Raw genomic sequence first — 57,351 nt, 5'->3', positions numbered from 1 at the left:
CTAAAGCACAAATTATTTCGGTAGCGGCCGGCAGTAATGAAACTATTTTTTCAGTTGGCATGTTAACAAGTTAAAGTTTGCAAATGTAAGAATTATAGATGTGCAAATTTCAGATGTGCAGATGTGCAAATTATGCTAAGATGTACAGATTTCAAATGTGCAGATTCCAGATGTGCGGATTGTTGAATTGAGATGAAAATCATTATACCTCGATTGAAATCATCTGCACACTTGCACATCTGAAATTTGCACATCTGCCCATTTGCCAACTTCAATTAACAACCTATCTTTGCTGCGATGATATTTTTGACTTTTTTCATCGGGCTTATAGCTAATTTCATAGGCTATATACCACCCGGCAACATAAACCTAACTTTAGTACAGATCACTATAAACCGTGGCATTAAAGAAGCCGTACGTTTTATAACCGCATTTTCGGCAGTTGAATTTTTCTTTACTTATTTTATTATGCATGCCGCCCGCTGGCTTTCGGGACAGTTGAAACTCGGTACCATCATCGACTGGATCATGGTCGTTTTGTTTGGCGTAATGGGTTATATCACCTGGATTCATCGCAACGCCCCACCAAAAGCTAATTACTCTGAGCATGCCAGCATTAAATATGGTATTTTATTAGGATTCTTAAACCCTATGCAGGTACCCTTCTGGATGGTTACCGGCACCTACCTCATCACGCACGAATGGATCCTCGACGGTCGCGTAGCATTGGTTATTTTTAGCTTAGGCTCAGCAGCGGGCGCTTTTTTATGCTTGTTTATTTATGCCAAATTTGCCAAATACATCCAGGAAAGATTCGCGTTAAGCAACAAGCTTATTAATACCAGCATAGCTATACTATTTTTTGCCTTCGCAACATATCATGTTGTAAAGCAAATTTATTTGTCGTTCTTTAAACACTAAAACCATGATTTGCCTGATTTGAGGATTGCCTGATACGATCGATACTATACTCAAGGTAATCCTCAAATCAAGCAAATCATGGTTCAATTCATGACTTTCAGCACATCCACCTTATCCTGCGCCAGCTGCACTTTCAACTCATCAAGCGATGAAAACTTAACGTCGCCGCGAATGTAGTGGTGAAATTCCATGCGGATAGTCTGATTGTAAATCTCCTCGTTAAAATCAAAGATATTTACTTCAATGTTACGGGTAAGGCCATTAACCGTTGGACGGCTGCCGATGTAAGCCATTCCCTTATATCTCTGATCTGCAATGATAACCGTTACTGCAAAAATGCCGTCGCCGGGAATTAGCTTATATTTTTCCTCCACAACAATATTGGCCGTAGGATAACCAATTTGACGACCAATCTGGTCTCCGCGCACAACCTTTCCGGTGATAAAGAATGGATAACCTAAAAAGGTGTTCGCCAAATCAATATCGCCATTTAATAAAGCATTCCTAATTCGGGTTGAACTGATAGCCACCTCATTAATGTCCTGTTCCGGGATCTCTACTACATCAAAACCATAAACCGGGCCAAGGCGCTGCAAATCATCAAAGCCTCCCTGCCTGTCTTTGCCAAAACGGTGATCATAGCCTACCACTATTTTCTTTGTGCCGATTTTATTTACCAGCACATCGCGGATATAACTTTCGGCCGATTGGTTAGAGAAATCCCTCGAAAAAGGTGTTATAATCAAATGATCAACACCGAGCCTGTCCATAAGCTCAGCCTTTTCGGCTATAGTGGTTATCAGTTTAAGGCTTTCATCTTCCGGGTGCAGGATCATGCGCGGATGCGGGAAGAAGGTAAGGATCACTGTTTCGCCCCCTGTACTTTCGGCCAGTTCTTTTATACCTGATATAATTTTACGGTGCCCTATGTGTACCCCATCAAATGTACCGATGGTGACTACTGCATTGTTTACCGCTGTAAATTCGTCAATGTTATGATAAACCCTCATTAATGATATGAGTAAAACACAAAGTTAATTTTTAGTTGATGGGATTAACAACCGGAGTGTTTGCGCTTTGTAAATTTCTTTTACCGTGCAGTTTGCACATCTGATACTTTTAACTCCCTGACGGTATTCACCAGCTCCATCACCTCCCAGGCATCTTCAATCTTGAAGTTTCCGCTGCGTGTGCGCCTCAATTTCGATAGATATGCCCCATTATTCAACGCAGCGCCAAAATCATTTACCAGCGAGCGGATATAAGTACCCTTGCTGCACACTACCCTGAAATCAACTTCGGGCAGTTCAATGCGGGTTAACTCAAATTCCATTATGGTTACATTACGCAGCTTTAGTTCCACATCTTCACCTCTGCGGGCCTTTTCGTACAATCGCTCACCATCAACTTTGATGGCCGAGTGCGCAGGGGGATACTGTTGTATATCGCCAATAAACTGTCCGCAGTTATTACGGAGCACATCTTCGGTGAGTTGGCTAATGTCGAAACTTTTATCAGGCTCGGTTTCCATATCGTACGAAGGCGTGGTTGCGCCCAATACCATGGTACCGGTGTATTCCTTTTCTTCGGCCTGGAAAGTATCTATCTGCTTGGTCATTTTACCGGTACAGATAATCAGCAAGCCTGTAGCCAGCGGATCAAGCGTACCCGCATGACCAACTTTTAATTTTAATGGCTTAAACGAATTGCGGAGTTTGCCAACCACATCAAAGCTTGTCCATTGATAGGGCTTATTTACCAGTAAAAGCTGCCCTTCAGCAAATTCCTCTATTTTAGTGTATGTATTCTTCAAATCTTTGATTTAACCGGATCAATTTATCCGATTTTTTCGCAAAGGTACGATTTTCGGCTTGATGGCGGAAGGAAGGAAAACTGCAGTAAAAAACAAATCGGATATCCGCAAATATTTAAAACACTTGCAGATATCCGATCTAAAAGAAAATATCCCGTTAAATATTTTGCAACTGATGACCGCTCAGCATTAAGCCGATAATTATAGCACCAACAACAATACGGTACCAACCGAATATTTTAAAGCCTTTACGCTCCAAAAAGGTTATAAATGTTTTTATGGCAAGCATGGCAACAATAAATGCTATAACGTTGCCTATTGCCAATAACTTGATTTCTTCACCAGTAAATATGTGGCCTTCTTTATGAAAGTCATAAAGCTTTTTAGCAGTTGCAGCAAACATCGTAGGCACAGCCAAAAAGAATGAAAACTCGGCTGCTGCGGTACGGCTCAGCTTTTGGGTCATACCACCAACAATCGTGGCAGCCGAACGTGAAGTGCCAGGAATCATGGCCAAACATTGAAAAAATCCAATTTTAAAAGCAGTTAAATTGCTGATATCCTTCTCTTCTTTAACTACAGGTTTATTGAACCACTTATCAACAAACAGTAAAATGATACCTCCCACAAAAAGGGTAACCCCTACTACATAAACGCTTTCAAGCAGGGCATCTATCTTTTTGCTGAACAGCACACCAAATATGGCAGCAGGTATAAAGGCAATAAATAGTTTCAGGTAAAAATTAACAGATTGTAAAAACCTTTTCCAATACAAGATCACTACAGATAAAATAGCGCCCAGTTGTATGGCAATGGTAAATAGTTTAACAAAAGGATCGGTAGCTATGCCCATTACCGATGAGGCAATGATCATGTGCCCTGTCGACGAAACAGGCAAAAATTCAGTTATCCCTTCAATTATTGCAAGGATAATAACATGGATTAAATTCATTGGGGTTTTAAGGGGTTGAGGTAGAGGTATATGTTATTTACAGCAGGCATGCTTTAATTAAGACAAACCTGCTGTAAAAATCAGCCTAATTATTAATTAGCCGAAGGTTTTTTAAGAATAGCGAAGAAACCTAAAGCAAAGCCACCTAAAACTACTATTGGGGCAATAACTATTTTGGTGGTGCTGTAAATATCGGTAGTGCCTGACATCAGCACAAAACCTAAAGCCACAACTGCCACGCTGATGATCAGCATACGGTAATTGCTTTTATCAAATATAAATTGTACCGGTTGTGCTGGCGCTGTAGCTTTTGCAGTACCCGCAGATGCCGGCGAAGCTGCGGCAGTTGTTTTTACAGAAGCAGCTGGTTTAAATTTTTGTGCCATATATCTTTTTAATGACTGAATTATTGATTTAGTGAATTAGTGATTTAAAGCTCAGATCAAGCCTTTCAGTTTTATCCTTTCGTCTTTAACCTTATCTGTACAGATCGTATATTTTTAAACGTAAAAACTTGTTAACTGCTAAAAAAGTACTAAAGCCTGATATAAAAATCCCCAGGCCAACAACACCTAAAAATACAATACCAAACTCAGTGTAGTTTTGTAAAAACACCAGGTCGGGTACATTATCGTAAGCAACATATAAAGTACCTATCAACAGGATAATGGCGATTAAACCGCCCAGTAAACCATGCCAGATACCATATAATAAAAACGGTTTGCGGATAAATCCTTTGGTTGCCCCAACCAGCTGCATTGATTTGATCAGGAAACGCTGCGAATAAATAGCAAGCCTGATAGTATTGTTAATCAACGCTACCGAAAGCACCACAAAAATACCGGCAAAAGTAAGAATGATCAAACTGATGGTAGTCACATTCTGGTTCATCTGATCAACAAGTGATTGCTGATATTTAACCTCTTTTATCAACGGGTTTTTAAGCAGTTCGGCCTTAAACTTTTCAATATCCTTGTTATTGGCATACTCGGCCTTAAGGTAAACATCAACAGATTGCGACAGCGGATTGTACCCTAAAAACTTCACAAAGTCTTCGCCAAGATCCTTTTGCAGGTTGCGGGCGGCAAGCTCTTTGCTCACGTATTGGGTTTGTTTCACCATTACGTTGCCATCCAATTGCTTTTGAAGTTGCAGTACATCGCTTTCATGAGCAGCATCATCAACAAAAATATTAAGCACGATGTTTTCTTTAACATAGCTCGAAATATTTTTAGCGTATACCAGTATTAAACCCAGTAACCCCACCATTAACAGCACCATGGCAATACCAAATACAGTTGAAATGTAGATGGTTTTGGTCTTTTTAGAGGATGCGCTTGCTTCAAATTCTTCCATTTACTTTTGTTAGATGTTAGATATCAGACATGAGATTTGAGACCACTATCCCCTCAATTTAATATCATATTTCTGCGAAAATAAGAAACCCACCCTAAAGGTAAAAGTTTATTGCTTATAAATATGTTTAATAACTCATTAGCTAAACAGATTTAACATTTATTAACAGCTTACCGTTGATTTTTTTGATTTCGCTGATTGCGTTGATTATTTGTCTGAACTCGAATTAAACGAATTATATAAATTACAGAATTTGTTTTTGCATTCGACAAATTCCTTAATTCAAAAAATTCCGGTTCAGACAAAATCCGCTAAATCATATAAATCCCATCAAATCCTGGTTCAGACAAATTAAACATCAAATTCTGATCTAAATCTGAAGTTAAACAAAGCACCATTGCCGTTGTTATTAAATTATGACAAAGCCAGCAAACGAAAAAGATAAACCTTCACCATCTGATACCCCGACCCACAGGCCAGCCGACGATGGGCATAAAAGTAAGGTACGTAAAGAAGATAAACAATATCATGCCGATAACCCGCATGGAGGCGATATTGCCAAAAAGCATGAAAAAGAAGAGCAGCCGGTTCATTCGGTTAAGAGTGTACCGAAGAAGTGAGATAACTTATTGATATGTCATTGCGAGGAGGAACAACGAAGCAATCGCATACTCTACAGGGCCGCGTTACTTCTGTGCGGTTGCCACGCTTCGCTCGCAATGACATGATTTAATAGTTTATTTACCTCGCAATCCCCGCCGAGTTAAACTGCAGGTCGTACAATTTCCGGTAATGGCCGTTCTCAATTTTAAGTAATTCCTGATGGGTACCCATTTCCATGATTTCGCCGTGGTCAAGTACAATGATCCTGTCGGCATTTTGAATGGTGGATAACCTGTGCGCTATCACTATAGCCGTACGGCCTTCCATTAATTTATTGATGGCATTCTGGATCAGGATCTCTGTTTCAGTATCAACCGATGAAGTTGCTTCATCCAAAACCAAAATTGCCGGATTATAAACCAGCGCACGGATAAATGAAATTAGTTGCGACTGCCCGGCCGAAAGCGTTGAGCCGCGCTCCATCACATTATAATCATAGCCACCGGGTAAACGCTCAATAAAATCGTGTGCCCCCACATCTTTGGCTGCAGCTATAATTTCGTCGCGGGTGATGACCGGGTTATTCAGGCTGATGTTATTAGCGATAGTATCACTAAATAAAAATACATCCTGTATCACAGTGGCTATCTGTGAGCGCAGATAGTTTACGTCATAATCATGAATATCATGTCCATCAACTTTAACGCAGCCTTTGCCTATTTCATAAAAACGGTTCAGGATATTAATGGTTGATGATTTACCCGCACCGGTTGCTCCAACCAAAGCCAGTGTTTCGCCGGGCTTGATGTGGAAGCTGATGTTTTTTAATACCCAGTTTTCATCGTTATAAGCAAACCATACTTTATCAAAGCTGATATCTCCTTGAAGCCTGCCGGTGTGAAGCTTACCGTTATTTTCGGCAACCTCGTCGGTATCCAGTACTTTGAATATCCTGTCGGCCCCAACCATACCCATTTGCAGGGTATTAAACTTATCGGCCAACTGCCTTATTGGCCTGAACAACATATTCAACAATACAATAAAACTGGTGATCAAACCGGGAGTAATTCCTTTACCTGATGCGGAGATTGTTAGCATTTGACTATCAGACAGCATCCGTTTACAACCATACCAAACCAGTAAGCCCATGCATATGGCAAACAAAATTTCCACCACCGGAAAAAAGATAGAATAATACCAATTTGAGCGGATATTGGCGTCGCGGTACTTTTCGTTCACAGCTTTAAACTTGCGCATTTCCTGGTCTTCACGGGCGAAGATCTGGATCACACTGATACCCGAAATATGCTCTGCCAAAAAGGTATTAAGCCTGGCCACCTGGGTACGCACCTCCTGGAACGATGATTTGATAGCCTCCTTAAAAACATATGTTGAAGCAAATAGGAAGGGCATCGGGATAAGGGTAATCAAAGCCAGTTTCCAGTCCTGCCAAAGCATATAACCTATCACGGCAACTACCAACAGCATATCGCCCATAATAGAGATCAATCCCTCCGAAAAAATATCAGCGATAGTTTCCAAATCGGATACCGTACGCGTGATTAGCATACCGATGGGCGTGCGGTCGAAATATTTCAATCTTAAGCTGGTTATGTGATTAAAAATATCGATCCTTAAATCACGGATAACATATTGACCAAGCGCGTTGGTTGAATAGGTTTGGTAATACTGTGCAATGGTTTGTATAATAAGCTGGGTTATCATGAGTTCAACCATAAAAACCAGCCCGTTATAATCATCATTCAAAATGTTAACATCAAGCGTACGCTGAATCAGGATAGGCTGCAGCAAAGCATTGGCAGCGATGAAAATGGTGAGGAAAGTAGCTATAACAAATGTTTTGTTGTAGGGCTTAACGTAATGCATTACCCTACCAAGCAGCTTCCAGTCGAGAGCCTTTCCGGTTACGCCCCCCCCGCCTCCGCCAGCTGGCGGAGATGCAGCTTGTTTGGTTGCTTCGCCATTCGTTGATGTTGAAGTTTCCTGTTTAGTATCTTTTTTCTCTTTAGCCACTATTTCAAAGTTAAAGTATAATTATATATCATCCAATCTCACCCACTCTCCACTATAGTTCCACCCTTCAGGGGGTTAGGGGATACGGATATTTAACCTCCGTCAAATACAGTCCGCAAGCAGGTACGCTTGTACCAGCGTTTGAGCGGTTTTTACTTTCAATAATTTCACGGATACCTTCCGGCTTCAGCTCTTCCCGGCCAATCATCATTAACGTACCTACAATAGCACGTACCATGTTACGCAAAAACCTGTCGGCAGTAATATGGAAAGCAATACCATTATCAGTCTTTACCCATTCGGCACAGGTAATTTTACAGTTATTGGTTTTTACCTGGGTATTTGATTTACTGAAACAGCTAAAATCAATATAGTCCATCATGATAGCCGCCGCCTGGTTCATCAGATCAAGATTTGGCACATCCCGCAACTGCCAGGAAGCTCCCTGTAAAAAAGGATCTTTATTAAAATGGATATGATATTGGTACGAACGCGCTGTAGCATCAAACCGGGCATGCGCATCGGCATGAACGGGAATAACATTTTTTATGGCGATGTCATAAGGGAGCAGGGCGTTGAGCCCCCCCAGCCCCCTGAAGGGGGTGCTTTCCAGTACGCTTACTCCACCTTCAGGGGATAGGGGGGCATCAAAATGCGCAAAGAACTCCTTGGCGTGTACTCCAGTATCTGTACGGCCACAGCCGGTTGTTTCTATAGGCTGGCGCAGTATGGTGCTTAATGCTTTGTTTAGCAGCTCCTGTACGCTTACCGCATTTTGCTGCACCTGCCAACCGTGGTAGGCGGTGCCGTTATAAGCCAGTTCAATAAAATAACGCTGATTGGTGTTCACGACAGCAAAGTTAATAATCTGCCAATGATGACGGGTTCATAATTTGGTCATAGTATTTAAAGGCTGCAACAAATCGGCTACATTCTACAAGCAAAACAATTATATTTGCCCGTATAATAATTAAACATCATGCTTCAACGCATCCAAAGCATTTACCTTTTGTTTGCCAGCCTTGTGCTGTTCGCCCTTTTCTTTTTTCCGCTTGCCCACAACGTTTATATCAACGATAAACCTTCAAGCATTATGGTTACCGGTATTTACCAGGATGTAAACGGCGTACAGCAACATACTCAAACATTTGTGGCACTCACCGCCATAACCGCTATTGTTGCCCTTGTGCCGCTGGTTATCATTTTTCTGTATAAAAACCGCAAGCAGCAAATAGCTTTTTGCTACAGCGCTATATTGGTGCTTATAGGTTACAGCTTTTGGATGGCGCAAACCGTTAAAGGCGCAGCCGGCAGCATCACACTTGATACACACACTATGGGCATTGGCTTGTTCCTGACTTCATTAAGCATAGTATTCATCATTTTTGCGCAAAAAAGCATTAAAAAAGATGAGAAGCTGGTAAAATCGGCTGACAGATTGCGGTAAGCCCAGATTACTGTTAAGTCAATAGTACTAAGCCGGAAGTTACAAGTCTGGCTTTTCTCGTTTCTATACTTATGACTTAGGGCCAAAGACTAAGTTGCATTTGGTGATCCGGATGTAAAAAACAATTGAAAAATTTGGGTTTTCTACGTTAACCAAGGCCTCCTTGTTAAAGAAATGAACCTTAAAAGTTGGCTAAAAAAGCAATTCATATTATGAAATCGTTAATTAACTGGTTTTTTTTCAGTCAATTAGTAGTTTATTTACAATAATACAGCTAAATCTCAACCCGCCTCAACTTACCTATTGGAATTGTAAAACATTAACGCTATCTTTGCGCCCGATTTGACGATGTTGTCAAATTCGTTATTTAAATTCATGAACAACCCATTTATTGAACTGGGAATCCGTCATGATATTGTTAATGCCATCTCTGAGTTAGGATTTGAGAATCCTACACCAATCCAGGAGCAGTCAATCCCGGTATTGTTAACAGGCAGCAACGATTTTGTCGGATTAGCCCAAACCGGGACCGGAAAAACTGCTGCCTTTGGCCTACCATTGTTGGAACTGCTTGATTTCGAAGAAAATCATCCACAGGCACTTGTTTTATGCCCAACGCGCGAACTTTGTTTACAGATCGCGAACGACATTAAGAATTACGCCAAAAAAATGAACAACGTACACGTTGTTGCAGTTTATGGTGGTGCAAGCATTATGGATCAGTTACGCCAGATCAAACGCGGCGTGCAGATCGTAGTAGCTACACCTGGTCGTATGCTTGATATCATAAACCGTAAGGCCATCGACTTTTCGGCTGTGAAGTATGTAGTATTGGATGAGGCTGACGAAATGCTCAACATGGGCTTTCAGGAAGACATTGATAGTATCTTATCTACCACACCCGAAGAGAAAAAAACCTGGCTATTCTCGGCCACCATGCCCGCCGAAGTTAGGCGGATCGCGAAAAAATACATGACCGATCCCTTCGAGCTTACCATGGGTGCAAAAAACACAGGTAATGCCAATATCGAGCATGAGTACTATATAGTACGTGCACGTGACAAGTATGCCGCATTTAAACGTATTGTTGACTTTAACCCTGATATTTTCGGTATCGTATTTTGCCGTACCAAAATTGAAACTCAGGAAATTGCTGAATCACTTATCAAAGACGGCTACAATGCCGATTCATTGCACGGTGACCTTTCACAGCAACAACGTGATAAAGTAATGAAACGCTACCGTGAGCGCAGCCTGCAATTATTAATTGCTACTGACGTTGCAGCACGTGGTATCGACGTTAACGACGTAACACACGTTATTAACTATTCATTACCTGATGAAATTGAAAATTACACTCACCGTAGTGGCCGTACAGCCCGTGCAGGTAAAACAGGTGTATCAATCTCTATCGTAAATGCTAAAGAATTAGGTAAAATTCGCCAGATTGAGCGTGTTATTGGTAAAAAGTTTGTAAAAGCTGAAATCCCAACAGGTTTTGACGTTTGCGAAAAACAATTGTTCTCTATCGTTCACAAAGTACACAATGTTACTGTAAACGAAGAGCAGATTGAACAGTACCTGCCACGCATCTATGAAGAGTTTAAAGATTTCACCAAGGAAGATTTCATTAAACGCTTTGCTTCAATTGAGTTTAACCGTTTCCTTGATTATTACAAAAACGCTCCAGACCTGAACGCTAACATTGAAGAAGGCCGTAACAGGTTTGAAGATCGTGGAGAACGCGGTAACGGCGTACGTGGCAACTTCACCCGTTTATTTATAAACCTGGGTTCGGTTGACGAGTTTAACCGTGGCGATTTGTTAGGTTACATTTGTAACACTACCAAAATAAGCGGCCGTACCGTTGGCAAGATCGACGTTAAAGGTGTGTATTCTTTCTTTGAGGTTCAGAACGAAGATGTTGATAAAGTGATGACCAGCTTCAAAGAAGCAGAATACAAAGGTCGTCCGGTAAGGATCGAGATCTCAGGCGAAGGCACCAGCGAACGTCGTGAAGGCGGATACCGTGGTGGTGACCGCAGAGAAGGCGGATACCGTGGCGGAGATCGCCGTGAAGGTGGATACCGTGGCGGTGACCGTCGTGAAGGCGGATATCGTGGCAACGAGCGCCGCGAGCATAGTAGTGGCGGTGGCTTCCGTGATTTTTCTGGCAAGCCCCGTGAAGACCGTCCGGAACGCAGAAGGAGATTTTAATCCCCCATCATAAAAAAACCACCATGTGCAAAGCATGTGGTGGTTTTCATGAGCTTCCTTTAGTAAGAAGCATTAGTTTTAGTTTAGTTTTGTTAACAAAGCCTTTTAACCGCTGCATACGGGAATAAAGGCTTTTGTTTTATATATAAGTCCGGTCTTTTTCTGGTCATAAGCAAACTTCAACCTATCCATAAAACTTATGAGCTTTCGGCTTTAAGCATTCAGCTTTCAGCCTACATTAACGGCTAAATTCAACAATATCCGAATCCGGATAGCAAAGCGTTAACTTAGTATCCGTAAGCTCCTTGATGCTGAACTTGGTATAAGGCCTGCTACCCTGATATGAGGTGTAAATGGTATCATTTTTCACAAAATAGTCCTCTTTACTGGGTTGCCCGTCATCCATAATAAAATCTTTATCGGTTATTGACAGCTTGGTCGAACCATCTTTTGATTTCCAATTACCTTCCAGCTTTTTGTTTGGTGCCGGAGCGCTGGAACAAGAATAAATCATTAACGTGACTGCACATGCAGCAAACATCGGAACAAACTTTTTCATGACGGATCAGGTTAGAATGGCTTACGCCTTTGTTGAGTTTATTATTGAGCTGGTTTATCTATCAGCTCGGATTTTTTCAGGTAAACACGGTGCCCTTTTTTATTTACATAAAAATAATGCGAATATTTATCGATATAGATAGTTTCGCCATTAGGGCCAACTTTACCGGCATATTTCTTATCAGCTACTGTAGCTGCGCCTTTGGCTGCAATTTCAGATGTTTTATGGCCTATCTTTTTAGTGGTTTTGCTGATCTTACCACCAAGGGTTGAATCTTTATGTGTTTGGGCAAAGCCGGGACTAACCATAAATGTACCGGCGGCAAACAAGGCTATTTTAAACAGATTTTTCATAAGTGACAGTAATTAAGTTTCTTTTAGTAAGAATCAACTCAATTTTTCGGCCAAATTTCTCATTTCTATCACAGGTGAGCGTTTTTGATATAAAATAGCATAAACGGCCTCGCAAATGGGGATGCTTACACCATATTGCTTGTTAACCTCGTGTAGGCAATTTACTGCATAATACCCCTCGGCAACCATATTCATTTCCAGTTGTGCCGATGTTACGGTATACCCTTTACCTATCATATTACCAAAAGTACGGTTACGGCTAAACTGCGAATAAGCGGTAACCAACAGATCACCCAGGTAGGCCGACTCCTTGATATCCCTGTCGATAGGGTGCACTGCGGCCACAAAACGCTCCAGTTCACGAATAGCATTTGATATCAGCACTGCCTGGAAATTATCTCCATAACCTACGCCATGGCAAATACCGCTGGCAATGGCATACACATTTTTTAATACAGCACCGTATTCTGTACCATAGATATCGTCAGAAATATTGGTTTTGATATACCGGGTATTGATCATGCCGGCAAACTGTGCCGCCAGTTCAGTATCGCCCGAAGCGATGGTGAGGTATGATAATTTTTCCAATGCTACTTCCTCAGCATGGCATGGCCCGCTGATCACCATAAAATCGTCAAACGATATATCGTATTTTTGATGAAGAAACTCGGCAATTATCAGGTTTTCGTCGGGTACGATACCTTTTATAGCCGATACTATTTTTTTTCCTTTCAGATCGGCAGCAGTAATATCTTTTAGTGCATCTTTCAAAAAAGCAGCAGGTACGTTGAGCAACACGATGTCTGAAGCCGCAATTAATGGTTTCAGATTCGTTGATATATTCTGTTCGGGAAGTTTGATCGCCACCGAACTTAGGTAATGCGGGTTACGCGCAAACTTTTGCAGATGTTCCACAGCTTCAGCATTACGCATCCACCAAAAAATTTCTTTTTCGGTAGTGTTGTCGATGAGCATTTTAATATTGGCCGTAGCCCAGCTCCCTCCGCCAACAACCGTGATCTTGTTTAATTTTTTATCCATCAATAAATAATAGAAATATCGCTGCCTGGTTTTAATCGGCAAAGCAAATTAATGAAATATTATGCAGATTGGCCACATGACTTTTAGATGCGGGAATTAAGATGAGAATTGATTAAATTTGTATAACAGCGATTTGAAACATGACAACAGTAACCGTAGATATAATAAATGAAAAGGCCATGAAGCTTCTGGAAGACATGGAACTTCTTCAGTTGATCCGGGTACATACCGAAACTAAGGAATACTTCAAAAATAAAAATTGGATTGCTAAATATAAGGGAGCAATGACTAAACAGCCGTTACCCGAAGTTGACGCCCAATTGAAAGAATTGAGAGACGGATGGGAATAACTTATCTTTGGGATAGTAATACAGCAATCTATTTCCTGCAAAAACAATTTCCTCCTGTAACAGAAAAGCTTATTGAGGGATTATTAACAGAAAGTCTTCCAACAATATCAGCAATTACCGAGATTGAATTACTTTGCTGGAAAACAACTTCTGATGCTGATCGCCAACTGCTGGCAGATTTCATTAACGACGTAACTATCTTCGAACTCGAAAAAGCAGTAAAGCTTAAGACTGCAGAAATCCGCAAAACAAATCGCATAAAACTTCCTGACGCAATAATTGCTGCGACAGCATTAGTTCATGAACTTACACTTGTCACAAGGAATATTAAGGATTTTGATCAAATCAGAGGATTAAAAGTCATTAATCCGTGGGCCTGATATTGCGATAGACACCTCTTTTCCGTCACGGGGTACGCTATCGCTAAACCCGCGGCAGTTAAAACAAAAACGCCCGGCTTTCGCCGGGCGCTAAATTCTAATTCCTCATCTGCATATTTAAAATCTGCACATCTAAAAGTTACTTGGTATTGTCAGCGTTAAACAGTTTTGATTTATCTACTTTCTGAACCATTTGTCCGTCGCTAAGCGTTTTTGAAATGGCCGAATATGGAGCTGATACAACTTCTTCTCCTCCTTTTAAACCGGATAACACCTGGATATAGCTATCGTTCTGAATACCTGTGGTCACTTGTACCTGTTTCAACTTACCCGCGTTTAGCACAAATACATACTCTTTAGCTACCGGACTGATCTGAGGTTTGCTCTTATCGTCATCAGCTTTCGGCGGACCATTCTCTTCTTTCTTTTCCTCGCGGGTGGTTACCGACTGGATTGGAACTGATAACGCTTTGGCCGAATTGGTGCTGATATCAACGGTAGCCGTTAATCCGGGGCGGAAAGGAGACGGGTTATCGGCTGTTTTCTTTAACAGTGCGGCATATGATTCCGCATTGATCCTCACCTTTACGGTGAAGTTTGTTACCTGGTCGGCAGATGTACCTACCACGTTCGCCGAGCTACCTATTTCAGTTACTACACCGGTAAATTTCTTTCCTAAAAATGCATCCACCTCAATTTTTGACGAATCGCCAAGAGAAATCCTGTTAATGTCATTTTCATTCACATCAACATTCACATCCATTTTGCTCAAATCGGAGATGGTCATGATTTCGGTACCGGCAAACTGCTGGGTACCTAAAACACGTTCACCTTTTTCGACAGATAGTTTTGAAACTACACCATCAACCGGCGAGTAAATGGTAGTTTTCGCCAGGTTATCCTGAGCTTCCTTAACCGATGCCTGTGATTGAGCTAAACCATATTGTGAGCCAACCACGTTTTGTTTAGCAGCCTCAAGCGATGCTTTAGCACCTTCATATGCTGCTTTTGCATTTTCAAATTCTGAAATGGTTAACACTTTTTTGTCGTAAAGCTCTTTACTGCGTTTGTAAATACCTGCCTGGTTAGCATAAGTAGCTTCAGCTTGTTTAAGCATTTGGCTTGAATTACCTACACTGGCCTTTTGAGTATTGTATGATGCGATAGCACGGTCATAACCTGATTTTAAAATGTCGGGCCGGATCTTGCAAAGCAGCTGGCCTTTTTTAACCACATCACCCTCTTTAATGGGCAGCTCAACCACCTCGCCCGATACTTCGGGGCTTATCTTAACCTCAACATGCGGTTTGATCTTTCCGCTGGCCGATACTGTTTCGTTTATTTCACGTGTTTCGGCCTTTTCGGTAGCTACCTGGGTTAGCGCGGGCTTACCTATAAGGCCCGTTACCTTGGCAATGATCAGCAGGACAATCAGTGCTCCAAGACCTATCAGAATATATTTAGTAGTTTTTCCCATGACGGTGAATTTGGATATTTTACGGTTAAGATTTTATTAAAGTGTTATAGGGTTGCCTAAATAATAGTCAATGACTTTGCTCCTGAAAATCACCTGGTATTGTGCCTCTATCATATCAAACTGCGATTTGTTGAGGTTGGTTAATGAGGTGTTATAATCAAGCGAGTTAACCAAACCTACAGTATAGCGTTGCTGTATAATATTAAAAGCATCTTTATTGGCATTGTAGGTTTGCGTTGCAGATGCGTAACGCTTATCAGCAGCCTGCAAGTCCCATACGGCCTGGTAAATGATCTTGCTCAGGTTATTTCGGGCCAATTGCGCTGTCACTTCGGCGTTTTGATTCTGTAATTTTGCCTTCCTTACAGCAGTGCGCGAAAGGAACCTGTTGAAAATAGGAATTTGCAAGCTCACCCCTACCGACTGGTTAAAGTTATCACTCAACTGCCTGAAGAACGGGTTGCTTTTATAGCCTACTTTATAATTAGGCACTACAACAGCCTGTTGCGAATTTTGCACAAAACCAACGGTATCAAATTTACCCGTTGGTGTAACACCGAAAGGCGTGTTCTTGGCATCAGAAAAATATGAACCGGCAGCACCAAACAACACTACTGCTGGATAATAATTACCTCTTGCTATTTTAACACCCTGTGCGGCTGCTTTTTGACGCTGTTCGGCCAATAGCACATCAGGGTTTACGGCCAGAGCTGTTTTTACAACCTCCTGTGCGTCATATATAGTTTTAACATTATTCAGCTTACTAATGTCGGGCCTTTCAACTTTAATATCAGTGCCTGGATCCATTTCCATATATTGCTTTAAGGTCAATAATGATTGCTCCAATTGATTTTCGGCGTTGGTATAGTTTAGATCATTGGTCGATAACTGCGCTTTGGCCTGCGAGAGATCGGCAAGGGTTTGGTTACCTACATCAAAACTTTTTTGAGCTCGATCTAAAGCTATTTTCGATACATCAATTTGTTGCTGAGCGGCTGTTACCAAATCCTGGTTGGTAAGTACCAGCAGGTAAGTTGTAACCACATTCAATATCAGATCGTTTTTTACTTTGGCCACGTTGGTTTTATCGGCATCAAGTAAAATCTTATTCTGAATCACCGTATTACGTAACTGCCCGCCCTGAAACAGGGTTACCTGCGAGGTAAAGTTACCGTTAACCGCCAAGATGCGCTGATTACTGAACTGGTTGGTTGAAGGGTCGATATTACGGCCAAAATTAAATGATCCCTGCGGACTTACTGCTAAATTAGGCAGCTGGTTATATTTCGACTGCTTAAGGTCTTCGTTGGTAACGGCTGCTGTAAACTCGGCTTGTTTAATGGTAAGGTTGCGTTCAAGGGCAAGATCTACCGCTTTTTGCAAGCCTATTACTTCCTGCGCGGCGGCATTAAAGCCGCATACCGAAAATATAATTGTGCAAATGAGCGTTGCTTTAACTGATAGTAATAATTTTAGTTTCATAAGGTTTTTCTATACAATGGTAAGCAACTGTTCATTACATTGCAGTGTTTATTTTTGTTAAATGTTGTTAATAGGGATAAAACACAAACTACTTCATTTGTATGTACCTGGTTAAAACCCCGTGGCTGCTTAAAAAGCTTTACCCCCAACTTATCTGGGATATAAACTCAACTGACCGTTGCATTTATCTCACTTTTGACGACGGCCCTATACCAATTGTTACACCGGCTGTATTAAATATTTTAAAACAATACAATGCCAAAGCCACCTTTTTTTGTATTGGCGACAATGTACGCAAACACCCTGATATTTTTGAACTTGTAAAGGCAGACGGCCATGCCATTGGCAACCATACGTTCAATCACCTTAAAGGCTGGAAAACCGACACTCAAACCTATCTTGATAATTTTTTACAGGCTGATAAATTACTGGATACCCCACTCTTTCGTCCCCCTTATGGGCGAATAAAAAGGTCGCAGGCCAGCGCGTTAAAGGCGGCCAAACCCGATCTCAATATTTTTATGTGGGATGTGCTCAGCGGCGATTTTGATATGGCCCTTAAACCCGAAGATTGCTTAAACGGTGTATTAAAACATACCGAACCAGGATCGATGGTAGTATTTCATGACAGCATCAAAGCTTTTAAACGATTGGAGTATGTGCTGCCGCGAGCTTTGGAGGTTTGGAGTAAGGAAGGGTATAGTTTTAAGAGTTTGCAGTAAGCAGCTTTCAGTGGGCAGTACTTGGTTAGCTTTGGCAGTGCGCTGTTGGTAACTGTAAGTTGTTAAACATTTCCGTATTATTAAATACTGCTTACTATACATGAAAACTGCCAACTGAACACGGCCTGCTGAATACTGCCTACTTTTTATACATTTGCACCCATGAGCAACGAACTCACCGACAAGGCATTTTGGGCCGGTTACTGGGAATCAAAAAAAGATCTGGCTTTCAATGTGCCGGCTAATTATACTTTTCATAAGCTGCTAAAAAACATTACAGATGTTAACAAACCAACATCAGCTATTGAGCTTGGTGGCTTCCCGGGTTATTTTGCCATTTTTTTGAAGAAATATTTCAGGCTAAAAACCACCCTGTTTGATTTCTATGTTCACCCTAAAGTTTTGAAGGATGTGCTGGACGCCAATCAGCTTGGCGACAAGGACATTGCCGTTATTGAAGGCGACCTGTTCAAATATCAACCCGAAACCGAATATGACCTGGTACTTTCATGCGGATTGATTGAGCACTTTAACGATACCAAAGGCATCATTGAAAAACACCTTTCCTTTCTAAAACCGGGAGGCACCCTATTCATTACCCTACCCAATTTCACAGGCGTTAATGGCTGGGTGCAACGCAATTACGACCTTAATAACTACGAAAAGCACAACATCAGCAGCATGAACCCAGCTCTGCTGGCAGGCTATTGTAAAGAACTTGGGTTAAAAAATATTGAGGCATATTATTACGGCAAATTCTCGGTTTGGCTGGAAGATAAGGCTAACAAGCCCGCCATTGCTAAAGCTATCACCAAACTGGTTTGGGTGGCAGGCAAGGTTTTCACCAAAATCATCCCGGTTGAATCAAAACTTTTGTCGCCTTATATCGTAGTTACCGCTACTAAGTAGCCCTTCAATCGTTTCCTTTTAAAGGGCTGTATTTTGCCAGTTTCTGATATAGATAACTACGCTTTTTCATCGCTTCTGACAGTGTTTTATCATCAGCAGGATCATCACTGAGCTTAGTGACGCCGATTCTTTGCGAGCCATAGATACCTGTATGCCCGCTGAAAAGATAAGCGGTAAAGCAGGCCACAGCAAACAGCAAGGCATGTTCGCCACCAAAAAGCTCTATCCCCATAAATGTGCAGGCCAGCGGTGTATTGGTTGCCCCCGCAAAAACGGCTATAAAACCCAAAGCAGCAAATAAACTAACAGGAGCATCAAGCAAGCCGGATAGCGTATTGCCCAAAGTAGCACCGATATAAAACAAGGGAGTTACCTCACCACCTTTAAAACCCGTGCCCAGTGTTACCGTAGTATAAATGGTTTTCCAGAGCCAGCTCCAGGTATCGGCACCGCCGGCATGAAAAGCTGATGGGATGGTAACGGCGCCCAGGTGTTCGGCATCTACGCCTAAACTTAAATAGTCGGGCTTCCCGTTAATATAAGTAAGGGTTATAATGATAAGGCCGCCGATAAAAGGAATAAGCCAAGGTGTTTTTATGTATTTGGTAAAAAAGCTTTTTATACTATGTACCATTTTTGCGAACAGGTAACTGGCCAGTCCGAAAGCTATTGATGCTACTATTGTTTTCATGATCATCAACAAATCGGTTGAGACATAGCCAGAAAACCAGTGCGGAATAACCGGGATAATATCGATATGGTAAGGCGTATGATGAACGCCCCAGGCTGCTACCGTAACGTCGCCAACGATACCTGCAATAAGGCAGGGTAGTAAGGCATTATATTGTACCCGGCCAATGGTTAGTACTTCCATGGCAAAAACTGCGCCTGTTAGTGGCGTACCAAACACAGCACCAAAACCCGCAGCTATACCTGCGGTAAGTACTGTTTGCGTGTCAGCATCATTCAACTTTAGCCATTTGCCTATCATTTGGGCTAAGCTGCCGCCCATTTGTACTGCCGTACCCTCACGCCCAGCCGAACCGCCAAACAAGTGAGTTATTATGGTAGTAATCAGCACTAATGGGGCCATGCGTTTTGGAACTCCGCCGCCGGGATTATGGATCTCGTCAATAATCAAATTACTCCCCTTTTCGGCAGAGCCGCCAAAAAGCTTATAGATAAAAAAGATAGCGATACCAGCCAGCGGCAACAGGTACAACAGCCAGTTGTGCGCAAACCTAAAATGAATGGCCCAACTCAATAGCCACAGGAACAAAGCCACCGCACTACCAATAACTATAGCTATAGGAATGATAATGGCCGTCCACCGGAGGGCGTTTTTAAGGATTGCGAAATGTTGAGAAGAAAAAAGTTGATTTTGCATACTGATGATATTTATTTACCCACAAAAAATTAGCACAGGACAAAATCCTGTGAGTTAATTATCTGTAGGCGCCATCAGCTTTTCAGGGCGGTTAAGTAGGAAGACACCATTTCCTTTTTGTGAATGCTAAGATAGGTTTCTTTTGTTAAAAATAAAATACGGAAATTTCGCTTTAAACAATGGACTTCATTCCGAGCCAAAGTAATTGTTCCTCTAATGAAAAAAAGTAAGGGGTTGTGCGATTCCCCTCTTGAGAGGGGCGGAGGGGTGTGTTCCTACGCTTTGCTTATCGATTGCAGCCCCCCCCCCTGCTACCGCTCATTCCTCCGCGCCCCCTCTCAAGAGGGGATTTCAAATTCTACATCCTATTTCTCTAAAACAAAATAGCCTTACTTAGCACGTATGCATGAGTAAGGCTATTTTTCCAGGTCGGGTTGAACCGACCGGCTCAAGTTATTCTACTTAAGCAATGCTTAGTGTTTCCACATCCTTCAGAGCCAGAAGCATTAATTTACCCTGGTATTCCACCCAGATGTCGGCGAAACTATTCTCATCGTACCCCATAAATTTTAATGGATGACCTATATGCAGGTTTTTCCATTTCTTTCCGATGTACTTAAGGAGTTGTCCGCTTTTTAGTGTGTGCTTTGCCATAAGTTTTAACTTTTAGGAGTGAAAAACTAAATTAATTAACGAAATCGATAAAATTTAACTTTTAAAGAATATTTCTTGAATTGTATCAGGTTTATTACAACTGTTGGTTAAACAGCCTTAGCTTTGCTTTGCTCAATTACCTCAAGGTAAAAGTTTTCGTATTTAGGCAAAATACTGGCCAATTCAAACTCCTTAGCGCGTGCCAGTGCATTTTCTTTAAATTTAGCTAAACGTTCTTCATCTTCCAAAATAAATATTGCTTTTTCTGCCATACCGTCCACATCTCCAGGCTCTTTCAAAAAGCCGGTTAATCCGTCAACATTTAACTCGGGCAAACCACCTGCATTGCTGCTGATCACAGGTACTTTACAAGCCATAGCTTCAAGCGCCGCCAAACCAAAACTTTCTGATTGTGATGGCATCAGGAACAGGTCAGACACAGAAAGTATTTCTTCAACAGCATCCTGCTTACCTAAAAAGCGCACATTATCGGTAACACCCAAATCACGGCAAAGCTGCTCGCACATGGAACGCTCAGGACCATCACCTACCATTAATAGTTTTGAGGGGATCTTTTTGATCACCTTGGCAAATATCTTCACTACATCTTCGGTACGTTTTACCTTACGGAAGTTGGAGGTATGCACCAATATCTTTTCGCCCGAGGGGGCAATGGCTTTCTTAAAATGATCTTTTGGCTTAAGGCTGAACCTGGTAAGATCGATAAAGTTAGGGATCACGAGGATCTCTTTCTTAATATCAAAAAACTTGTAGGTATCGTCTTTAAGGTTTTGCGATACTGCAGTTACACCGTCGCTCTGATTGATGGAAAAAGTAACAACAGGTTTAAATGTACGGTCTTTACCAACCAGTGTAATATCGGTACCGTGCAGCGTAGTTACTACCGGTATGTATATGCCATAGGTCATTAATATCTGCTTGGCCATAAACGCAGCCGAAGCATGAGGTATAGCATAGTGTACGTGCAATACATCCAACTGCTCATGGCGCACCACATCAACCAGTCTGCTTGCCAGCGCCAGTTCATATGGCGGGAAATCAAACAGTGGATAGTTGGAAACCGAAACTTCGTGATAGAACAGGTTTTCGGAAAAGAGATCCAACCGGGCCGGCTGGTTATAGGTCACAAAATGTACCTGGTGACCGCGGTCGGCAAGGGCTTTACCAAGTTCAGTGGCAACAACCCCGCTTCCGCCAAAGGTTGGGTAACAAACAATTCCGATTTTCATTAATATGAATATGTTTTAATTGGTGCAAGTTTAACTGCAATTTACATCAAATGTGTTAAGGCTGTGTAAAATGATGGCCGGATGATAATATCGCTTAACAGCCTCACAACTTAAATTTATTCCGTGTGTTTAAACGTATATTAGAAGCTCAAACAAATAGCTGATTATCAACATGGCAAACGTTATAAATTTAGCAATAAACGGCATACAACATATAGGTATACCGGTAACCAACATTGAAGTATCACAGCAATTTTACAGCAGGCTGGGTTTTAGCAATGTAATGCAGGCGCCGTTTACTGACAATGGCGGCACAGGCACCTGTGTTATGATGCAACGCAGCAATATGATCATGGAGCTGTATCAATTGCCGGAAGCTTTTTTGGCAGAGATTCGCTCAAGATCAAACGGCCATGTTGACCATGTAGCTTTTGATGTAGATGATATCGACCTCACCTTTAAAACTATTAAAGAGGCCGGTTTAAATATTCTTGAACCCGAGCCGGTGTTTCTTCAATTCTGGAAAAATGGCTGCAAGTATTTCAACATCACCGGGCCGGATGGTGAGCGGCTGGAATTTAATCAGGTGCTTTGATTTGGGATTTCGGATGTTCGATTTAGGATTTAGATAGACTGACAATGAAAGTTAAAGGTGGGGTCATGCTTAGCCAGTCGAAGCATGGTGGGCTGGGCCTCTGCGCGCGTCCTTCGACGGGCTCAGGATGACAGCCCCTCTACACCTAAACATCATTTTTACCTTTAGAATCTATGGATTTTTCAAACTCGGCATGACAAAAATTTAAAACGCCCTGAATAGCGGCCTGCTTATCAACGGTGAAAATGACCATGGGATAGAGCTCAATATTACCAGCAGGGCAATGGTTAACCATATAGCCATAGTTTTAAATTTTTCCTTATCGGTTGTTTTCCGTTTGGCTTTTGCCGAAGCTATGGTGATTAGCGTTATGCCTATCAGCATCATGGTAATGTGCTCCATCCCAAAAAATCTGATCTGCCGTTCGTGTACAGCTTCTTTAAAATGGCTGATAAAATAGTTGGCTATCGGACTTATAAAGTACAACCCCAGCCCAACAACTAATTGAACATGTGCCACAGTCGCGGCAATAATGCGTACCCGTTCGTCCAGCTTTGAAAAAGTTTTATTGCCGAGCCATCCGGCATAGGCACGATAAAGGGCAAAAAGCAAACTGGCCAAAACAAACCAGCGGATAAGGGAGTGAAGTGCTAAAATAAAGGCGTACATATATTATAGTATGACGAGCAGCAAAAGAAAAGATTTTATCCGGAATAAAATTATTTTGATGCCAGTCCTCTTATATAAATCTCACCCGGTTTAGCGTTGGGGTTCGGTTTATAAACACCCCCTTTGCGGGCTTCAGGCTCCAGCATCCATATATTGATGGTAACATCTGCTGATGCGTCTTGATTCTTTTTCCAGGTTAGGTTTATTTCGTTGATGTCCTGAGCAGCAATGAGCATGCTTTCATCGTCAACAAAATAACCATCTATAGCAAATCTGGCTTTCCCTTCTATATTAAACCTCTTTTTTATCTCATTGAAGGTGTTTGTTTCAATCTTCACCTCTTTTTTAAGTGTTATCATTATTACACCAAACCTGCTCAGGTTGGCCAGGTTTGCCGGCACATTCCTATCCTTCAACACAGTAAACGAACTGATATCATTAGGATTTATATGACCAAGACCGCTAATGATATCCGAGTTAATGATAATCAATGGTTGCTTTTCCTTTGCATCAGGCAAATGTTGGTATAACGAATCGGAAGCCTTGCTTTTGACAATTATTGTGCTATCAGCTTGCGCCATTACATTAAATGCACTAAAAACTGCTACTAATACTGTGATAAGTTTTTTCATGATTGATGTTCTATGGATTAGATGCAGATACCATGCAATTTCCATAAATTAAATTAATCTTTTTTTCATCACCATTTATATTTTAGTACCCTATTAAACCAGGCCTTAAACATGAATAAAATTCAAGTCCTGTTAACCTGCTTTGCTTTATTTTTTACAGCACTATTCAGCTATATATATTATGAATATTCTACGTTTGACGATAATCAAATCAGGGCCTACACCCAAATCAATCGCTATAAAATAGAATCAGTTAGACATGGCTATTACCAATGGTATGCCCATATTATAGTTAATAAAAGCGATGGCAAACGAATCTTCAAATTATATCCCTTTGAGCATAAATATTACTCGCAGGAAACAACCTATATTCAAAATAAAGCAGATTCATGGTACTATCGTATACCTAAAAGAGGATCATTGTATAGTGTGATTGCATTAAGTTCCAATATGCAATCTGTTGAGATATATGAATTTACCGGCGACTAAAACCCACCTATCGAACTAACCACCAATCCCTTACGCACCAACTCAAACCCAGCGCCCAAGAAAAACTAAACCTACCTCGTTGCCGAAACCTGGTTAGTAAGCTTTACAAAATCTTCAACGCTCAAACGCTCTGCGCGTAGCTCAAGCATCGGCTCGTTGGCCATTTTATCTTTGTTTATGAGCGAAGAAATAGCGTTACGTAAAGTTTTACGGCGTTGGTTAAAACCTGCTTTTACTATCAGCCAAAACAGCTTCTCATCACAATCAAGCGTTTGCTTATCATTACGGGTAAGCCTGATCACTGCCGAAAGTACTTTTGGCGGCGGGTTAAATACACCGGCTTTCACGGTAAACAGATACTCAACTTTATAGTAGGCCTGCAAAAACACACTGAGGATACCGTATTCTTTGCTGCCCGGTTTTGCGGCACAGCGTTCGGCAACTTCTTTCTGAAACATGCCAACTACCTCAACCACCTGCTGTCGATTATCAAGTACTTTAAACAGGATTTGCGAAGAGATGTTATAAGGAAAGTTGCCAATGATGGCGAAACTTTCGGGGAAGATGCTTTGAAAATCAAGCTCCAGGAAATCGGCATTGATTAACCGTGTACCCAATTGCGGATATTTCTTTTTCAGGAAATCGTACGATTCGGTGTCGATATCTATAAGCGATGTTTCGTATTCAGTTTTTTGCAGCAGGAAGTCGGACAGTACGCCCATTCCCGGCCCTACCTCAAGCACATGGCCGAAACGCCCTTCGGGCCTCAGACTGTCAACTATCTTTGCTGCTATGTTTTTATCAGTAAGAAAATGTTGCCCTAAATGTTTTTTTGCCCTTACCAATGTCATTATTAATCAAATATTTGAGCAAATTAAATCATATTTGTGCTTTTATCAGGAACTGTAAGCTTAAAATCTTTTATTTGCGAGATGAAAGCTTAAAGCTAAAGGCCTAAAGCCGAACGCTTAACGCCCGATTTGATGTAAATTTAAATAATAAACAATCACAATTAGAACCAGTGAAAATCATCAGTCAATCGGTGAAATCACAAACTAATCGGTGAAATCAACATATAAAAATGAGCGATAAATTAAAAATTGGGATCAGCATTGGCGATGTAAACGGCATCGGTTTAGAGATAATTATTAAAACTTTGGCCGACAGCAAAATTTATGAGTATTGTACGCCTATTGTTTACGGGCATACTAAGGTAGCTTCGTTCCATCGCCGCGCAACCCATGTTAATGAGCTTAATTTTTTAGTGATCAATGACCCCTCGCAAACGCATTTCCGCAAGCCCAACATGATCAATTGCTGGGAAGAGGATGTGAAGATAGAGCTGGGCCAGGTAACTGAAGCCGGCGGCAAATATGCTTTCAAATCATTGGAGCGTGCCGTGTACGATCTGAAAGAAGGCTATATCGATGCCCTTGTAACAGCCCCTATTAATAAGGACAATATCCAAAACGATAAATTCAACTTCCCCGGCCATACCGAATACTTGCAGCAATACGATGGCGCGGCCGAATCGCTGATGTTTTTAGTAAGCGATACTTTGCGCGTTGGTGTGGTTACCGGCCACATCCCGGTATCAAAAATTGCCGAAAGCATCACTGCCGAAAAAATATTAGCCAAGCTGAAGTTGATGAACACAAGCCTGCAAAATGATTTTTGGGTGCGTAAGCCAAAAATTGCTGTATTGGGGCTTAACCCGCATGCCGGCGATAATGGCCTTATTGGCAGCGAAGAAAAGGATATCATTATACCGGCTATTGAAGAAGCCCGTTCAAACAACATCCTGGCGTTTGGCCCATACTCTGCCGATGGCTTTTTTGCAAATGGCACTTACCTGCAATTTGATGCAGTGTTAGCCATGTATCATGATCAGGGCCTGATCCCTTTCAAACAGATTGCTTTTGAATCGGGCGTTAACTTTACTGCGGGGTTAAACTTTGTGCGCACATCGCCAGATCATGGTACTGCGTATGACATCGCCGGTAAAAACCAGGCTTCTGAGATCTCGTTCCGCGAAGCTTTATTTACTGCTATTCATATCGTAAAAAATCGCCGGGAAGGACTTGAACTCAATGAAAACCCGTTATTATTTAGCAAGCTAAGCCGCGACAGGGATTAAAAAAAGTCGTGTAATAGTAATGTTTCAATTTAATTGCCGTTAAATTAAAACATTTAGCCTGCTATGTGTATTTACATGACTGAATGAGTAATTTTCTGAGTCGTATACGTTCAATTGATGCTTTCCGTGCTGTAACAATGTTTTTGATGATATTTGTGAATGACCTGGATGGCATTCCGAATACCCCAAACTGGCTTAAGCACGCCGGCTCAAATGTTGATGCACTGGGTTTAGCCGATACTATTTTTCCGGCATTTTTGTTTATCGTTGGTCTTTCAATACCCTTTGCTTTTCAAAACAGGTTAAAGCAGGGCGATAACTTCAAACTACTGTCCCGGATTGTGAGCCGCTCTTTCGCACTCATTTTTATTGGTTTTTTTCATGCCAATATGGAAACTTATAACGAGGCTACTACCTTGCTCCCAAAGCCTGTGTGGGAAAGCCTGGTAACCTTCAGTTTTTTCTTCATTTTTTTAGATTATAGTAAAGATACACCGGCAAAAAGGCGCTATTTGTTACAGGGCTTTGGCATACTGTTACTTGCAGGTATGGCCGCCCTTTACCGCACCAGCGACCCTGGGCATACCTGGCTGCATTTTACCTGGTGGGGTATTTTAGGTTTAATAGGCTGGTCGTACATGCTTTGCGCCCTTATCTATTATTACTCTGATGGGCACTTATGGATCCAACTTGCAGCATGGATGTTCTTCATGTTCTTTAACCTGGATGTACACTTCGGTTTTCTTAACTTTATCGACAGGCTGCAGGGCTACATCTGGATAGCCGGCAATGGCGCCATGCAGTCGTTCACCATGGCGGGGGTGTTTATTTCGGTGTTATACATGCGTCTCAAGGCCAATAACGAAATGAAGATGCTTTGGGTAGCTATGATCCTGATAGCGATAATTTTATTTAACCTGGGCTTTATAGTGCGCTATTTTAGCGGAGGTATCTCCAAAGAGCGCGACACCCCTTCATGGGTGCTCATTTGTACCGGGATAAGCCTGGTGGTATATGCCTTCTTTATTTTCCTGGTTGATGTTAAAAACAAATACAACTGGTTTAAGGTAATAGAGCCCGCCGGCACCAATACCTTTACCTGTTATATAGTACCTTTCCTGTTTTATCCTATATATGAAATGAGCAGGATAGGCTACCCCGAATACCTGAGCCAGGGCACCGGGGGCCTTATTAAGTGTATTGTGTTTGCCTTTGTAATGGTATGGCTTACGGGTTTGCTGGATAAGATCAATATCAGAATAAAAATATAAGCAGATTACTTGGTTTGATAAGTCCGAACAAGATCACCTGTGCTGGGTTCTACAATTACTGCTGTATCGCACCAATTAAATAAAACCAATTCATTTTGATCATTGATTAATGCCCCGACAAAAGGGCAATCTTCGCCCTTATAATATAGCGGCACATCCTTAATCTGCCACAAGAAATTGCCTACCCTATCAAATGCAAAAACATTACGACGGTCGTAAACTCCGTTTGGAATTTTCAATATAACAACTAAAATATTATCGACTTCAAAAATAGCGTCGACCGGATATTCAAAATCGACGATATTATCCTCGGTAAACGTTATTTGATTGCCATTTTTGGAATAAGCCATTGTTAATTTTTGAATTAAATGGACAGAGTTAGGTTTTTTTCGATTTAAAATGTAAAATATATGTATTAAAAATCAAACCAATACCACGGTTAATTGCATTTAACACATTAGTGTTTATATTTGCGTTCGCAAAAAAACATCATTTTACTATAATGAGAGAAATACAATTCAGAGAAGCGCTAAGAGAGGCCATGGTCGAAGAAATGCGCAGCGACGAGAATATATACCTGATGGGTGAAGAGGTTGCCGAATATAACGGCGCGTACAAAGTAAGCCAGGGAATGCTGGACGAATTTGGTGCGAAACGTGTTATAGATACGCCTATCTCTGAATTGGGCTTTGCCGGTATCGGCATTGGCTCTGCAATGAATGGCTTACGCCCTATCATTGAGTTCATGACTTTCAACTTTTCACTGGTGGCTATCGACCAGATCATCAACGGCGCTGCCAAAATGATGTCAATGAGCGGTGGTCAGTTTTCGGTGCCAATTGTTTTCCGCGGCCCAACCGGTAACGCAGGTATGCTTAGCTCACAGCACAGCCAGTGCTTTGAAAACTGGTATGCCAACTGCCCTGGCTTAAAAGTAGTAGTACCATCAAACCCTTACGATGCTAAAGGCTTGTTAAAATCAGCTATCCTTGATCCGGATCCGGTTATTTTCATGGAATCTGAATTAATGTATGGCGATAAAGGCGAAGTACCTGAAGAAACTTACTATATCCCACTGGGTAAAGCAAAAGTTGTTAAAGAAGGTACCGATGTTACTTTAGTTGGCTTTGGCAAAATCATGAAAGTGGTTGTAGCTGCTGCTGCCGAACTTGAAAAAGAAGGTATCCACGCCGAAGTGATCGACCTGCGTACTGTACGCCCTATCGATTACGCTACCGTTATCGAATCGGTTAAGAAAACAAACCGTTTGGTAATTATCGAAGAAAGCTGGCCATTAGGTTCAATTGCTACCGAGGTTGCTTTCAAAGTACAAAAAGATGCGTTCGATTACCTTGACGCTCCTATTCAGCGTATCATGGGTGGCGACGTTCCGCTTCCTTACGCTCCAACTTTGATCCAGGAGTACCTGCCAAACCCTGAAAGGGTGATCAAAGCGGTTAAAAATGTAATGTACGTTACCAAGTAATCGTTTTATAAATAAAATATCAAAAAGGCCCGGTGTGAAAATAACGGGCCTTTTATGTTCATTCTTACCCAACCTAAATTAAAAATACCTTATCGTTATTATGAAGTACCTTCTTGTATGTACTTTTCTTTTCGCGGGCTTGTTTGCCTATGGGCAAAGAGCAAAAATAATCCCGTTAGATGAAGTTGAGATTGGCAATATCTTAAAAGAAAATCAAGCTATTATTTACGGAAGTTTTATTCAACGCCTTTCCTTTTGGCAAACCGGTTACCAGCAAAATATCAGGATCAGAAACCTGGAAACAAATGAAATATTTTCGTTTGTGGTAAAGCCCACACTCAGATCAAGAAAAGAGAACCCATTTTGTTTCTTTATAAAACCCGGCACCTATGAGGTGGTGAATTTCTATTATTCAAAAAGCAAATGGTACGGCACAGAATATAATATGCGACCTGTTTTTAGAGGGATTGATTTTGAGATCAACCTTAAAAATAAAATAGACAGCGGCTTTATCAAACAGGAAGACCTGCACCGTATTGTTTTTAAAATTGCTAACAATACGCTCACTTATCTCGGGCAATGGCACTTTGAATCCGGTGCGCCATCATTCACCAATGAAAAGGCAACACTTGATAAGAAGCTAAAAGAGGATTACGTACTTCTCGAATTTGAAAAGGCTGTCACTGTACTACCTGATTAAAATTTTACAGCCGTATCAAAATCTTTTTTATAAAAAATAGCTACTTTTAAAAATTAACTTTTGTAAACATGCATTACACCTACTTTAAAACATTTAAACTGCTATTTTTCATAGCATCGGCCCTGATACTCATTAGTAATGCTGCTTCGGCACAAACCCAACCAGCTGCCGCCACGGCTGCTACTGCTCCCGCTGCTGTTGCCGGTGTACAAACTCATCTTGATAAGTTTTTTAAGGAATACGACAAGCAAGGTACCGCCCGGGCTGTGATTGATATTTTTAAAACCAATAAGCTGATGGATTCAACCCGGCTTACAGGGCTTATTGTTAAAATAGACTCCATGAGGAGCGTAATTGGTAAATACCTTGGCAAAGACCTTATTATGCAGCGCAAAGCTTCAAACAGCCTGGTATTATACAGTTACCTGCTTAAACATGAAGGCCAACCTGCACGAATGACCTTTATGTTTTACAAACCGAAAAACGATTGGGAGATTTACCGCTTATATTTTGATATAGACGTTGACGGTGAACTTGCCGAATCATCAAGGGTAACGGGGAAACCGTAATTTGAGCTGAGGGCCATAAGCCCAAAGCAATTAATTATAAAAAAGCCGGGGCTTGAAGCGATAAAAAGCTTTCAACCTTCGGCTTTTTGCTTTTAGCTCGATAAGATAAATGTTATATTTAGGTATTAATACGCAACCTTGAAAACCTTAAAAATCACACTCACCCTCCTGCTGTTTTTTCAATATTGCTTTGGGCAAAGCAATAATTCTGACACCAATAAGGCCACAATTAAATGGGGACAGATGTATCAGGGTAGCATGCTGGATAGTATTCGTGCAAACCTTGAACGGGGAGATAAACAAGCGTTGTTTCGGGTTGCACAATACCTTGATAGCAATCATGTAATGACTGAGGCTTTGGGCTATCACATATTGCAAACACAACAAAAGCAAATAGCACGCAGACTTATTGAAGAAAACTGCATTTTTCTGAACACCGAATTTGTTATTGATACAGGTACTAAAGCAAAGGAGTTTTTATCATTCCTGATGACCAATATCAATAACATCAGCTTTTCACACGATGCCGCGGCTTATTTAAAAACACCATTAGATAAACAGGATGTAAAATATCAGATCCGTTCACTTACCCCCAACAAGCGGGAGGAGCTAAAAAAGGATTCATCGCAAATATTAAGCAATGAAATTGTAAAGCACAACCATATTGATCAGCTTATTCGTGATAAGGATCCCGCCGCACTATTCAAAACCGCATCGCTGCTATATGCAAACCGTAGCCGGTTTAACACTTATCAATCCAATACTTCAGATTATATAAACCTTATTGAGCTTTTAACCGGCACCGAAATCGGAGTTGAAGATGAGCATCACACAATATCGTATCATATTGAAAAAGACTTTAGACCCGATTCAAGACTAAATTTATTGACCTTTTTTGCCAAAAATTTCTCTTCCTATAAATGGGATGATCGTTTGGGTATTTTTATAAATAACAACATCGTTATCCAAAAAGCAGATAGAGAAACTCAATTATTCCAATTATTGAATGCTAAAACAGATTCGGTTGCGATAAACGCCTTTATAAGTTTAACCCGAAGAAATGTTATAAAAGTTAAAGCCCTTGCTGATGACTATGATAAGGCCGATATTAGATTTAATTGGGTTTTGCCCACATTTCCATATCGTTTTTTAAGGCAGATGGTTGTGTTAACAGATTATTGTAAACATAATCAAATAGATTATTGGGGATCGGCTAAGCTGCGGCAAAAAATCGCCCTGTTAAAAAACAACCGTTTAGGTTTCAAAAAACGACATGAAATTGAAGACAATATAATTGAGAATATAACTGTTAATGAAATAACTGCTTTTGAATATTGGTGCCTTATTAACGAGCAAGATTTTGACCTGACTTACTCTGCCGGGCGAATACTTGATGTTTTTTATTCAAAAAACTGGGAAAAGATCATCCATAGTAAAAAGCAGCTTGACCTATATCTTAAAAAAGCTGCGTTATACCGTTACCTGGGCATTCACGGTATAAGCAATAATTTTATTAAAAAATTTGTAGAACGTGGCGATTCAATTATTGATCCGCTAAAAAAAATCAACTCATCCGATACTGATATTGCCGCACAAGCGGGGTTTGCGATAAAATTGGCCGGGCAAAAAGCTCTGCCACCAAAATTTGATCGTAAATTTAACAGGGGCAATTATGATACCCTGGTTTATGATCTGCCTAAACAATACCGGCAAATTATTATTGATGTTAAAGATAGCCTTAACCGCGACAATGCCGTTTCGAAGCTATTTTCAACTATCAACTACGATCAAATTGGGCTTGCATTTCAGCTTTTAGAGCACTATAAATTTAAGTGGAGCGGTAGTAAATACACCTTTATGGACCGCGATTTTGGCTTCATTGCATATGATTTTGAAAACCCGGTATCACGTGCTCAATTCATTCAAATTTACCAAAGCCACACCCAGGCCCAAACTTACATATGGTATTTAAACTGGTTGGGGGTAAATTATATAAATACCCAAACGCATAAATTAGATTACGATAAAATTTATGACCTACTAAAATATGATGTAGTTAATGCTTTTGTAGGCGGGGGTGGAGCAACCCACGATAACGAAGCATACGCACTAATTAAATTATTGGAACTAAAATTCAATATAACGCTTGGCTATCCTAAAAAGCTTTGTAATTCGGCAAATTCATATGGCTGTAATTGTTTAGAGCGGGCGAGTGAATGGATGACTTATCTGAAAAATGAAAAGCTACTAAAGAAGGCTCACGATGAACCGATATCGTTTAGCAGCCCCTTAGTTATTGATAACCAATATCGATTTTAATCTACCAATATATTCTCCCCAAACTTTTGCGACACTGTGGTATCCTCGCGATCGTCAATTTTGATCACCAGCGAGTTATCGTAGCTTATTTTTTCAACCACCTGGATGCGGGTCCCTATGCCGATATTCAGCTTTTGCAGGTATTGCAAAAAAGAACTGCTGGTGTCCCGAACTGCTGCAACCTGGCTTTGAGAGCCCGGCTTAAGCTCGGATAAGCTTACAGAATATGATTTGGGCACTTTGCCGTTTGCTTTGGGGATAGGGTCGCCATGCGGGTCATATTCAGGGAAACCCAGGAATTTGTCGAGCCTATCGGCAAGGGTGGCGTCATTAATATGTTCCAGCTCTTCGGCAATGTCATGGATCTCGTCCCAGTGATAGCCCAACTTCTCTAGCAAAAAAACTTCCCACAGACGATGGCGGCGTACAATTAATATGGCATCCTTTAAGCCTTGCCCGGTTAATCTTACACCTTTCTTTTTATCATATTCAATCAGCTGCTTTTCGGTAAGCTTACGGATCATATCTACTACCGAGGCCGGATTGTTATTAAGCGCCTCGGCAATAGCGGTAGGCGTTATTTTAAAATCCTTCCCTTGTGATGCAAGGCGATAAATAGCTTTTAAATAGTTTTCTTCCGAAAGCGTGTACATCAGTAAAGAGATTGATAAAATACAAACATAAGCAAAAGGAGGACGCTTATTATATCTTGAACGTTACTAATTAACTGTAAATATCTATAAAAAAGCAGAACGGCCTCCTTATCAGGAAGCCGTTCTGCTTTAAAAATATTCTTTATTAATGGTGCCCGTGACCGCCGCCGTGGCCATGTTCGCCACCGCCGTGACCGCCACCTCCATGACCGTGATCGCCGTGATCACCGCCGCCATGCCAGCCGCCCCTGTTTGGGTTACCACCGTGCCAGCCATTATTGCCATGAACCACATAACGGTCGCCTCCACGCCAGTGATTTGCGTATCTTACATCGCGGCTGTTGCGGATAATAACCTGGTCATGACGACCGCGATAGCCGGCATAATGATCCCTGTAGTAAGCGTTTCGGATCCATGGATTGCGTTCGTTAACTACAACCTTGTAGCCATTGTAAACGTTATAATTCCGGTACCTTACCGGTAAATATCTATGGTGTACCCACACATTGTTTTCAAAATAAACATAATTGTGAGTTGGTACATCGTAATAAGCATCGATATCTGGCATGTAGTAATAATCAACGTGATCGTAACCTACCGGCCCCCAATCTGGCTGACTGCCTATATTAATACCTAAACCAATACTAACCTGTGCCGAAGCCATCTTCGCAGTGAAGCAGCTTAATAATATAGCAGCCGATAAAATAATCTTTTTCATGACGTGTGTAATAAGTTATATAGGTATGACTATGGTTAAAGCCCATGGTTTAACTTGTTTCAATACCTGTTGCGCTATTTATTCAAAACAAATGCCATTGCCTGCGCTGTCTTAGTGTAACGAACTAAATTTAGGTGGTTATAATTTGACCGCTACAGCTTGTTGTTGTATTAATTAAATGAAGGATGGTGTCAATTAAAAAACCTGTATTTTATGATCAATAATTAGAAATAAGGGATTGGATAAATCATTGTACCGTTCTTTACGACAAGAAAATAGCTTTTGCAGATTGTATATAAAAACAGACAATAATAACGGCACAAAAAAAGCCACCCCTGAAGAGAGGTGGCTTTAATATTGATGGTTAAACTAAATTATTGTTTAGCCGGAGCTGGCTGATCTGCCGGAGCCTTACCAATCAGGTCCATAAACTGATCCAATTTTGGTGTAATGATGATCTGCGTACGCCTGTTTTGCGCTTTGCCGCTTGGGGTTGAGTTATCAGCAATAGGATTGTATTCACCACGGCCACCGGCGGTTAAACGCTTAGGATCAACCTGGTAAGTAGTTTGCAACGCCTGCACTACTGATGATGCACGTAAAGCACTTAAATCCCAATTATTACGGATGTTTTTCTGCGAGATAGGTACGTTATCGGTGTTACCTTCAATCAGCACGTCATAATTGCTGTAATCCATGATGATCTTAGCGATTTTGCTCAAGGTAGCACCTGCTTTATCAGATATTTCATAGCTGCCTGATTTGTACAGCATGTTATCAGATAATGAAATATAAACAACACCTTTTAAAACTTTAACATCAACATCCTGGGTTTCCTGCGGCGTTAATGAACGGGTGAGGTTGTTGGTTAACACCATATTAAGTGAGTCGCTTTTGTTTTTAGCATTAACCAACTGCTGAATATAACGGTTAGAAGCATTGATCTCATCAACCAGCTTTGAAATGTTAACATTACCCTGGCTGCTTGAGTTTAAACATTTGTTCAAGGCATCCTGTAAAGCTGTTACGTTATTTTTTTGTTGTTCAATCTGCTCTTCAAGGCTTTTGTTGCGGCTACGTGCCACAGCAAGGGCCTGCTCGCTGGTTTGGTATTTAATGCTTAGGTCTTTAGTACTGTTTTGCAATTGGGTGTAATTAGCATCCAGTTCTTTGTACTTTTTGCTGCTTACACAGCTTTGGCCTAATACTGCTACTACAAGCAGCGCCAAAAAGGATATTCGGTATTTCATAGTGTAATTTTGATTTAAATAATTAAACAATAAATCGGTTAACTAAGTAACGAATATAATGTTTGTTTATAGCTAAACCTAAGTAAACAAACTATAAAAGTTAACCCAAATGTGACATAAGCAGGCAAGTTCTGTGCCGAAGGATGGGAATGCCGCTCATAGCGGAAACAGCAAGGATTTTAAACAAAAAAGGACTGTCCTTTTTGGGGGACAGTCCTTCATAAAAACAATCAAAATTATAACAATACAAAAACTTAATCGCGGTGGCCACGACCATGATCGTGATCATCGTGACCATGACCACGGTTATCATGTTTAACTACATCAACCCTGCGTACGGTTTTGCGTTCAACATAATGGTTCCGGTACTTTTCATCATGACTATCGCGGATCACAACCTGGTCATGACGACCTCTGTATGAAGCATATTTACGTTTGTAAACATCGTTCCTAACCCATGGGTTACGCTCATTAACTACCACTTTATAGCTGCGGTATACATCATAGTTACCAAAACGCGGAGGTAACATGGCACCATGAACCCAAACGTTGTTATCAAAATAAACATACTGGTGAGCATTGATATCGTAATAAGAATCGATATCTGGCAGGTAGTAATAATCCACATGATCATAACCTACCGGGCCCCATGCCGGCTGACTGCCAATATTAATATTTAAACTTATTTGAGCGCTTGCTATTTTTACAGTTAAGCTGCTTACTAAAATGGCAGCTGTTAAAATTATCTTTTTCATGTTGTGTTATCGTTTGTTTGTAGGTATGACAACAACAACGCCATAAAAGTTTAATTCGTTACGTGTTACAACCGGTAACTTATTGGTTACAATATTGGGCAATACATTAAACTAATTGATATTCAAGCTATTCGTCGTCACTGTCTTTATCAACAGCTTTTTTACCGGCCATCGCAAGTACGGGTTTACCAATAACTTTATAGCTGCCTTCACCTTTAAGAATGGATGCCAGCTGGGCCTTATCCTGCATGGTTTTTACGGCCTGGGCAAGTTCTTTATCGTATTTAAAGTTGGTTTCGTAACGGCCTTTTTCGTAGTAATAACGTGAAGCGATCTCGTTCTCCAGCACTTGTTTTATCTCGTCTTTGTGCTGGACAAGGTCATTCTTTTTGCTGGCCATTAGTTTGGTTTTCAAACCTTCGTATTCGCCCTGGATATCGTTAAACTGCTTATCCTTGGTGGCTTCAACCTTTAAGCGGGTTAATAGTTTTTCTGTAGTAGTGGTGTAGCTGTAGTTTTTATCGGCCAGGTATTTTATAAAATCATTGTACTCGCCATCCGACAGGGTAAACGAACGCGCATCGGCAATTTTATTATGCTTGTCGCGATAAACGGTAGCATAGTCAAATATCAACAGCTTGCCTACCAGTGCCTGGGTAACGTTGGCAAATTTCTCCTGTTTAATAAACAGGTCGGGATAGATACCACTGCCGTCATAAACAGAGCGACCATTCTTCGTTTTAAATTCGTGGATAAGCGAATCGGCCACTTTTACCACGCTGCCATCATCTTTACGATGAGTGTAATCCAGCTCCTGGATGCAACGGCCCGATGGCACATAATATTTTGCGATAGTGATTTTTACGAGGCTATTGTACGGCAAATTAAACGTTTGCTGCACCAAGCCTTTACCATAACTGCGTTGCCCAATAATCACCGCACGATCAAGATCTTGCAATGAACCGGCAACAATTTCACTTGCCGATGCTGAATGGCTGTTAACCAGCACCACTAAAGGCAAATCAGGTTCGAGTGGTGCGCTGATGGTACTGTAAGTAAAGTTCTTTTCTTTTATCTTCCCTTTTTGCGATACGATCTCTACATCTTTCTGCACAAAAAGGTTCACTATTTTAACGGCTTCCTGCAATATGCCACCGCCATTTGAGCGCAGGTCGAGAATAATACCGTTAGGATTTTTCTTTTTCAGTTCGGTAAGTGCAGTAGTAACTTCAGCAGCTGAATTTTCGAGGAACTTATCCAGCTTGATATAGCCCATATTGCCATCAACCATCCCATAATAAGATACGTTGGGTTGCTTGATCTCGTCGCGGACCAAACTCTTCTCAAAAGGCTGAGGTGTGTTATCCCGTTTGATGAAGAGTTTTATGACTGCTCCCTTTGATCCTTTGAGCAACTGGCTTACCTGGTCGTTATCTTTACCGGTCAGGTCAACATCGTTGATCTTCAAGAGCTGATCGCCGGGGTGAACATCTCCTTTTTGAGCCGGGAAGCCTGCAAAAACCTCAGATACAAATACTTTGTTATTACGTACAAAGATACTGGCGCCAATGCCGCCATACTGGGTACTTACATAATGAAGCTTATAGTCTTCTATTTCTGATTCGGGTACAAACTCTGTATAAGGGTCAAGGCCATCGAGCATGGCATCAACACCGGTTTTAACCAACTTGGCCGAATTGATATCGTCAACATAATTGATGTTAACCTCTTTATACACAGAAGCGAAAACATCAAGGTTCTTCGAAATCTGGAACAGGTCGTCATTAAAACCAACTATGCCCGCAGCTAATAATGCAATACCTGCAAATAAGCCAGCCTTTTTGTATCCTTTTTTGAACACTAACCCCTGTTTCATCATTTATCCTCGAAAAAAATAAAAATACAAAAAAGCTTTCCAGTTTGTATAACCGTAGTGTCTATTTTACAGTCGGTTAGTATCAATATTAACCAAGGCCTTTTTTAAGGTAAAAACCACGTATGCGCGATCGCGGTTAACAAGGTCCATTAGTTTGGTAATCAGGCTTTCTTCCTGTCCTTCACTGTATTTCAACTGTTCGTCTGTAAGATGGTTGTATTTACGTTGAATTTTAATTTTTACGCGTTCCCAGTCCTTGTTTGTAATACTGATTTCAGCCATGTTCAATTTATTTTCAGCAAAAATATAAAAAATACCAAGTTGCTATGTTTAAATGTTTGGCTCAGGTATTGATAATGTATAATACGGCTCAAATATGGGCCAGGTTATAAACCAAAATAAATTAATAGCGTAAAGCCGTATACAATTTAAAGGATAGCGTGCGTTTATGGCTTTACATTTAACATCGAAAATCATGAAAAAGTATCTATTAAGTGCAGTATTACTGATAGCTGTAAGCATCAGTGCCAAAGCACAATTTTCATTAGGCGTAAAAGGAGGTGTCAACTTTTCAAAAATTGGCTCCGATAACTTTAGTGACAAAAACCTCACCGGTTACCAAGCCGGGTTATTCGCCCGTGTAGGTAACAGCGTTTATTTACAGCCAGAGCTTTACCTGAGCGGTACAGGCGGTAAGTTTGAATCAAATGATAACAATACCGCTTTTAGTGGTAAGGTAAGGTTCACTAATTTGAATATGCCATTATTAGTGGGTAAATCATTCGGCGAAAAGGATTTGAACTTCCGTATTATGGCCGGACCTATTTATACCTACACGCTTGATCAAAGCACCAGTCTTGGCAATAATATCAGCAATGCCGCGAATGACTTTAATAAGAGCAACCTTGGCTTCCAGGCCGGTGCCGGTGTTGATATCGGCTCTATTACTGCCGATTTACGCTATGAAGGTGGCCTAACCAAGGTAAGTGATAGCTTTGCCAAGCGTCAAAACCTTTGGGCGCTGAGTGTAGGCTTTAAGATTTTTTAAGCTTGAAGTTCGTGCGGACACGAACTTTGGGGAATACAAGAACGGCCCGGCAGGTTAACCTGCCGGGCCGTTCTTGTATAATATCGCTCTGTCTTTTAAAAAATGTCATTGCGAGCGATAGCGTGGCAATCGCATGCTTTACAGGGCCGCTTAGCCTCCGTGCAGTTGCTTCGTCGTTCCTCCTCGCAATGACATATTTAGGGCTACTTCGCGCTAAACACTACCGACGTTACACCGGCTGTCATAGCCGCTTTACTTGCCGGTTTGTACACAAAGAACAGCTTATGCATTTGGCCATCCGTTACCGGTGTAAGCACCAGGTGAACAGCGCCGCCCTTAGCATCCTTAGCCGGTACCGGCATACTGCCTTTACCAACAACAGCGCCTGTTTCCGAATCAAGCCTCAACTCAAAATTAAGCGGAGCGGTTGGTGGCGCCTGCCAGAAATTGGTTAGGTTGATAGAGCGTACGCCTGTTAAATCGATATTCTCCAGTTCAAACCAGCCGTCGGTACCCGGATAGATCATCAGGTTCATGCCATTGTATTTAAAGGCGGTAAACCCGTTGAATTTTTCGGTGCCTTTAAATTGATAGGTACTACTGTTTAATGATACAATGCTGCTTCCGGTTAATTTCTTAATATCATTGCCGCCATCATCAGTGTATTTAGCCGATAATACCAGCGCTGCCGACTGTTGCTTTTCGGGCGGAGCAGGCAAAATAGTACCCGATGAGGCCAGTGATGGCTTTTGATCACTGTTATCAAGCGAAAGCACCCAGTTAATGATCTGATCAAGGTCGCCCTGTTTGATATTTGGATGGGCAGACATTGCAGTTTCACCCCAAACACCTGCGCCGCCTTTGATTACCTTTTGGGTAAGCTTGGCCATAGCGTTAGGGTCTTTTTTGTATTTGGCAGCAACCTGTACAAATGACGGACCTATTGATTTGCCATCTTCCTTATGGCAGCTTTTGCAATCCATAGTTAGCATGAGTGTTTTACCGCGGTTTTCAGGCTCGCCTTGTTCATGCTGAGCCGCTGATTGCGCCTTGTCGAAGCCTTCAATATAATCAAGTGCTACATAAATACGTTTCGGATCAACTTTTTTGGTATCCGGGCCATCAGTTACGTTAACAGCATATTTGAACGGTACGCCCGGCAGATAGAATGACTTATTGCCGCCGCTTATATTGATGCTAACAGTTGGTTGCTCGTTGCCTGCATAAACACTAACCGGTGCGCTTTTGCTTGCTGCACCTTTATCGTCTTTTGCTTCAACAGTAATTTTGTAATCACCAACTGTTGTATAAGTATAGCTAAGCGATGGTGTGGTTGTTTCTTTAGTTACACCATTGCCCAGATTCCAGGTGTAAGAAATATTATCTTTTTCCGGATCGGTGGCTTTAGCAGTCAGCTTAACAGTAAACGGCAATACACCCGATGTTTTATCAGCCTTGAAAGATGAAATTTCGGGAGGACGGTTTCCGGCGATATAGTCAATGCGGAACAGACCTGCATCGGGATTATGTGAAAACCAGCCACTGCCATACTCCAAACCATAAAGCCTGCCATCCGGGCCAACCTCCATATCAATCATGGAGTTTACCTTCAGTTTTGGGAAGAAAGGTTCCATTTTATCAAAATCACCTTCAGGAGTTAGGCTTACAGCTTTTATCCAGCCACGCATCCAGTCGTATGCTAAAAACTTGCCATTATAATAATCAGGCAGGCGGGTTTCTTCAGGGAACATATCGGTATAATAAACCGGACCAGCCATAGCGTTACGACCACCTGTACCAACCTGCGGGAAATCGGCAGATGGGCCATAAGGGTACCAGATAAATGCCGGTTGTGCCGGCGGCAGATCGGTTAAGCCGGTATTGTTCCGCGAATTATTAACCGGGTGTTTAGGATCAAAAGCCGGGCCCGATTTGCCTGTGGCATAATCATAAAGGTGGTATGGCTTGTTATCGCCTACAAAGTATGGCCAGCCAAAGTTACCCGCTTTTTTAGCCTGGTTAACTTCATCATAACCCATTGGGCCGCGGTTATCTAAACTATCATTATGCGCATCCGGGCCTACTTCGCCCCAGTACAGGTAGCCATTTTTCTGGTCAACCGAAATGCGGTATGGGTTCCTGTCGCCCATTACATAAATTTCAGGACGGGTTTTTGGGGTGCCTTTCGGGAACAGGTTGCCTTCCGGAATTTCATATGTACCGTCATCCTTAAGATTAATGCGCATAATTTTACCGCGCAGGTCATTGGTGTTACCTGCCGAGCGGCGGGCATCATACTGCAAATGACCTGGCCGGTCATCCAACGGAGCATAACCACTGCTTACATATTTTTGTCCTTTTTCATCAAACGGCGTTGAGTTATCGCCAGCAGAGAAGAACAGGGTTTTATCAGGCCCCGGCCCAAAGGCTATCGAGCCACCTGTATGGCAGCAGATATCGCGCTGCGCTTTTACTTCCAAAATAACTTTTTCGGTTTTTTTATCCAATGTGTCGTTTTTGAAGGTAAACCTCGAAAGGCGGTTTACCGAACTATCGGCAGGACTATAGTATATATAGATCCAGTTATTTTTTGCAAATTCAGGGTCTTTAGCCAAACCAAGCATCCCCTCTTCGGCATTTACGTTAGGCACGTGGGCTTTCCAGTACACATCAAAAAAACCAACCTGTTTTACTTTTTGGGTATCGTGCTTGTACAGCATGATCTCACCGCGGCGTTGAATTACCATAATGTCGAGGTTCGGCAATATGGTCATCTCAGTAGGCTCAAAAAACTCACCTGTTGATAATTGTGTTTTCTTGAAACGGTCTTCGTCTGGTGGCAGCTGGGTTTTGGCTTTGCCATAGTCCAGTTCTTTATTATCGCCTATGGCGTATTTAATGCCGGCAAGCAGCATTTTCAGATAGCCGGCTTCTTTGTAACTTTCGTCGGTATGGCCCATTGCGGTGTAAAATGCACGACCGCCGTCAAAATCATGGAACCAGGTAGCCGGGTGCATGCCCATTCGCTTACCACCTTTATAAGTACTTTCGTCAAGGGTTATCAATACGTGTATATCGCTGGCCAATGGTTTGCGGAAGCTGTAAAACTCGTCAGTACGTTTCCATACTTTGGGTAAATCTTTAGTAGCATCGTTATTGGCATCAACTATATTATAGGTACCCGGCTGTACGTTAGGGTTTTTATCATGAATACCCGGATGGTCATAAAACCAGGCGCCAACCAAACGGCCGTACCAGCCCCAATCGTATTCGGTATCGGCCGCCGCGTGAATACCCACAAAACCGCCTCCGGCTTGTATGTAACGTTCAAAAGCGGCTTCCTGCCTGTAATCAAGCACATCGGCGGTGGTACTTAAAAAAATAACTGTTGAGTATTTTTTTAAAGTATCTTCATTAAACATGGCCGAGTTTTTTGTGGTATCCACATCAAAACCATTCTCTTCGCCGAGTTTTTTAATGGCTACTATACCGGCGTCGATAGATGCATGGTGAAAGCCCATGGTTTTTGAAAAGATAAGTACCCGCGGTTTATTGGGGCGTGTTTTGTTACAGGATAAGTAAATGCAGCTAATTGCCACAAGCACCATCAGGACGATTTTTTTCATATCGGCTTATTGTGGGTTTTGGGTTAATTTGGTTTTGGTTATTGGTGAATTTAGGGTTTGGGCAGCAAGTTACTCAATCGATTGCAATAAATTGCTACCTACCAAATTTATAACTAAATATTTACGAAACAAGACACAATGTGTAAAAATGACACATTATTATTACTGTAATTTTGACGGTTTTGGCTGATTTCATGTATGGTGCAGCTTATTTTCGCTTGCCGTTTTCGAGCATATCAGCAATACTTATAGTTGAGCAATCGGCAATCAGTGCTGAAATTATTTCAAGAGGGATTTCGCTGGAATTATTGAAGTTGATGCAACCTTTTTGGAATTTAGCTGAGGGGAGTAATGCGACATATTTAGCATGCAGCGCCGGGTTCATATAAATAGAGATACAATGAAGCGACATGTAAGCTTTCACAGCAGCGAGCCCATATTTCATGTAACCTCTTTCTTTATAAAGGATCATTTGCTTGCCCATCATGCTTTCAACGGCCGGTACAACTGAATCATCATTGCCGGTAATTAAATGATGAAGGCTTGTTAAAAGCTCCTGCCTTTCTTCAGCTTGTTCTTGAATATAGTCGGATGGTGTCATGAAATTTGGTCTGGTATGCTAATTTACGTTATTTCCGGCTGTTGTTTTGGCTATACAAAACCCTTAAAAACAGCAAAGCCCCTGATGGGCAGGGGCCTTTACTAACCAATTATAAACCTAAATTATGAGAAGAGCTGTAGGAGAAGGAGTCGAACCTTCACGGAGTGGTTATTTTTATTGCTAAAAGTTTCCCAAGATCTCCGCCACCGCGACAAGGAGGTGTGTCTGCCAAAAATTTCACCATCCTACAGTATTGTAAGTCTTAAGTCGTTAGTCTGAAGTTCCAAGTCTTTTGACTTAAGGACTTCTGACTTTGTACTTAAACTTGCTGTTGGGGAAGGATTCGAACCTTCACAGAGTGGTTAGCCCTTACGGGTTTTCCATAATCTCCGCCACCGGGACAAGGAGGTGTGTCTGCCAAAAATTTCACCACCCAACATTGTTTTTCGTTTAAAGAACAGGTAAGCATTTCCCTTTTGCTTGATACAAATTTAATAGGACTATCTATTTCTTGCAAATATTTCAACAAAAATATTTTATTTTTAATCGAATTTTAATTAAACTTGTATTTCAATATAGATATTCAAATTTATGTCCCACAGAAAAGCTCAAAATTTAGAAATTGATAATCTTGATATCCAGATTTTATCAATATTAATGAAAAATGCTACCACTCCGTACACCGAGATAGCTAAAGAGTTGATTGTTTCTGGCGGAACCATACACGTGCGGATGAAAAAGTTAGAGGAGATGGGTGTAATAAAAGGTGCCAGTCTTGAGGTTGATCCACAAAAGTTAGGATATGACATCACTGCATTCCTGGGTATTTACCTCGAAAAAGGATCACAGTATAATGAAGCTGTAAAGCAGTTAAAAACAATTAAAGAAATTGTTGAACTGCATTACACTACAGGCGAATGGAGCATTTTTGCCAAAATTGTATGTCATGATACTACTCACCTGCGCGAAGTTTTGAACGAGCAGATTCAGGGTGTAAGAGGCATTCAACGTACCGAAACCTTTATCTCGCTTGAAGAAAGCATCAGGAGGCAAATAACGCTGGAATAAATTTTTACTCAAATTATTGATGCGCCCAGCCTGGTTTTTACCGGGCTATGGGCGTTTGTTTTTTATAAAAAATAGCTTAACGAACCGGTTCACTGCGGATAATTATCAGTGAAATCCTGAAAAAGCTTAGTGGCATATACTATATAATAGCGATAGTGTGCAGGCCGCGTTAGGGATTGCAGTGAAAAGCCCACAGCGAGTGTAGAGATTGCGGGTAGGAAAGGCGAGGACTTGTAACGGAAAGCCCGGGCCGCAGGCAACGCCCATGGTATAAAATCGACCAGAAATACACACTTAACAATCAACAGCTTACAATCACGTCATTATAAGGCAAGAAGCAATGACACCTTTTTGTTTTTTAATACTGTCTAATAGAGGACAATCTTATAGGTTACCAGCCTCAATACAGCTTCTTCCGCCTGGCGTTTTTGTTCATTTAACCTTTTTTATCATTTAAGTGTTAAAAAATGTCAAAATCAATTAATTACATTAATAAAAAGGTCTTTTTCATCTCAATTTCATAAAGCGCCGGTACTTTAGTTTTTGTAAAGGATTGATGTAGCGTAATTGACCTGTCACTCGTAAGGTACATTACAATACATTTCGTGTTCATTTTTAGATACTTAAAAGACAATTATTATGCTGGCTATAAAAACTTTAACCGATAATTTAACAGTCTACAAACGTAATTTGCGTTTAATGGGCGACAAATTTGAGATTAGTGTAGTGGGTAATAACCCGCTGCTGGCCGATGAGCAAATTGACATTGCCATTGATGAAATTAACAGGGTTGAAAAACTGCTTTCGGCATTTAGCGATGACAGCAGCATCAACCAGATAAACCGCAACGCCGGCATTGCCCCGGTAAAAGCCGACGGTGAAACTTTCAGGCTTATTGACAGGGCTTTGCAAATAGCAGAGCTTACCTACGGTGCTTTTGATATTACCTACCTTGCAGATAGCGCAACTAACGAAAACGACGTTGAAGCTACTTCGGTAAAAACCACAAAACGTACGCTATCACTTGCCAGCTATAAAAACATTGTACTTGACGCTGTTAACCAAACTGTGTTTCTGAAAGAAAAAGGAATGCGCATTGGATTTGGCGCCAACGGCAAAGGGTATGCTGCCGACAGGGCAAAATATGTATTACAACTGAACGGTGTAAGCAGTGGCGTGATCAATTTTGGCGGCGACCTGCTTGCATGGGGCTTACAACCTAATCTGCAGCCATGGACTGTTGCCGATGCCGACAGCACACAGCAAAACCAGCCATTTGCCGATTTAGAGATCAGCAATCTTGCTTTTGCTACTTCAGTTAATGCCGAAAAATATGCAAGCATCAGCAATAAAAAATTCACAAACGTATTTAACCCTAAAAAAGGCTTCCCGGTTAGTGGTATTACAAGTGCAAGTATCCTGAGCCCTACTGCCGAATTTGCCGATGCTTTGGCTACACCAATACTCACCATAGGTGTAAATGCCGGCCTATACATGATCAATCAGCTTAACCAGGTTGCCTGTGTTATCATCGATGATCAAAACAGGGTTTATCCATCAAAAGATATAGTTCTTTAATTTTCAGTAATTAAAGTTATTTCATAAACCTTTCATCATAATTGTGATCTGTTATTATTCAATTGCATCGGCATTTTTACAAGTGCCCCTGCAATTGAATTGTTATTATTGTACCTTTCTCATTTTGGTGTAAACATTTAAATTAACAGTTATTTGAGCCTTATTTTTACTTTTTCCTCTTCTAAATGATAAAGTGGTTTGCGTATATTGTCCTGTTATTGATATTTGCAACACGTATATCATCTGCCAATGCCCTTACAAAAAACATTGATGCACATGCTTATACCGGTAACAAAATGCCGGCTATCGTGTCGTATACTTCATTAGCGACCGACACTACCAAAACAAAAAAGCAACAGGAGGACGAAAAGAAAAAGATCAAAGAAATAGCCAAAGCAAAACGGCAGGCCAAACCAGCTACTGTTGATGATGATGCTGTACCGCCCAAGCCTAAGCCAAAAAGGCAGCGGCGCCCCGAGGGGATGGAGCGCCCACCCGAAATACCAAGGAGAAATGGTAATTAAACAGGTTAAACAGTTAAATATATTGATGAAACACCTTTGCTTACTTCTTTTTATGGCTGCAGCCGGTACCGCCTTTGCCGGGGATACCGATTTGCGCCTTTTTGCCGGTAAGCATTCTTTAGTTGCCGATTCTGATACCATTATTCGTAAACGGTCTGTTTCGGCCGGGGTAAGTTATGGCAGCGATGTGCTGTTTTTTGGTCGTACCGGCCCTATAAAATATCCCTTTGTTACCGCCGACCTGATCTACAATACCAAATCAGGCATTTTTTTATATGGTTCGGCATTTAAGGTTTTGGGCTATGCACCTGTTGATGAGGTTGATTTAGGGGGAGGCTATTTTTATAAATTTTCAAAGGCTTTTTCGGGCTCCGCAAGCTATACCCGGTTCTTTTTTGCACGGGATGCTGCACAGGTTATTAAGTCGGCATCATCTAACGATATCAACTTTAAAAACTCGTATGATTGGAAATATCTGAAAACGAGTGCCGTGCTTGATTATCTTTTTGGTAAATCGAACGATATCTTTTTAACTATCAGCAATTCTAAATACTGGGAAAGCAGCTGGAGTATTTTTGACGATCAGGATTTTCTTTCCTTTAATCCATCATTCAATTTCATCCTGGGTACACAAAACTTTGTTCAGCGTTATTCGCTTGATCATCATTTCAGGGATGAGGCTGCGAATATTTCTATCCAGTATGACCCGCGTTATGCAAGCCGTAACCGCAGGTTCAACATGCTTAATTATAGCTTTAAAATTCCGGTGGCTTACAACCGGCCGCATTATACGTTTGAATTTTCATACAAATATTCAATCCCGGTTAACGTAGAAGGGGTACTACTTAACCGTCGCGAATCATTTTATAACTTAACTTTTTATTACGTTTTTTATTAACCATAATACATGAATGTTTTAATAATAGAAGACGAAACAGCCCTTGCCCACGAACTGGAGATTTTTCTTTCAAACTATAACTACATCTGCGAAGTTTGTTTTGATGGTGCTTCGGCTTCCGAAAAAATTGCCACCAACCTGTATGATTTCATACTGATAGACCTTGGTTTGCCTGATTATGATGGCCTCGACCTACTCCGGGAATCAAAAAAAACTAATTCGGAAGCAGCTTGCATCATACTCACCGCCCGCGCAGAGATCAACGACCGGATCAAAGGCCTTGACCTCGGTGCCGATGACTATCTGCCCAAACCTTTCTCACTGCTTGAATTGCAAAGCCGTATGCAGGCTATCATCAGGCGCAAGTTTGGGGTTAAAAACAACATTATTGAGTTGGGTGGTTTCCTGATCGATCTTACGGCACGCACTATATCCTATTATAACAGCGTTGTTAATACCATCACCAAAAAAGAGTTTGACCTTATAGCCTATTTGATATTACATAAAAACCGTACGCTTACCCGTATGCAACTCAGCGAGCACATTTGGGGAAGTGTGGTAAATAATGATTACGATAGCAATTATATTGACGCACATATAAAAAACATCCGCAAAAAATTAAATGCGTATGCCCCACCCGATTGGCTGGAAACGGTACGTGGTTTGGGCTATAAAATAAAGATCAACGCCTGAGTATTTGAAATTAGGAACAAAACTTACGCTTTTCAACGCCATCTCCAAGCTGGTAATCGTGATACTGTTTGTATTGCTTGTTCCTGTATTGATCAAAAACATCAGTCGAAATTATGTTGATAGTAAACTTATCAAGCAAAAGAACAAGCTGCTTCAAATTGTAAAAAGCAAAGGCATTGAAACTTATATCGAAAACGGAGAAGCTTATGGTAGCTACCTCCCGCTTAAGGAAGAGTACATCAGCTTAGACGAGGTTGACCCTGATTACTTTCTCGACACGATAAAAAGAGGCAAGCGGCTTTTTAGCGAGGGCGATACTTTAGAGTACCGTATATTGAGCCACACTTTTAAGGTTAAAAACAAAAACTACCTGCTTGAGATAGGCAAAAGCGTAGATACATTAGACGAGACCAGCGTTCCGCTGCAAAATATAGCTTTCCAGGTACTACTGGGCATGATCTTGCTTACAGTATTGGCCGACCAGGTGTATTCAACTTACGTGCTTAAACCCCTGCGGCTTATTATCAAAACCAAACTTGTAGGTCAAAAATTCCCGAATTTTCATACTTACCGGCAGGTACGAACCACCACATCTGATTTTCAACATTTGGATATTAGTATCCATAATATGATCGAGACCATTGCCGATAAATTTCATAAAGAAAGGGAGTTTATCTCAAACGCCTCGCATGAGCTCATGACACCAATCTCCATCCTTCAATCAAAAATTGAGAATATGTTTGAAGAGGAGGATATTAATGATGAGCTGAAAGGCAGGTTACTGGAGATGCAAAAGATCCTGAACCGGTTAAAAAGCATCACCAAAACATTGCTGCTTATTTCCCAGATAGAGAATGAACAGTTTTTAAAGGAAGATAAGGTTTCAGTATCGGAACTTTTGCAAGACGTTTATGACGAAATCTCTATCCGTTTACAGGATAAAAATATAGATTATGATATGTCGGTGCCGGATAACTGGCATTTTGTCAATATCAATAAATTTTTACTTTTCAACCTGTTTTTTAACCTTATTAACAATGCCATTAAATACAATAATGAAGGCGGCAGTATTAATGTAACAGGTGTGGCTGTACATAATAAATTTATGATCAGCATAACCGATACAGGTATAGGCATTGCCGAAGATGCCATACCACTGATATTTAACCGTTTCAAAAAATTCAGGCAGTCATTGCAGCAGGATAGTTTTGGATTGGGCCTGCCCATCGTAAAATCAATTGCAGGCTTTCACGATATTGAAATTGAAGTAATTTCTGAAAAAGATAAGGGGAGCACCTTTAAACTTATCATCCCTTCAACCTTAATTGTTGTTTCCTAAAACAACAACCAGACATGTCATGTTGTACTGTATCGAAAATTTTACGACTACTTTGTACTAAAAACCGGGCAGTATTTAAAACACATACAATCCAGCATTCTTTACTTCATTGAAATTAACTTTACTTATCATTAAAAAAATATTGCTGTGATTGATAGGCGATGTTCCTTTAAAGAATATGATTATTAAAACTGCCATCACCCCACTTTGGCATCTGCTTTGTAAAATGTACGGTATAACATAATTATACAAGTACAATGAGAACGCTTAAATTAAAAGTAGCCACCCTTGGCATAGCATTAGCAACAGCAGGCATATTAGGCTCAGGATGTAATTCACTTACAAAAACACAAAAAGGTGCCGCCATTGGTGCAGGTGCCGGTGGTACCGTAGGTGCATTTATTGGTAAGGCCGCAGGCAACACTGCTTTGGGCGCTATCATAGGCGGTGCCGTTGGTGGTACTGCAGGCGCTTTTATTGGCCGTAATATGGACAGGCAGGCTGCCGAAATTAAACAAACGGTACCTGGCGCAACTGTAACCCGCGAGGGCGAAGGCATTTTGGTGAAATTTGATTCAGGTATTTTATTTGATACTAATAAATCAGATTTGAAGCCGGCAGCACAAACTAATCTGCAAAACCTTGCGGCTTCATTGCAAAAGAACCCCGAAACCAACATCACCATCATTGGGCATACAGATAATACTGGCTCTGATAGCTATAACCAAACGCTTTCAGTACAAAGGGCTGATGCTGTAAAATCATACCTGGCTGCAGGCAACGTAGCAACATCACGCATGACAGTAACCGGCAAAGGTGAAAGTGAGCCAATCGCAGATAACAACACCGTTGATGGCCGTGCGCAAAACCGGAGGGTTGAAATCACCATCGTGGCTAACGAAAAAATGAAAGAGCAGGCTAAGCAATCTGCCCAATAATAAAACGAATAATAAGATCAGTTAATAGTTTAATGAGGAAGTCCCCGGCGCAAGGCCGGGGCTTTTTTGTATATGCTAAAATCACTAATTGCACATTTGTTAAGTCATGAATTGTTCAAACTGATAAAAACATTTTGTAATCAACAAGTTAATCACCTACTTTTGTAATATGGTAAAAAGGTCAGGGGCAATATTACTCACTATGCTGTACACAATTACAGTATTGGGCTTTGCTCTTAACTTCCATATTTGCGGTGATTATGTAGCATCTGTAAAAATTGACTCCCCTGCTGTTAACTGTAAAATGGACAAACAGGGCGGCAAAATGAAATGCTGCAAGGATAAGCAGGTTGAAGTAAAAGTGAAGGATGCCCACCAGGGAGAAGCTACTTCATTTTTGGCAAAAATGTTTGGTTTTGAACTGCCAAGCTGGTCGTTTGATAGTTTATTTCCGGCCTTACCAGCCTCTTCATCCGATAAGTTTTACGATCGTGGCCCACCCGATCCACCTGTGCAGGGCATCGCCACATTTATTCGCAACTGTATCTTCCGCATTTGATCTGTTAATTGTTAACCCGGTAAACCTTATCATCAGTTTATTATCTAACAATTAATTACACGATCAACATGAAATCTTTAAAAATATTCATCATCATATTTTCGCTTTCTGTAACCGCAGCTAAAGCTCAATTTACTAAAGCCGAACTACAAGTAAGCGGCCTCACCTGTGCCCTTTGTGCCAAATCAACCGAAAAAGCACTGCGCACACTTCCTTTTGTTGGCGAAATCAAAACTGACCTGATCCGCAATACCTATCTCATTACCTTTAAAAATGATGTGCCTGTAAATTTCGAGCAGATCAGCAAAAAGGTTCAGGGGTCAGGATTTTCGGTAAACAGCTTAAAAGCCACTTTTAACTTTGCCAATACTAAAGTTGCCGAAAATACTTTCAATTATGGTGGCGATACCTATCGCCTGCTTAACGCTGCCGATAAATCATTTACAGGCGATGTAAACTTTACCGTAGTTGATAATGGCTTCGCGCCAAAATCAGTATCCAAAAAATACCTTGGTCAGGTTACCGACACCGCCCCTGCAAGCGGCCGCATTTATCATTTAGCTATATAAGTCCTTCATTTAACACCATTTTTATGAAGAAGATCATATTGGCTATTTGCCTTATGGCAATGGCTCGCCCATTATTTGCGCAGGAGCTGTATGTAAATACAGAGCCTGCCAGCAATATGGCAACCAACTCATTGGGCATCCGTGTTGAAAACCAGGGATACTTTACACCAACGTATAAAAACCGTAGTACTATTGAAGCCATGTATGGCGTTAATCGCCACCTCATGGTACATGGCTCGGTTTACATGTCTGATTATTACAGCAACAACCAGCATTTTGAAGGGGGCAGCGTGTATGCCAAATACCGTTTTCTATCTATTGATACCGTTCAAAAGCATTTTCGGGGAGCATTTTTTGCCAAGCTATCAAATATAAATAACCCGATAGCGAACCGGGAAATTACCTTAGAAGGCGATAACAGCGGTGCGCAAGGCGGTGTAGTTTTCACCCAGCTGCTGCACAAAGTTGCACTTTCAGGTTCCGCAAGTTATTTGCGGGCTTTTAACAACAGCGGAGATTATGAAGTGCCGGTAGATAGGGTGCGCAATGCCGTTGCCTATACCCTATCTGGCGGATATTTACTGCTGCCGCGCAATTATCGCGACTACAAGCAGGTAAACTTAAACCTGTATTGTGAGTTGCTGGGCAAAACAAATCCAGGGCATGGCGAAAGTTATTTGGATGTTGCCCCCGCCCTTCAACTTATCTTCAACAGTACCTGCCGGCTTGATTTTTCGTACCGCACACCTATCTATAATGATATGCAGCGGAACACCAAAAACATGTACCTCATCAGGCTGGAGTACAACTTTTTTAATCTTTAACCCTACTCTGCTATGAAATCATATATTTTGTTCATCATCATGTCCGTGATGTGGGTTAGCACATTTGCTCAACATCATCATGACATGCAGATGAGCGATACGACAAAGAAAAAATTGCGCATGAACAGTACAAAACCCATGGTTATGGATGGCATGGACATGAGCGATATGAAAATGGATACGCCTATGCATCACCATATGATGATGACCAGCCAGTTCTCGCTCGATCTGCCCATGAACCGTGATGGCTCGGGCACTTCATGGGTGCCGGACGAAACGCCAATGTATGCCTATATGATCCACGGCAAAAAGTGGATGAGCATGGTGCATGGCAGTTTCTTTGCCCGTTATAATAACCAGGACCTTTTTAATAAAGGTAATCGGGGAGGAAGCAACAGGATTGATGTACCTAACTGGCTCATGTTCATGACTCAGCGAAAGGTTGGCAATAATGGCTTGTTCTCTATCAATACCATGTTCTCTCTCGATCCGCTTTTGGTTGGTAATGGCGGCTATCCGCTGCTATACCAAACCGGCGAATCATATAAAGGGCAAAAACTGGTTGACAAGCAGCACCCCCATGATCTTTTTGCCGAGTTAAGCGTGGCTTATACCCAGCGTGTGGCTAAGGATGCTGATATCTCCCTTTCGTTTGGCTACCCTGGCGAGCCGGCTTTAGGTCCGCCGGTGTTTATGCACCGGCTTTCGGCCATTAATGATCCGGATGCGCCGCTTGGGCATCATTATCAGGACGCAACGCACATTACCTTCGGGGTGGCAACATTAGGCTTCCGCATCAAAAATGTAAAGTTAGAAGGGTCGATATTTACTGGCCGTGAGCCGGATGAACACCGCTATGATTTCGATAAAATGAGGTTCGATTCATATTCGGCCCGATTATCTTACAACCCATCCAAAGAATGGGCGCTACAGGTATCCGACGGATGGATCCACAGCCCGGAAGAAGCTGAGCCAGCGCAAAATGTAAACAGGTTTACTGCATCGGCCATTCATACCAAAATGTTAGGTAAAAATAGCTACGTGGCAACCACGCTTGTTTACGGACAAAACCATTATTCGGACAACCATAAAACGCAGCCATCTGTTTTATTGGAGAATACTTTCCAGCTTAACAAAACAGCGGTTTATGGCAGATATGAATTTGTGCAGAAAGATGCAGAAGAACTTGACATGCACGATGCCTATCCGCTTAACCCCAACTTTAATATAAACGCATTAACGCTTGGCGTTAACCATATTTTAAGCAGTTTCAAAAACACCAATGTCACCGGCGGTGTGCAGGCTACACTCAACGTTTCACCATCGGCATTAAAACCGCTTTACGGCAGTGCCCCGGTTGGGTTTGAGGTTTATTTAAGGATAAGCCCGGCGCTGATGAAAATGTAAATTCCATGATGTCATTGCTGAAAGCGCAGCGTGGCAATCGCACGGAAGCATGGCCGCCCTGTATAGCATGCGGTTGCCACGCTGCGCTCGCAATGACATGATTTTAAAGCGTTTTTCAAAACAGTATAAGCAAAAAAGAGAAGCCCGGTTTGCTGTAGCAAACCGGGCTTCTCTTTTTATTTCGCGAAATTCGATTTAATTCGAAAAAAATCAGTGTCAATAATTATTTAAGTGTTACACCTGTTTTACCCATAGTACCGCCATCGGCATAAAGCATAATGGTATATGTACCTTTTTGGAATGGTAAGGTTGGGTTGATCCAGTCGATGGTGTATTGCGAGCCATCGTCTTTAAAATCAATTGATGTTTTGTAAGTGTATTGCAGGTCCTGGCCATCGGCACTGAAAGTACCTGAATCAGGTGCGGTGATCAGGTTACCGGTAGGATCTATCACACGTACATAAATGTCATGCATAGCTTTTGTAGCCAAAGTATTGCTGGCCACGGTGAAATTGATCTTTAATTTTTTAGCAGGGTTTGCACGGGTAACATCAACTTCTTTGCCGCTGCCTTTTATTTTATAGGCCACCACATCTGATGTTGCCAGCTTGAGCGCCTGGGCCACTTTAACCTTAGCACCGAGATCTTCATTCTGTTTGGAGAGCGTATCCACCTTTTTGGCCACCGTAGCAAGGTTGGTTTTTAACGTGTCCCTTTCATTGGTGAGCGATGTGTTTTGTTTTTTAAGCTCATCAATATCGGCAGTATACTTGGTTACAAAGTAACGGAGTTGTTTTACATCTTCCTGCACTTTGGCAAGTTCCTGCGCGGTAAGTTTACCTTTAGCCAGTTTGGCCCTTAAAGTTTTGATGGTCGACTTTAACGAGTCGTTTTTAGCGGTTAGCGCGGCGGTCATTTTGGCTTTGCCTGCAGTGACCTGTTCAACCTGCGATTCAAGACTGTCAAGCTCGGTTTGCAGCCTTGTTTGCTCATCATGCTGATAAACTATTTTTTTATCGGAGTTGTTTTTTTGCAGGTACAGATACACATCGGTACCCAATAAAGCAAGCACTACTACAATAAGAAAATAAATGACGTTTGAGTTTTTCTTAGGTTGTTGTTGCCCAGATTGGTTTTCCATAGCAATTAAATGTTAAGTTTTAGCATAGTTAAGCAAGTTGTATAACAAAAGCTTAGCTATTGTGTTTAATTTTTAGCGAAATATCAACTGTTAATTGACGTAAAGCGCTTTCCTGCAAGCATATACAGGTGTGTTTATTTTTAACGGTTAACATATTGAACGTTAAAACACTAAAAATATGATTTAAAAAATTTTATTACATCAATTGTGTTAGGCGTGGTGCTAAAATAAATACAAAATGTTTAAAACACAATACGGCTTCAATTTTTATACTTCATAATAAACCTGCTACGTTATGAGTTTATATCTTTGCAGCTTTCTAACTTAATATTATTTGATGCATATATACAAACGGTTCATATTCCTGATCATAACCCTGATTACATATTTAACAGCTAATGCGCAGCCGGCTGAGCTTGTTCCGGCTCCGGTTGATGTAAAAATGCAGCCCAAACGCGAATTCAGGGGGGTATGGATAGCAACCGTAGTTAATATCGACTGGCCAACCAATTCCAGATCACCGTCCGAAAAGCAAAAGCAGGAGCTTATAGATATATTAAACTCGCACCAGGAAACCGGTATTAATGCCGTTATGCTCCAGGTGCGGCCGGCCGCCGACGCATTTTATGCCAAAAGCCGCGAGCCATGGTCAAAATATTTAACCGGCAAACAAGGTCAGGCCCCAAGTCCAAACTATGATCCGCTTGAATTTGCCATTACCGAAGCCCATAAGCGCGGCATGGAGCTGCATGCCTGGTTTAACCCTTACCGTGCTACGTTTGACGGCAACTTTGCAGCGCTTAGTCCACAACATATTACCAAGATAAAACCAGAGTGGTTTTTCACTTATGGTGGGATAAAAACCTTTAATCCCGGCCTGCCCGAAGTACGGGATTATATTGTACAGGTGATATTGGATGTAGTGGATAACTATGATATTGATGGTGTACACATGGACGATTATTTTTATCCATACCCTATTGCCGGCCAAAAAATCAACGACGAAGAAACGTTTAAAAAATATGGCGAAGGCTACGATAATATTAAAGACTGGCGCCGCCACAATGTGGATTTGCTGATACATATGATTGCTGATAGCGTTCATGCTCATGATCCTAATATCAAATTTGGCATTAGTCCGTTTGGCATCTGGGCCAATAAGGCACAAAACGACGAAGGCTCCGAAACTAACGGCGGCTCGTCATATTATGAAAACTATGCCGATACCCGCAAATGGGTTAAAGAAGGCTGGATAGATTATATCAATCCACAGCTTTACTGGCAGATAGGCAATCGCGCTGCCGATTTTCAGAAACTGTTAAGCTGGTGGAGCGATAACACCTATGGCAGGCACCTGTACGTAGGCCAGGCAGCTTACCGTATTAACGAACGCAAGGTTCAGGCTTTCAGAAACCCGGCACAGTTACCGCAACAAATAGAACTTATCCGCGATAACCCGAGGGTGCAGGGCAGCGTTTATTTTAGCTCAAATTCGCTTACCAGCAACCCGCTTGGTTTTACCGATTCGTTGCGTGATAATTATTACCAATACCCGGCCCTGCCGCCTGTAATGCTTTGGCGCGATTCAATTCCGCCTAATGCCCCGCAGCAGGTTACGGCAAAAGCAGTAGGTAAAAGCGTGGCCGTAAGGTGGCTTGCCCCGGCGTTGGCTAAAGATGAAGAGCCGGTTTATGGTTATGTGATCTATCGTTTTAACGATGGCGAAAAGATCGATATCGACAATCCTAAAAATATCCTTAAGATTAAATATGATCCTACGCTGGGATATGATGACAATACTGTTATTAAGGGTAAAACCTATTTTTACGTGATTACCGCCTTAGATAGGATGAAGAACGAGAGTGAACGATCTCCTACGATAGCGGTCACAGTGCCGCAAGAATCATACTAACCGTTGTCATTTCGAAACGAGGAACGAGTGAGAAATCTTATACGCTATATCAAGCGGCCATGCAAAGCGTTTAAGCATAGCGTATAAGATTTCTCTTTCGCCCCAATGCTCAACCGTGCCCTTGCTCCATCGAAAAGACAATACGTTGATTAATTAAACTTCTATCAGCCCCTTTTCCTTCAATTTATTGAGGTAGATATCAATCTCCGAATCTCCCATGCCAAAAATGCTTTCAGATTTCCAAAAGGCATGATAAATTTCGATTTTGGTTTTAGCGCCGTTATTGTAAATATCCAGTAGCCTTTGTTCGATATATGTCAATCCGTCTGCATTGGTTTGCATTCGTTTGAGGTGTGCTTTTAATGCAGATTTAAGCAATGGAACACCACCCCAAAAAGTATTTTCATCGAGCCATTTTTCTAAGCCTTCAAGATCATTATTTACATACAACCTCCAGGCATCAAAGGCAAGGCCCAGCTCCCATTCGTTCAGGCGTTCGCGGGCATCATACAGTTCTTCAAACTGTTCGCCGTTTAGCTCGCCTAATCCTTTCTTATTATCAAACTGAATACAATCTGCCAAACAAATGAGGTAAATAGC

The 57,351-nt window shown here is 41.4% G+C and carries 59 protein-coding genes, 1 tRNA gene and 1 riboswitch (2 of these 61 running past the window's edge); of the genes, 29 read left to right on the top strand and 31 right to left on the bottom strand.

Translation table 11 applies throughout. The features are described 5' to 3' along the window. Positions 1-61, bottom strand: partial view of a cobalamin-binding protein gene (locus BMX50_RS23770; protein ID WP_091215321.1) — the beginning only. The gene continues 866 nt to the left of window position 1, outside the view; 61 of the gene's 927 nt are visible here — the first part of the coding sequence; it begins with the start codon at positions 59-61; the stop codon falls past the left edge of the window. A 236-nt stretch (positions 62-297) separates the two neighbouring features. On the opposite strand from BMX50_RS23770, the gene BMX50_RS23765 reads away from it, so the two are divergent. After that, on the top strand, positions 298-921 hold the full coding sequence (locus BMX50_RS23765; protein WP_091215317.1) for a LysE family transporter: 624 nt from the start codon (positions 298-300) through the stop codon (positions 919-921). Positions 922-1,004: 83 nt separating this feature from the next. Here BMX50_RS23765 and BMX50_RS23760 read toward each other — a convergent pair whose 3' ends face one another. The 5 genes from BMX50_RS23760 to BMX50_RS23740 form a co-directional block, all read right to left on the bottom strand. Beyond that, positions 1,005-1,931: a bifunctional riboflavin kinase/FAD synthetase gene (locus BMX50_RS23760; RefSeq protein ID WP_091215313.1), complete on the bottom strand. Its 927-nt coding sequence runs from the start codon at positions 1,929-1,931 to the stop codon at positions 1,005-1,007. Between the two features lie 80 nt (positions 1,932-2,011). After that, positions 2,012-2,743, bottom strand: coding sequence for a tRNA pseudouridine(55) synthase TruB (gene truB, locus BMX50_RS23755; RefSeq protein WP_167668106.1), 732 nt, complete (start codon positions 2,741-2,743; stop codon positions 2,012-2,014). Positions 2,744-2,891: 148 nt separating this feature from the next. After that, on the bottom strand, positions 2,892-3,686 hold the full coding sequence (locus BMX50_RS23750) for an undecaprenyl-diphosphate phosphatase (RefSeq protein ID WP_091215306.1): 795 nt from the start codon (positions 3,684-3,686) through the stop codon (positions 2,892-2,894). A 92-nt stretch (positions 3,687-3,778) separates the two neighbouring features. Beyond that, the gene (locus tag BMX50_RS35130; RefSeq protein WP_091215301.1) at positions 3,779-4,072 is read right to left on the bottom strand and encodes a DUF3098 domain-containing protein; all 294 of its coding nucleotides are present in this window, start codon (positions 4,070-4,072) and stop codon (positions 3,779-3,781) included. A gap of 91 nt (positions 4,073-4,163) precedes the next feature. After that, the gene (locus BMX50_RS23740; protein WP_091215297.1) at positions 4,164-5,042 is read right to left on the bottom strand and encodes a cell division protein FtsX; all 879 of its coding nucleotides are present in this window, start codon (positions 5,040-5,042) and stop codon (positions 4,164-4,166) included. A gap of 416 nt (positions 5,043-5,458) precedes the next feature. Between BMX50_RS23740 and BMX50_RS23735 the strand changes: the two genes are divergently transcribed. After that, positions 5,459-5,662 carry a hypothetical protein gene (locus BMX50_RS23735; RefSeq protein WP_091215294.1) on the top strand — a complete coding sequence of 68 codons (204 nt, stop codon included), beginning with the start codon at positions 5,459-5,461 and terminating at the stop codon, positions 5,660-5,662. A 121-nt stretch (positions 5,663-5,783) separates the two neighbouring features. On the opposite strand, the gene BMX50_RS23730 is transcribed toward BMX50_RS23735, so the two are convergent. Together BMX50_RS23730 and truA are read right to left on the bottom strand one after the other, a co-directional pair. Further along, entirely contained in the window at positions 5,784-7,532 is a 1,749-nt protein-coding gene (locus BMX50_RS23730) for an ABC transporter ATP-binding protein (RefSeq protein ID WP_091216116.1), read from the bottom strand. 214 nt (positions 7,533-7,746) lie between these two features. After that, a complete protein-coding gene (gene truA, locus BMX50_RS23725; RefSeq protein WP_091215291.1) occupies positions 7,747-8,529 on the bottom strand; it encodes a tRNA pseudouridine(38-40) synthase TruA in 783 nt (260 codons plus the stop codon). Between the two features lie 129 nt (positions 8,530-8,658). Here truA and BMX50_RS23720 point away from each other — a divergent pair, with 129 nt between their 5' ends. Both BMX50_RS23720 and BMX50_RS23715 read left to right on the top strand, forming a co-directional pair. Next, positions 8,659-9,126 carry a DUF4293 domain-containing protein gene (locus BMX50_RS23720; RefSeq protein WP_091215287.1) on the top strand — a complete coding sequence of 156 codons (468 nt, stop codon included), beginning with the start codon at positions 8,659-8,661 and terminating at the stop codon, positions 9,124-9,126. A 375-nt stretch (positions 9,127-9,501) separates the two neighbouring features. Next, on the top strand, positions 9,502-11,343 hold the full coding sequence (locus BMX50_RS23715) for a DEAD/DEAH box helicase (protein WP_091216112.1): 1,842 nt from the start codon (positions 9,502-9,504) through the stop codon (positions 11,341-11,343). Positions 11,344-11,581: 238 nt separating this feature from the next. Here BMX50_RS23715 and BMX50_RS23710 read toward each other — a convergent pair whose 3' ends face one another. The 3 genes from BMX50_RS23710 to BMX50_RS23700 are packed head-to-tail and all read right to left on the bottom strand — an operon-like array spanning position 11,582 to position 13,296. After that, positions 11,582-11,902: a hypothetical protein gene (locus BMX50_RS23710; RefSeq protein WP_143065247.1), complete on the bottom strand. Its 321-nt coding sequence runs from the start codon at positions 11,900-11,902 to the stop codon at positions 11,582-11,584. Positions 11,903-11,943: 41 nt separating this feature from the next. Then, positions 11,944-12,255 carry a hypothetical protein gene (locus BMX50_RS23705; RefSeq protein ID WP_091215277.1) on the bottom strand — a complete coding sequence of 104 codons (312 nt, stop codon included), beginning with the start codon at positions 12,253-12,255 and terminating at the stop codon, positions 11,944-11,946. A 33-nt stretch (positions 12,256-12,288) separates the two neighbouring features. Continuing rightward, complete coding sequence (locus tag BMX50_RS23700; RefSeq protein WP_091215273.1) at positions 12,289-13,296, bottom strand: NAD(P)H-dependent glycerol-3-phosphate dehydrogenase; 1,008 nt, start codon at positions 13,294-13,296, stop codon at positions 12,289-12,291. A gap of 179 nt (positions 13,297-13,475) precedes the next feature. Here BMX50_RS23700 and BMX50_RS34640 point away from each other — a divergent pair, with 179 nt between their 5' ends. Then, on the top strand, positions 13,476-13,646 hold the full coding sequence (locus BMX50_RS34640; protein WP_167668086.1) for a hypothetical protein: 171 nt from the start codon (positions 13,476-13,478) through the stop codon (positions 13,644-13,646). Continuing rightward, positions 13,637-14,026: a type II toxin-antitoxin system VapC family toxin gene (locus BMX50_RS23690; protein WP_091215264.1), complete on the top strand. Its 390-nt coding sequence runs from the start codon at positions 13,637-13,639 to the stop codon at positions 14,024-14,026. Before BMX50_RS34640 ends, BMX50_RS23690 begins: the two co-directional genes overlap by 10 nt. Positions 14,027-14,165: 139 nt before the next feature. Here the strand turns inward: BMX50_RS23690 and BMX50_RS23685 are convergent, their stop codons facing one another. Together BMX50_RS23685 and BMX50_RS23680 are read right to left on the bottom strand one after the other, a co-directional pair. After that, complete coding sequence (locus BMX50_RS23685; RefSeq protein WP_091215261.1) at positions 14,166-15,503, bottom strand: efflux RND transporter periplasmic adaptor subunit; 1,338 nt, start codon at positions 15,501-15,503, stop codon at positions 14,166-14,168. 36 nt (positions 15,504-15,539) lie between these two features. Next, positions 15,540-16,985, bottom strand: a complete 1,446-nt coding sequence (locus BMX50_RS23680) for a TolC family protein (protein WP_091215256.1) — start codon at positions 16,983-16,985, stop codon at positions 15,540-15,542. Positions 16,986-17,086: 101 nt separating this feature from the next. Here BMX50_RS23680 and BMX50_RS23675 point away from each other — a divergent pair, with 101 nt between their 5' ends. Together BMX50_RS23675 and BMX50_RS23670 are read left to right on the top strand one after the other, a co-directional pair. After that, complete coding sequence (locus BMX50_RS23675) at positions 17,087-17,707, top strand: polysaccharide deacetylase family protein (RefSeq protein WP_091215252.1); 621 nt, start codon at positions 17,087-17,089, stop codon at positions 17,705-17,707. A 162-nt stretch (positions 17,708-17,869) separates the two neighbouring features. Continuing rightward, positions 17,870-18,616 (top strand): class I SAM-dependent methyltransferase, encoded by a 747-nt coding sequence (locus tag BMX50_RS23670; protein WP_091215248.1) that lies wholly within the window; start codon positions 17,870-17,872, stop codon positions 18,614-18,616. A gap of 4 nt (positions 18,617-18,620) precedes the next feature. On the opposite strand, the gene BMX50_RS23665 is transcribed toward BMX50_RS23670, so the two are convergent. From BMX50_RS23665 to bshA, 3 genes are all read right to left on the bottom strand, one after another. Continuing rightward, entirely contained in the window at positions 18,621-20,003 is a 1,383-nt protein-coding gene (locus tag BMX50_RS23665) for a voltage-gated chloride channel family protein (RefSeq protein WP_091215244.1), read from the bottom strand. Positions 20,004-20,061: 58 nt separating this feature from the next. Beyond that, positions 20,062-20,126: riboswitch (Fluoride riboswitch) on the bottom strand. A 339-nt stretch (positions 20,127-20,465) separates the two neighbouring features. After that, on the bottom strand, positions 20,466-20,657 hold the full coding sequence (locus BMX50_RS23660; protein WP_091215242.1) for a hypothetical protein: 192 nt from the start codon (positions 20,655-20,657) through the stop codon (positions 20,466-20,468). Between the two features lie 107 nt (positions 20,658-20,764). Continuing rightward, positions 20,765-21,907: an N-acetyl-alpha-D-glucosaminyl L-malate synthase BshA gene (bshA, locus tag BMX50_RS23655; RefSeq protein ID WP_091215239.1), complete on the bottom strand. Its 1,143-nt coding sequence runs from the start codon at positions 21,905-21,907 to the stop codon at positions 20,765-20,767. 172 nt (positions 21,908-22,079) lie between these two features. Between bshA and BMX50_RS23650 the strand changes: the two genes are divergently transcribed. Continuing rightward, positions 22,080-22,502 (top strand): VOC family protein, encoded by a 423-nt coding sequence (locus tag BMX50_RS23650; RefSeq protein WP_091215235.1) that lies wholly within the window; start codon positions 22,080-22,082, stop codon positions 22,500-22,502. A 204-nt stretch (positions 22,503-22,706) separates the two neighbouring features. Here BMX50_RS23650 and BMX50_RS23645 read toward each other — a convergent pair whose 3' ends face one another. Both BMX50_RS23645 and BMX50_RS23640 read right to left on the bottom strand, forming a co-directional pair. After that, positions 22,707-23,171 carry a hypothetical protein gene (locus tag BMX50_RS23645; protein ID WP_091215232.1) on the bottom strand — a complete coding sequence of 155 codons (465 nt, stop codon included), beginning with the start codon at positions 23,169-23,171 and terminating at the stop codon, positions 22,707-22,709. Between the two features lie 50 nt (positions 23,172-23,221). Then, on the bottom strand, positions 23,222-23,803 hold the full coding sequence (locus BMX50_RS23640; protein WP_091215227.1) for a SusC/RagA family TonB-linked outer membrane protein: 582 nt from the start codon (positions 23,801-23,803) through the stop codon (positions 23,222-23,224). Positions 23,804-23,914: 111 nt separating this feature from the next. Here BMX50_RS23640 and BMX50_RS23635 point away from each other — a divergent pair, with 111 nt between their 5' ends. After that, positions 23,915-24,292, top strand: coding sequence for a hypothetical protein (locus BMX50_RS23635; protein WP_091215224.1), 378 nt, complete (start codon positions 23,915-23,917; stop codon positions 24,290-24,292). A 71-nt stretch (positions 24,293-24,363) separates the two neighbouring features. On the opposite strand, the gene rsmA is transcribed toward BMX50_RS23635, so the two are convergent. Continuing rightward, the gene (gene rsmA / locus BMX50_RS23630; protein WP_091215221.1) at positions 24,364-25,143 is read right to left on the bottom strand and encodes a 16S rRNA (adenine(1518)-N(6)/adenine(1519)-N(6))-dimethyltransferase RsmA; all 780 of its coding nucleotides are present in this window, start codon (positions 25,141-25,143) and stop codon (positions 24,364-24,366) included. A 230-nt stretch (positions 25,144-25,373) separates the two neighbouring features. On the opposite strand from rsmA, the gene pdxA reads away from it, so the two are divergent. Next, positions 25,374-26,429, top strand: a complete 1,056-nt coding sequence (gene pdxA / locus BMX50_RS23625; protein ID WP_091215216.1) for a 4-hydroxythreonine-4-phosphate dehydrogenase PdxA — start codon at positions 25,374-25,376, stop codon at positions 26,427-26,429. Between the two features lie 83 nt (positions 26,430-26,512). Further along, entirely contained in the window at positions 26,513-27,700 is a 1,188-nt protein-coding gene (locus BMX50_RS23620; RefSeq protein ID WP_091215212.1) for a DUF5009 domain-containing protein, read from the top strand. 5 nt (positions 27,701-27,705) lie between these two features. Here BMX50_RS23620 and BMX50_RS23615 read toward each other — a convergent pair whose 3' ends face one another. Beyond that, positions 27,706-28,050, bottom strand: coding sequence for a DUF7957 family protein (locus BMX50_RS23615; RefSeq protein WP_091215208.1), 345 nt, complete (start codon positions 28,048-28,050; stop codon positions 27,706-27,708). A 152-nt stretch (positions 28,051-28,202) separates the two neighbouring features. Here BMX50_RS23615 and BMX50_RS23610 point away from each other — a divergent pair, with 152 nt between their 5' ends. The 4 genes from BMX50_RS23610 (at position 28,203) to BMX50_RS23595 (ending at position 32,774) form a co-directional block, all read left to right on the top strand. Next, positions 28,203-29,186, top strand: a complete 984-nt coding sequence (locus BMX50_RS23610) for a pyruvate dehydrogenase complex E1 component subunit beta (protein ID WP_091215205.1) — start codon at positions 28,203-28,205, stop codon at positions 29,184-29,186. Between the two features lie 100 nt (positions 29,187-29,286). Next, positions 29,287-29,886 (top strand): hypothetical protein, encoded by a 600-nt coding sequence (locus BMX50_RS23605; protein ID WP_091215202.1) that lies wholly within the window; start codon positions 29,287-29,289, stop codon positions 29,884-29,886. Between the two features lie 68 nt (positions 29,887-29,954). Then, positions 29,955-30,455, top strand: coding sequence for a hypothetical protein (locus tag BMX50_RS23600; RefSeq protein WP_091215199.1), 501 nt, complete (start codon positions 29,955-29,957; stop codon positions 30,453-30,455). Between the two features lie 138 nt (positions 30,456-30,593). After that, positions 30,594-32,774 carry a hypothetical protein gene (locus BMX50_RS23595; RefSeq protein WP_091215195.1) on the top strand — a complete coding sequence of 727 codons (2,181 nt, stop codon included), beginning with the start codon at positions 30,594-30,596 and terminating at the stop codon, positions 32,772-32,774. Here BMX50_RS23595 and BMX50_RS23590 read toward each other — a convergent pair. The 6 genes from BMX50_RS23590 to BMX50_RS23565 form a co-directional block, all read right to left on the bottom strand. Further along, positions 32,771-33,427, bottom strand: coding sequence for a metal-dependent transcriptional regulator (locus tag BMX50_RS23590; RefSeq protein ID WP_091215190.1), 657 nt, complete (start codon positions 33,425-33,427; stop codon positions 32,771-32,773). The two genes, BMX50_RS23595 and BMX50_RS23590, sit on opposite strands and share 4 nt — an antisense overlap. A gap of 145 nt (positions 33,428-33,572) precedes the next feature. Next, positions 33,573-34,145 carry a hypothetical protein gene (locus BMX50_RS23585; RefSeq protein WP_091215186.1) on the bottom strand — a complete coding sequence of 191 codons (573 nt, stop codon included), beginning with the start codon at positions 34,143-34,145 and terminating at the stop codon, positions 33,573-33,575. Between the two features lie 374 nt (positions 34,146-34,519). Then, on the bottom strand, positions 34,520-35,395 hold the full coding sequence (locus tag BMX50_RS23580) for an OmpA/MotB family protein (protein WP_091215181.1): 876 nt from the start codon (positions 35,393-35,395) through the stop codon (positions 34,520-34,522). Positions 35,396-35,649: 254 nt separating this feature from the next. Next, positions 35,650-36,150, bottom strand: a complete 501-nt coding sequence (locus BMX50_RS23575; protein WP_091215177.1) for a hypothetical protein — start codon at positions 36,148-36,150, stop codon at positions 35,650-35,652. Positions 36,151-36,277: 127 nt separating this feature from the next. Next, on the bottom strand, positions 36,278-38,011 hold the full coding sequence (locus BMX50_RS23570; RefSeq protein WP_317040904.1) for a S41 family peptidase: 1,734 nt from the start codon (positions 38,009-38,011) through the stop codon (positions 36,278-36,280). A gap of 81 nt (positions 38,012-38,092) precedes the next feature. After that, a complete protein-coding gene (locus BMX50_RS23565; RefSeq protein ID WP_091215171.1) occupies positions 38,093-38,308 on the bottom strand; it encodes a hypothetical protein in 216 nt (71 codons plus the stop codon). A 193-nt stretch (positions 38,309-38,501) separates the two neighbouring features. Here BMX50_RS23565 and BMX50_RS23560 point away from each other — a divergent pair, with 193 nt between their 5' ends. Further along, positions 38,502-39,074 (top strand): porin family protein, encoded by a 573-nt coding sequence (locus BMX50_RS23560; RefSeq protein ID WP_091215167.1) that lies wholly within the window; start codon positions 38,502-38,504, stop codon positions 39,072-39,074. A gap of 203 nt (positions 39,075-39,277) precedes the next feature. Here the strand turns inward: BMX50_RS23560 and BMX50_RS23555 are convergent, their stop codons facing one another. The 3 genes from BMX50_RS23555 to BMX50_RS34635 all read right to left on the bottom strand — a co-directional run bounded on the left by BMX50_RS23555 (position 39,278) and on the right by BMX50_RS34635 (position 43,740). After that, entirely contained in the window at positions 39,278-42,700 is a 3,423-nt protein-coding gene (locus BMX50_RS23555) for a ThuA domain-containing protein (RefSeq protein ID WP_091215164.1), read from the bottom strand. Between the two features lie 208 nt (positions 42,701-42,908). Beyond that, on the bottom strand, positions 42,909-43,301 hold the full coding sequence (locus BMX50_RS23550; RefSeq protein ID WP_091215057.1) for a DUF1801 domain-containing protein: 393 nt from the start codon (positions 43,299-43,301) through the stop codon (positions 42,909-42,911). Between the two features lie 328 nt (positions 43,302-43,629). Then, positions 43,630-43,740 (bottom strand) — tRNA-Asp (locus BMX50_RS34635). Positions 43,741-43,892: 152 nt separating this feature from the next. Between BMX50_RS34635 and BMX50_RS23545 the strand changes: the two genes are divergently transcribed. The 11 genes from BMX50_RS23545 (at position 43,893) to BMX50_RS23495 (ending at position 53,698) form a co-directional block, all read left to right on the top strand. Further along, a complete protein-coding gene (locus BMX50_RS23545; RefSeq protein WP_090532141.1) occupies positions 43,893-44,369 on the top strand; it encodes an Lrp/AsnC ligand binding domain-containing protein in 477 nt (158 codons plus the stop codon). 639 nt (positions 44,370-45,008) lie between these two features. After that, complete coding sequence (locus BMX50_RS23540) at positions 45,009-45,947, top strand: FAD:protein FMN transferase (protein ID WP_091215054.1); 939 nt, start codon at positions 45,009-45,011, stop codon at positions 45,945-45,947. Positions 45,948-46,132: 185 nt separating this feature from the next. Continuing rightward, the gene (locus BMX50_RS23535; protein ID WP_091215051.1) at positions 46,133-46,471 is read left to right on the top strand and encodes a hypothetical protein; all 339 of its coding nucleotides are present in this window, start codon (positions 46,133-46,135) and stop codon (positions 46,469-46,471) included. A 25-nt stretch (positions 46,472-46,496) separates the two neighbouring features. Beyond that, positions 46,497-47,369, top strand: a complete 873-nt coding sequence (locus tag BMX50_RS23530; RefSeq protein ID WP_143065246.1) for a hypothetical protein — start codon at positions 46,497-46,499, stop codon at positions 47,367-47,369. A 9-nt stretch (positions 47,370-47,378) separates the two neighbouring features. Next, entirely contained in the window at positions 47,379-48,062 is a 684-nt protein-coding gene (locus tag BMX50_RS23525; protein ID WP_091215045.1) for a response regulator transcription factor, read from the top strand. Between the two features lie 4 nt (positions 48,063-48,066). Next, entirely contained in the window at positions 48,067-49,401 is a 1,335-nt protein-coding gene (locus BMX50_RS23520; protein WP_091215042.1) for a sensor histidine kinase, read from the top strand. A 257-nt stretch (positions 49,402-49,658) separates the two neighbouring features. After that, positions 49,659-50,339, top strand: coding sequence for a YiaD family glycine zipper/OmpA-like lipoprotein (locus tag BMX50_RS23515; RefSeq protein WP_091215039.1), 681 nt, complete (start codon positions 49,659-49,661; stop codon positions 50,337-50,339). A gap of 169 nt (positions 50,340-50,508) precedes the next feature. Next, positions 50,509-50,898: an HYC_CC_PP family protein gene (locus tag BMX50_RS23510; RefSeq protein ID WP_091215036.1), complete on the top strand. Its 390-nt coding sequence runs from the start codon at positions 50,509-50,511 to the stop codon at positions 50,896-50,898. Positions 50,899-50,966: 68 nt separating this feature from the next. Then, positions 50,967-51,467, top strand: coding sequence for a heavy-metal-associated domain-containing protein (locus tag BMX50_RS23505; RefSeq protein ID WP_091215032.1), 501 nt, complete (start codon positions 50,967-50,969; stop codon positions 51,465-51,467). Positions 51,468-51,490: 23 nt separating this feature from the next. Continuing rightward, the gene (locus BMX50_RS23500; protein ID WP_143065245.1) at positions 51,491-52,291 is read left to right on the top strand and encodes a hypothetical protein; all 801 of its coding nucleotides are present in this window, start codon (positions 51,491-51,493) and stop codon (positions 52,289-52,291) included. Between the two features lie 12 nt (positions 52,292-52,303). Continuing rightward, on the top strand, positions 52,304-53,698 hold the full coding sequence (locus BMX50_RS23495; protein ID WP_091215024.1) for a hypothetical protein: 1,395 nt from the start codon (positions 52,304-52,306) through the stop codon (positions 53,696-53,698). A gap of 223 nt (positions 53,699-53,921) precedes the next feature. Here the strand turns inward: BMX50_RS23495 and BMX50_RS23490 are convergent, their stop codons facing one another. After that, positions 53,922-54,839, bottom strand: a complete 918-nt coding sequence (locus BMX50_RS23490) for a hypothetical protein (protein WP_091215020.1) — start codon at positions 54,837-54,839, stop codon at positions 53,922-53,924. A 337-nt stretch (positions 54,840-55,176) separates the two neighbouring features. Here BMX50_RS23490 and BMX50_RS23485 point away from each other — a divergent pair, with 337 nt between their 5' ends. Then, on the top strand, positions 55,177-56,751 hold the full coding sequence (locus tag BMX50_RS23485; RefSeq protein ID WP_091215015.1) for a glycoside hydrolase family 10-like protein: 1,575 nt from the start codon (positions 55,177-55,179) through the stop codon (positions 56,749-56,751). A 153-nt stretch (positions 56,752-56,904) separates the two neighbouring features. Here the strand turns inward: BMX50_RS23485 and BMX50_RS23480 are convergent, their stop codons facing one another. Continuing rightward, positions 56,905-57,351, bottom strand: partial view of a DUF1835 domain-containing protein gene (locus BMX50_RS23480; RefSeq protein ID WP_091215012.1) — the 3' portion only. It continues 342 nt past the right edge of the window; 447 of the gene's 789 nt are visible here — the last part of the coding sequence; its start codon lies off the right edge, out of view; the stop codon is at positions 56,905-56,907.

It is taken from the genome of Mucilaginibacter gossypiicola (genome assembly GCF_900110105.1).
GTDB classification, from domain to species: Bacteria; Bacteroidota; Bacteroidia; order Sphingobacteriales; family Sphingobacteriaceae; genus Mucilaginibacter; species Mucilaginibacter gossypiicola.
Note: the sequence above shows the minus strand (reverse complement) of the source record. Positions and strands in the feature narration are given on the sequence as shown.

What these genes read in the sequence shown, in the direction of transcription:
- BMX50_RS23550 (WP_091215057.1), bottom strand. Translation starts at nt 43,301, where the DNA reads ATGACACCATCCGACTATATTCAAGAACAAGCTGAAGAAAGGCAGGAG.
- BMX50_RS23580 (WP_091215181.1), bottom strand. Translation starts at nt 35,395, where the DNA reads ATGAAATACCGAATATCCTTTTTGGCGCTGCTTGTAGTAGCAGTATTA.
- BMX50_RS23750 (WP_091215306.1), bottom strand. Translation starts at nt 3,686, where the DNA reads ATGAATTTAATCCATGTTATTATCCTTGCAATAATTGAAGGGATAACT.
- BMX50_RS23685 (WP_091215261.1), bottom strand. Translation starts at nt 15,503, where the DNA reads ATGGGAAAAACTACTAAATATATTCTGATAGGTCTTGGAGCACTGATT.
- BMX50_RS23575 (WP_091215177.1), bottom strand. Translation starts at nt 36,150, where the DNA reads ATGAAAAAGATAATTTTAACAGCTGCCATTTTAGTAAGCAGCTTAACT.
- BMX50_RS23710 (WP_143065247.1), bottom strand. Translation starts at nt 11,902, where the DNA reads ATGAAAAAGTTTGTTCCGATGTTTGCTGCATGTGCAGTCACGTTAATG.
- BMX50_RS23740 (WP_091215297.1), bottom strand. Translation starts at nt 5,042, where the DNA reads ATGGAAGAATTTGAAGCAAGCGCATCCTCTAAAAAGACCAAAACCATC.
- BMX50_RS23500 (WP_143065245.1), top strand. Translation starts at nt 51,491, where the DNA reads ATGAAGAAGATCATATTGGCTATTTGCCTTATGGCAATGGCTCGCCCA.
- BMX50_RS23760 (WP_091215313.1), bottom strand. Translation starts at nt 1,931, where the DNA reads ATGAGGGTTTATCATAACATTGACGAATTTACAGCGGTAAACAATGCA.
- BMX50_RS23540 (WP_091215054.1), top strand. Translation starts at nt 45,009, where the DNA reads ATGCTGGCTATAAAAACTTTAACCGATAATTTAACAGTCTACAAACGT.
- BMX50_RS23610 (WP_091215205.1), top strand. Translation starts at nt 28,203, where the DNA reads ATGAGAGAAATACAATTCAGAGAAGCGCTAAGAGAGGCCATGGTCGAA.
- BMX50_RS23545 (WP_090532141.1), top strand. Translation starts at nt 43,893, where the DNA reads ATGTCCCACAGAAAAGCTCAAAATTTAGAAATTGATAATCTTGATATC.
- BMX50_RS23510 (WP_091215036.1), top strand. Translation starts at nt 50,509, where the DNA reads ATGGTAAAAAGGTCAGGGGCAATATTACTCACTATGCTGTACACAATT.
- BMX50_RS23660 (WP_091215242.1), bottom strand. Translation starts at nt 20,657, where the DNA reads ATGGCAAAGCACACACTAAAAAGCGGACAACTCCTTAAGTACATCGGA.
- pdxA (WP_091215216.1), top strand. Translation starts at nt 25,374, where the DNA reads ATGAGCGATAAATTAAAAATTGGGATCAGCATTGGCGATGTAAACGGC.
- BMX50_RS23485 (WP_091215015.1), top strand. Translation starts at nt 55,177, where the DNA reads ATGCATATATACAAACGGTTCATATTCCTGATCATAACCCTGATTACA.
- BMX50_RS23675 (WP_091215252.1), top strand. Translation starts at nt 17,087, where the DNA reads ATGTACCTGGTTAAAACCCCGTGGCTGCTTAAAAAGCTTTACCCCCAA.
- BMX50_RS23495 (WP_091215024.1), top strand. Translation starts at nt 52,304, where the DNA reads ATGAAATCATATATTTTGTTCATCATCATGTCCGTGATGTGGGTTAGC.
- BMX50_RS35130 (WP_091215301.1), bottom strand. Translation starts at nt 4,072, where the DNA reads ATGGCACAAAAATTTAAACCAGCTGCTTCTGTAAAAACAACTGCCGCA.
- BMX50_RS23535 (WP_091215051.1), top strand. Translation starts at nt 46,133, where the DNA reads ATGATAAAGTGGTTTGCGTATATTGTCCTGTTATTGATATTTGCAACA.
- BMX50_RS23730 (WP_091216116.1), bottom strand. Translation starts at nt 7,532, where the DNA reads ATGCATTACGTTAAGCCCTACAACAAAACATTTGTTATAGCTACTTTC.
- BMX50_RS23560 (WP_091215167.1), top strand. Translation starts at nt 38,502, where the DNA reads ATGAAAAAGTATCTATTAAGTGCAGTATTACTGATAGCTGTAAGCATC.
- BMX50_RS23720 (WP_091215287.1), top strand. Translation starts at nt 8,659, where the DNA reads ATGCTTCAACGCATCCAAAGCATTTACCTTTTGTTTGCCAGCCTTGTG.
- bshA (WP_091215239.1), bottom strand. Translation starts at nt 21,907, where the DNA reads ATGAAAATCGGAATTGTTTGTTACCCAACCTTTGGCGGAAGCGGGGTT.
- BMX50_RS23645 (WP_091215232.1), bottom strand. Translation starts at nt 23,171, where the DNA reads ATGTACGCCTTTATTTTAGCACTTCACTCCCTTATCCGCTGGTTTGTT.
- BMX50_RS23505 (WP_091215032.1), top strand. Translation starts at nt 50,967, where the DNA reads ATGAAATCTTTAAAAATATTCATCATCATATTTTCGCTTTCTGTAACC.
- BMX50_RS23705 (WP_091215277.1), bottom strand. Translation starts at nt 12,255, where the DNA reads ATGAAAAATCTGTTTAAAATAGCCTTGTTTGCCGCCGGTACATTTATG.
- BMX50_RS23530 (WP_143065246.1), top strand. Translation starts at nt 46,497, where the DNA reads ATGAAACACCTTTGCTTACTTCTTTTTATGGCTGCAGCCGGTACCGCC.
- BMX50_RS23585 (WP_091215186.1), bottom strand. Translation starts at nt 34,145, where the DNA reads ATGAAAAAGATTATTTTATCGGCTGCTATATTATTAAGCTGCTTCACT.
- BMX50_RS23605 (WP_091215202.1), top strand. Translation starts at nt 29,287, where the DNA reads ATGAAGTACCTTCTTGTATGTACTTTTCTTTTCGCGGGCTTGTTTGCC.
- BMX50_RS23525 (WP_091215045.1), top strand. Translation starts at nt 47,379, where the DNA reads ATGAATGTTTTAATAATAGAAGACGAAACAGCCCTTGCCCACGAACTG.
- BMX50_RS23490 (WP_091215020.1), bottom strand. Translation starts at nt 54,839, where the DNA reads ATGGAAAACCAATCTGGGCAACAACAACCTAAGAAAAACTCAAACGTC.
- BMX50_RS23700 (WP_091215273.1), bottom strand. Translation starts at nt 13,296, where the DNA reads ATGGATAAAAAATTAAACAAGATCACGGTTGTTGGCGGAGGGAGCTGG.
- BMX50_RS23515 (WP_091215039.1), top strand. Translation starts at nt 49,659, where the DNA reads ATGAGAACGCTTAAATTAAAAGTAGCCACCCTTGGCATAGCATTAGCA.
- BMX50_RS23670 (WP_091215248.1), top strand. Translation starts at nt 17,870, where the DNA reads ATGAGCAACGAACTCACCGACAAGGCATTTTGGGCCGGTTACTGGGAA.
- BMX50_RS23650 (WP_091215235.1), top strand. Translation starts at nt 22,080, where the DNA reads ATGGCAAACGTTATAAATTTAGCAATAAACGGCATACAACATATAGGT.
- BMX50_RS23600 (WP_091215199.1), top strand. Translation starts at nt 29,955, where the DNA reads ATGCATTACACCTACTTTAAAACATTTAAACTGCTATTTTTCATAGCA.
- BMX50_RS23765 (WP_091215317.1), top strand. Translation starts at nt 298, where the DNA reads ATGATATTTTTGACTTTTTTCATCGGGCTTATAGCTAATTTCATAGGC.
- BMX50_RS23620 (WP_091215212.1), top strand. Translation starts at nt 26,513, where the DNA reads ATGAGTAATTTTCTGAGTCGTATACGTTCAATTGATGCTTTCCGTGCT.
- BMX50_RS23735 (WP_091215294.1), top strand. Translation starts at nt 5,459, where the DNA reads ATGACAAAGCCAGCAAACGAAAAAGATAAACCTTCACCATCTGATACC.
- BMX50_RS23565 (WP_091215171.1), bottom strand. Translation starts at nt 38,308, where the DNA reads ATGGCTGAAATCAGTATTACAAACAAGGACTGGGAACGCGTAAAAATT.
- BMX50_RS23555 (WP_091215164.1), bottom strand. Translation starts at nt 42,700, where the DNA reads ATGAAAAAAATCGTCCTGATGGTGCTTGTGGCAATTAGCTGCATTTAC.
- BMX50_RS23635 (WP_091215224.1), top strand. Translation starts at nt 23,915, where the DNA reads ATGAATAAAATTCAAGTCCTGTTAACCTGCTTTGCTTTATTTTTTACA.
- BMX50_RS23665 (WP_091215244.1), bottom strand. Translation starts at nt 20,003, where the DNA reads ATGCAAAATCAACTTTTTTCTTCTCAACATTTCGCAATCCTTAAAAAC.
- BMX50_RS34640 (WP_167668086.1), top strand. Translation starts at nt 13,476, where the DNA reads ATGAAGCTTCTGGAAGACATGGAACTTCTTCAGTTGATCCGGGTACAT.
- BMX50_RS23590 (WP_091215190.1), bottom strand. Translation starts at nt 33,427, where the DNA reads ATGTACACGCTTTCGGAAGAAAACTATTTAAAAGCTATTTATCGCCTT.
- rsmA (WP_091215221.1), bottom strand. Translation starts at nt 25,143, where the DNA reads ATGACATTGGTAAGGGCAAAAAAACATTTAGGGCAACATTTTCTTACT.
- BMX50_RS23680 (WP_091215256.1), bottom strand. Translation starts at nt 16,985, where the DNA reads ATGAAACTAAAATTATTACTATCAGTTAAAGCAACGCTCATTTGCACA.
- BMX50_RS23690 (WP_091215264.1), top strand. Translation starts at nt 13,637, where the DNA reads ATGGGAATAACTTATCTTTGGGATAGTAATACAGCAATCTATTTCCTG.
- BMX50_RS23640 (WP_091215227.1), bottom strand. Translation starts at nt 23,803, where the DNA reads ATGAAAAAACTTATCACAGTATTAGTAGCAGTTTTTAGTGCATTTAAT.
- BMX50_RS23615 (WP_091215208.1), bottom strand. Translation starts at nt 28,050, where the DNA reads ATGGCTTATTCCAAAAATGGCAATCAAATAACGTTTACCGAGGATAAT.
- BMX50_RS23715 (WP_091216112.1), top strand. Translation starts at nt 9,502, where the DNA reads ATGAACAACCCATTTATTGAACTGGGAATCCGTCATGATATTGTTAAT.